Below are 57,671 nucleotides of genomic sequence, written 5' to 3'. Positions count from 1 at the left end.
AGCGGTAATTGATCGCCAGGTTGTTGCACAACATCGAGTACTGGTGCGCGCAGGCATCGAAACGGTGCCCGCGACCGTTGGCGAAGCATTGCTCCATGCAGGCCTGGCCTTGTTCGTAGGCGACCTTTTGTACTTCGCGCAGCAGCCACCAGGTCGGTTCTGCCTCCTCGCTCGAAAGCCCTTCGAGATGCGCTTCGACCAGGTCCTCGAGAGCGTTCGCAAACTGGTAATAGTACATGCCACTGGCCAGTGGCAACTGCGGTTGGCGCAGGGCATCAGCGATGCCGAACACGCTGGCATGAGCACTGATCAGGCTGAAGGCACTGCGGTTGTCCTGCATATTGCCGGCCGTGATGGCCTCGCGCAGCATCGCCAGTTCGGTATTGCCATCGATGCGCCCGGCCAGGCGTTCACGCACCGCCACCAGTCGGGTGATCCACGGGTGATTCGGTGCGCGGCGCCGGGCCTCTGCAAGGGCCTCGGTGAAGACGTTGTCGATTTGCTCAGGATCATCGCGCGCGGCATCCAGTGCATCGAGCAGCGGGCCCAGGGATGGCGTCGACTCATCGCGCCACGGCAAGCCGGATGTGAACCGCTCCAGCACCGCTTGATCATCGCAGGCACGCATCACGCACAACGGCCACCACGCGGATTGGTCCTCGGCATCGAGCAGACGATCGTGTACCCAGAACGCTATCCCCGGCCACATATGGCCGCGCATTTCATAGATTTCCATGAACGCGCGTTGCCCGGCCTCCTCGATCTGGCCGTTCTCAAGCAGCCAGGGCAAATGGAACTCAACGAAGTTGTCACCACCGCCAGACTCCAGGCTCAGGGCCGCCACTTCACAGATTTTCAAGGCACCGGCCAGGTCGCCCTGGGCCTGCAGTGAGCGGGCGGCCAGACGCGCCAGGCGCACTTCCCATTCCCGGCGCTGCGGCAGCGACAAATCGGTGATCAGATGCACGACAGGCTGCTCGAACATCGCCAAGCGCAACGGCAGGATTTCGATCAGCGCATCGCCCAGCCACAGCCAGTCGTTAGCATCGACATCCTGATCTTCGCCTGCGGTGCGTAACGCGGCAATTGCCGCCAACGCGGCTTCGCGAGCTTCTTCGTTGCGTTCGTGGGCGGCCAGCACCCGGGCCCGGCGGCGGTGTTGATCGGCAGCGTCCCAAGCCCTCAGGGCATGACGCCCCGGGTTGATCAGGGCCAGGATGTGACGCACCTCGATTGCCTTGAGGGCGACGTCGAGGGTGGTGTGTTGCAGATCGTCGAAAATGCGGTCGCGACGGTAGTGCTCGATGTCGAACGGCAGCGGCTCGCTGGTCAATTGCTGCAGGGTGTCGAGCGCCTGCAAAAGGCCCTGCTCGTCTTTGAGGTAGTTGCCCAGTCGCAGTTGGGAGATCAGCAGGTTGAGTTTGAGTTCGTTGCGCGCGTCTTCAGGCGTCACTTCGATCAGTGCCTGGCCGTCGTCGGCCAGTACCGCCTTGGCCGCGTCAGCGTCACCGACGTTGACCCACAGCGCGTGCAGACGTCCGATCGACTCCAGCGAAGCCGCCTTGAGCGGCTGTGCGCGCAGTTGGCCCAACAGGTAGTCGGCACCGTGTTCCTGATGCTCGACTTCAAGACGATCCATGAACTGATCCAGCTGGATGCCGGACAGCACGGTGCTGTTTTGCGTCATTTTTCAACTCCATTTGCGAATGACTGTGCATCGCCCGATGCGTCCTGCGCCGCGCCCTTGTGTGGGGCAGCGTTTATCCGCGCGCGTCTGCCCTGGACGGGCAACGATGACGAAAGGAATCGGGCAATACAGCGAGGTGCGGCACGCTACCAGTTGGCGTTTAAAAAACCAAGAGTGTGTCGGACATGTGATTACCCGGTTGCTGCTGTTTCCTTATCTGGCCTGGCTGTGTGTCGCTGCGGCGTTGAATTTCTCGATGCTGCGCAGTCACCATGGCGCGGACCATCAGCTGTCATAAATCACATTTTTTCTGACACAAAACACCTTCTGAATCTTATTTCGGAAGGCCTCGCACGCCCTTGAGGAGCGCTCCGCGCCCGTTTGGCGGGTGATTCATCGGCGAACTATGCTTCAGGCTGAATTAGTGATTTAACTAGGTAGTTACCTATCTATATAATGCACGCCTCATTTCAACGGGACATTCAACGTGAAGCAGAGTCAACGCCTCTCAGGCATATCAAAATTCATTCTGGTCGGGCTGGGCGTGATCATCGCCCTCCTCGGCTTGGCACTTGCTGCTGGTGGCGTGAAATTGGTCAGCCTGGGAGGGTCCTGGTACTTCCTGGTGGGTGGGCTGGTCATGACCGTTTCCGGTCTGCTGATCGCTCGCTTCAAAACCACCGGTGCGTGGTTGTTCGCCGCATTCCTGGTGGGCACGGCGATCTGGGCAGTCAGTGATGCCGGGCTGGTGTTCTGGCCGGTGTTCTCGCGTCTGTTCATGTTCAGCGCCGTGGGCCTGGCGGTGACGCTGGTCTATCCGCTGCTCAAGCGTGCCAACGGTGGCGTACCAGGTCGCGGTGCCTATGGCGTTGCCGCTGTATTGGCGGTGGCGCTGGCCGTGGCTGCGGGCAACATGTTCATCGCGCACCCGACTGTCGCTGCTACCGGCACTGGCCCGGGCCTGACGCCCGTCGAGCCGGCCAACGCGCAAAAGGACTGGGCGCACTACGGTAATACCGAGGGCGGTAGCCGCTTCGCTGCGTTGGACCAGATCAACCGCAACAACGTCGACAAGTTGAAAGTGGCGTGGACCTACCACACCGGCGACGTCGCCGAGAGCGATGGCAACGGTGCTGAAGACCAGCTCACCCCGCTGCAGATCGGCAACAAGGTGTTCATCTGCACCCCGCACAACAACCTGATCGCGCTGGATGCCGACACCGGCAAAGAGCTGTGGAAGAACGCGATCAACGCCCAGTCGAAAGTCTGGCAGCGTTGCCGTGGCATGGCCTATTTCGATGCCACCAAGGCCATCGCTCAGCCGAACAATTCGAGCATCATCGAAGCCAAGCCTGCGCCGGCCGCCAATTGCCAGCGCCGTCTGCTGACCAACACCATCGACGCGCGCCTGATCGCCGTAGACGCGGACACTGGCGAGTTCTGCCAGGGTTTCGGCACCAACGGCCAGATTGATCTGAAGGCCGGTCTGGGTGAAGTCCCGGACAGCTACTACCAGCTCTCTTCCGCTCCGCTGATGGCCGGCACCACTGTGGTGGTTGGCGGTCGTGTGGCTGACAACGTGCAAACCGACATGCCGGGCGGCGTGATTCGTGGTTTCGACGTGATCACCGGCACCATGCGTTGGGCATTCGACCCGGGCAACCCGCAGGACAAAAAGGCTCCAGCCGACGGCAGCACTTATGTGCGCAGCACGCCGAACAGCTGGGCGCCGATGTCCTACGACCCGGCGACCAACACCGTGTTCCTGCCGATGGGCAGTTCGTCCACCGACATCTATGGTGTCGAGCGCAGCAAACTCGATCACACCTACGGCGCCTCGATCCTCGCGCTGGACGCCACCACCGGTGATGAGCGTTGGGTGTTTCAGACCGTGCACAACGACCTCTGGGACTTCGACCTGCCGATGCAGCCGAGCCTGATCGACTTCGACAAGGACGGCAAAACCGTACCGGCGCTGGTCATCGGCACCAAGGCCGGGCAGATCTATGTATTGGATCGTGCCACCGGCGAGCCACTGACCGACGTTAAAGAAGTACCGGTCAAAGCCGCGAACATCCCGAACGAACCCTACTCGCCAACCCAGCCGAAATCGCTGGGCATGCCGCAGATCGGTGCGCAGCACCTGACCGAATCCGACATGTGGGGGGCGACGCCGTACGACCAGTTGCTGTGCCGGATCGATTTCAAATCGATGCGTTATGACGGCCTGTACACCGCGCCGGGGACCGACAAATCGCTGAGCTTCCCGGGTTCGCTGGGCGGCATGAACTGGGGTAGCCTCTCCACTGACCCGGTGCACGGTTTCATCTTCGTCAACGACATGCGCCTGGGTCTGTGGATTCAGATGATCCCGTCGCAGAACAAGGCTCAGGCCTCTTCCGGTGGTGAAGCACTGAACACCGGCATGGGTGCCGTTCCGCTCAAAGGCACGCCGTATGCGGTGAACAAAAACCGCTTCCTGTCGGTTGCCGGCATTCCTTGCCAGGCACCGCCGTTCGGCACCCTGACCGCCATCGACATGAAGACCCAGAAAATCGCCTGGCAGGTTCCGGTCGGCACCGTTGAAGACACCGGTCCGCTGGGCATCCGCATGCACCTGCCGATCAAGATCGGTCTGCCGACCCTCGGCGGCACCCTGTCGACTCAAGGTGGCCTGATCTTCATCGCCGGCACTCAAGACTTCTACCTGCGCGCCTTCAACAGCGGCAACGGTGAAGAAGTGTGGAAAGCGCGTCTGCCAGTCGGCAGTCAGGGCGGCCCGATGACCTACGTTTCGCCGAAGACCGGCAAGCAGTACATCGTCGTCACCGCCGGCGGTGCACGCCAGTCGACCGACCGCGGCGACTACGTGATGGCCTACGCCTTGCCGTAAGCCGCAGTGCCCGTTTGAACAACGGGCACTTCCCTTTGAGCGCGGCACCTGAGGGTGCCGCGCCGCTTTGCGATATCGCTAAAGACTTGCGCAGGAAGATCTCCATGTTTCGTTTTACTCAATCCGGCTGGGTCAACGGTGTGCTGTTGGGCCTGACCTGCAGCGCCGCCCTGCCCGCCTTCGCCGACACCGATTCGAACTTGCTGACCCGCAACACCCTGACCGGCGACTGGGGCGGCCTGCGTCACCAGATGGACGCTGACGGCATCAGGTTCACCGGCGATTACACCGGTGAAATGGCCTACAACGCTGACGGCGGCCTGCACCGTTCGGCGCGCTACTCGCAGAACATCAAGCTCGGCGCGCAGTTCGACCTGAGCAAACTGTACGGTGTGGACAACGCCGGCAAGGTGCAGTTGACCATCAATGACCGACGCGGCAACAGCGCCTCCGAAGACCTGGTCGGCAACCGTCTGCCGATCCAGGAAAACTACGGCGGCCTCTACACCCGCCTGACCGAACTCAGCTACGAGCGCAGCCTGTTCACCCCGGCGCTCAACGTGAAACTGGGTTACATGGCCATGGGCAACGACCTCGGCGGCCTCGACAGCGGCATTCTCTGCAACTTCATGAACGCCGGTTTCTGCGGCCATCCGCTGAACATGTCCGGCGGCAGCGGCTGGACCAACTACCCCAACGCCCACTTGGGCGTGCGCGTGAAGTACGACCTGTCGCCGTCCTGGCAACTGCGCGTGGCCGCATTCAATGTCGATCCCGAGAGCAACGGCAACTCCAGTCGTGCCTGGCATCTGGGCCCGAAACACACTACCGGCACCGTGGTGCCGATCGAGCTGGTGTACAAGCACGCGGGCGCACTGCCGGGCGAGTACAAGCTTGGCTACTACTACGACAGCTCCGACGTGAAGCGCATCGGCAGCGACAAAGCAGTCTCCGGTCGTGGCGGTCATTACCTGCTGATCGATCAGGCCGTGTGGAGTTCGCAATCGTCCGAAGGCCGCAGCCTGCACGCCTTCGGCCAGTACTCGGCGGCCAGCGAAGCGGCATCGCCGTTCAGCAAGTGGTACGGCACTGGCCTGGTGCTGTACAAACCGTTCGAAGGTCGTCCGCGTGACACCGTTGCCTTGGGCTACGGTCGCGCCGTGCCGAACCCGCGCAGTCGCGACGTGCAGCAGGACGCCGCACTGGCCAACGGCACGCAGTTTCCGAATCTGGACAGTGGCGAGCAATTGATCGAACTCGGCTACGGCTATCAGGCCACCCCTTGGCTGACACTGCGCCCGAACATGCAATACATCATCGAACCGGGCGCCTTTTCAGGGCAGGACATCGACAACGCGCTGGTGTTTGGTTTGCAGGTCAAAGCTTCACTCTGAGTGTTCCGGCAGGACTGCAGACAATAAAAAACCGGCATAAAAGCCTAATGCTGATCAGTTAAGCGAACTCAATGCTCAAAGCAACGAAGATCAATTGTGGGAGCGGGCTTGCTCGCGAAGGCGCCGGGTCAGGCAACCTCATCGCTGAATGACACAGCGCGTTCGTGAGCAAGCCCACTCCCACATGGGTTTTGAGGTGTGTCAGAAACACCGGTGGTGGTGAGCTTCATGCTACTGGCGATCGAACGCATCGGACCGACCTGCAAAGAGCGTCACGCCCTAGCGAGCAGCAGCGATCACTTTTTCTTTTTCGCCGGCTTGTCTGCTTTCTTGGGCTCTTTGGCCTTCTCTGGCTTGCTATCCGCTTTTTTTGCAGATTTCTTCGGTTCGGCGTCTTTCTTCTTGTCCTTCTTGTCCTTCTTGTCCTTCTTGTCCTTCTTGTCCTTCTTGTCGGAAGACTTTGAAAGCATCGAGGCAGCAGCTGATTTCTTGGCCGCTGATGACTTTTGGTCTTTCAAGTCCTTGCTGGCTTTCGAAGCATCATCTTTGCTTTTCTTCTCGTCTTTAGCCACGTTGACCACCTCTCGGAATATGCCGGTATTGGCACAGCGCCTGTGCAATTGAACACAAGCTAATCATTAGGCGTACGCCTCAGAACGCGGTTCCAATTATTTTGCTGCGTCGAGACAGGCGCTGCATGAATGTGCTCTGTTGGCCGAAAGCGGCCGTTCGTGAGGGACAGCCCTGATACTTTTTTGCGAATCTGAAATCGGCTAGATATTGACCCAGATCATGATTGAATCCAACTGAAGGGAATTACTGAAAACAACCTTGATCCGCTATTTTTTTGTGCTAAAAGTATTGGCGCCAGTGGCTCCTTACAGGGATGAGCAAGGTGTTGCTCATTCGCAGCCATTGCCCACGGATGCATACTTTTAACAAGGAAGTCACATGAAAATAGTTGGGCTGTCCGGGATTCTTCCGTCACGCATCGTCAGCAATCAGGACGTTATAAACCTGGTCGAGGAACACTCTAAAGATACGTTCCAGGATGACTTGCCAAAAACGCTGAAGACCATAGGCAAGTTGCTTGAAAAAAGCGGTAGCGGCACGCGCCACTGGCTGGGCGCCAACGAAAAGCCGATGGATCTGATGGAGTCTGCATTCAACTCGGCGCTCGCCCAGGCCAATATCGATAAGGCCGATCTGGATCTGTTGATCTATCCGAACGTCACGCGAGGATTCATCGAGCCTGCCAACAGTACGTTCATCGCCAAGGCCCTGGGCCTGAGCTGCAGAAACTTTGATGTGGTGGACGCCTGTAACGGCTGGGTGACAGCCATGGATGTCATCAACAGTAAAATGCAGGCAGGCGAGATTCGCTACGCGGCTATCGTCAATATGGAATTTGGCATGTCTGCTGGCGGACCGGTCATGCCCAGGAACTTCTCTTTGCAGTCGCCGGCAGAACTGGCTTACAAGTTTCCGAGTTTTACCATTGGCGAAGCAGTCACCGTCACCATCCTCAGTAATGAGGCCCCAGGCAACTTCAAGTTTTCATACATCAACAGACCGGACTTGAGTGATTTATCGACCATTTCCCTGCCGGATTGGAAACTATTCTGCAATGAGGAGGATATTGCCCGCATTTCACCCACCGGCGGGCAGTATCAATTTAATTCCTACGCGGCAGCCTTGCATGAAGATGGTCGGAATGAGGCGATAAAAGTATTCAACCTGCAAAACATCTCTGCTGCGGATGTTCATAAAGTGTTTATTCATACCGGTTCGCCAAAGATGTGGGAGCACATTGGCCAACTGATCGGTATTGATCACAAGCTGCATCACGTCGGGCATAAGACCGGCAACATCATTACGGCGTCCATCCCCTTCGGCATCTTCGATGCCATGAGCCGAGGCGAAGCCGAGAAAGGCCAGTTTTGCATGGGCTGGGCGGGCAGTGGCGGTATGGTGTTCTCTGCGCTGTCATTTACCTTGTAGGGCCTGATGCTACTTGCCGCCATGATGCGGCAAGTTGCTCGAGCATGATCACCGCTGTTGATTAGCCAGAAACACTTTAGCTACCCATGGCCGCAAGCGCTCCCCTCTCACGCCTGATCCAGCGCCTCGATCACGCCTCTGTCCTCACCCAGGAAGCCGCCGCTCTGATGCGCCCACAGCCGCGCATACACGCCGTTCTTCTCAAGCAACTCTGAGTGGGTGCCCTGCTCGATGATGCGCCCATCGTCCATGACGATCAGGCGATCCATGGCTGCAATCGTCGACAACCGATGGGCGATCGCGATCACGGTCTTGCCCTGCATCATTTCATCGAGGCTTTCCTGAATCGCTACTTCGACTTCCGAGTCCAGCGCGCTGGTGGCCTCGTCCAGCAACAGGATCGGCGCGTTCTTCAGCATCACCCGGGCAATTGCGACCCGTTGGCGCTGGCCGCCGGACAGCTTGATCCCCCGCTCGCCCACCAGCGTGTCGTAGCCAGTGTGGCCTTGGCGATCGCTGAGTTGGCTGATGAACTCATCGGCCTGGGCATTGGCGGCAGCACGACGGATTTGCGCGTCGGTTGCATCGGGCCGGCCGTAAGCGATGTTGTCGCGAATGGAGCGGTGCAGCAGCGAGGTGTCCTGGGTGACCATGCCGATGCAACTGCGCAGGCTGTCTTGCGTGACGTGCGCGATGTTTTGCCCGTCGATGCGAATCTCCCCGCTGTCGACGTCATAAAAGCGCAGCAGCAGGTTGATCAGCGTGGATTTGCCGGCACCGGAGCGGCCCACCAGACCGATTTTCTCGCCCGGGCGGATGTTCAGGCTCAAGCCATCGAGTACCTGACGTTCGCCACCGTAGTTGAATCGCACCTTGTCGAAGGTCACCGCACCACCAGAAGTGACCAGCACGCCAGCATTCGGCGCGTCCTGCACCTTGGTGCCTTGGGTCAGCGTCGCCATGCCATCCTGGACGGTGCCGATGCTTTCGAACAGCGAGGTCATTTGCCACATGATCCAGTTCGACATGCCATTGATCCGCAACGCCATGGCGGTGATCGCCGCCACCGCACCGGCGCCGACAGCTCCCTGGTGCCACAGCCACAGGGCATAGCCCCCGGCGGACATGATCAACGCGACGACCAGGGCCTGATTGACGATCTCGAACAGGCTGACCAGGCGCATCTGGCGAAAACCGGTCAGCTTGAAATCTTCCATCGCGGCCCGCGCGAAGTGCGCTTCGCGGTTGGAGTGTGAGAACAGCTTCACAGTCGTGATGTTGGTGTAAGCATCGGCGATACGCCCGGTCATCATCGAGCGCGCATTGGCCTGTTCCTGCCCGACTTTGCCCAGACGCGGCACGAAGTACCACATGGCCAGACCGAACAGCACGACCCAGGCCAGGAACGGCAACATCAGCTTCAGCGCGAAGCCGCCGGCCAGCGCGATGATCGCAATGAAATACACGCCGATCCCGGGCAAGATTTCGATCAGAGTGAACAGTACATCGCGTACCGCCAGCGCCGTCTGCATCACTTTGGTGGTGACGCGGCCAGAGAACTCATCGGAGAAAAACGAAAGGCTTTGCCGCAGCATCAACCGGTGGAAATCCCAGCGCAGACGCAGCGGCAGGTTAATTGCCAGGATCTGATGCTGGACCATGGTGCGCAACGCCACCAGCCCGACACTGAACACCATGACAATGCCCATCCCCCACAACACGCGGCTCTCCTGCACCGCCGCTTCGCCGCCGGCCTGCCACGTCGAGAGCAGGTCCACGACCTGGCCGAGGAAGGAAAACAGCCACGCCTCATAAATCGACACGCCGGCACTGAGCAGCGCCAACGCCAGAATGTAACCACGGGCACCCCGGGTGCAGGCCCAGAGAAATTTGGCCAGGCCGTTGGGCGGCGGTGGTACCTCGTCAGGCGGGAAAGGGTCGAGTCTTCGTTCAAACACACGAAGCATGGTGTTCTCCAAAACAGTCAGGTCAGGGAGATTCTGCCATCGAATGGAGGCTGGGAGGTCTTTGTGAAAAAGTGTGTGCTACTGCCACCTCTACCACACCGCAATATGCGAATCCGCCCGCGGCTCAGTCCCCCCACACAACACGCCCGTCACCGGGTCACGCAGAATGATCTGCCCTCGTCCGTAATCCGTCAGGTCACTGGCGATCTGCACCTCATGCCCCCGGCGTGCCAGCGCATTGGCCAGATCCCTTGAAGCGTCCTGCTCGATGCCGACTTTCATGCCGCCCAGCCATTGCCAGCGCGGTGCATCCAGTGCCGATTGCGGGTTCAAGCCGAAATCCACCAGGTTCATGACCATCTGCACATGGCCCTGCGGCTGCATGTAGCCGCCCATCACACCGAATGGTCCAAGCGCCTGGCCGTCCTTGGTGAGGAAGCCGGGAATGATCGTATGGAAGGTCTTCTTGCCCGGGGCCAGTGCGTTGGCATGCTCCGGGTCGAGGCTGAATTCCTGCCCGCGGTTTTGCAAGGCGATGCCGCTGTCAGGCAGCACCACGCCCGAGCCGAAGCCGTGGTAATTGCTCTGGATGAACGAGACCATATTGCCTTGCCCATCGGCCGTGGCCAGATACACCGTGCCGCTGGCGTGAGGGTCACCCGGTTTCGGCGGCTGGGCCTGCTCGCCGATCTGTTCACGGCGACGAGCGCTGTAGCCATCACTCAACAGATCGGCCACGGCCACGCGCATGTGCAGCGGATCGGTGATGTAGTGCAGGCCATCGCTGTAGGCGAGCTTCATCGCCTCCAGTTGACGGTGCCAAGTCTGCTGGCTGTCGCGGTGATCGAAGTCGAAGCCTTCGAGAATCTTCAGCGCCATCAGCGCAACCAACCCCTGCCCGCTTGGCGGGATTTCCCAGACATCCACGCCCCGGTAATTGACGTGGATCGGCTCCACCCACTGCGCACGGTAATGCTCAAGATCCGTGGCGCGCAAATAGCCGCCTGTTGCCCGCGAATGCGCATCCAGGCGTTGCGCCAGCGCACCGCGATACAAGCTCTCACAGCGGCTCGCCGCGAGTTCTTCAAGGGTGCGTGCCTGCGCCGGGTTACGGAATAGCTCCCCGGCCTTGGGCGCCCGACCGTCAATCAAAAAGGTGTCGAACCAGGCCTGCAGCACCTCATCGCGATGGGGACCAAACTCATCCAGCGCGATCTGCCACTGATGGGCAACCACCGGCGACAGCGGAAAACCGTCTATGGCCAGGCTGATCGCCGGTTGCAGCAAATCGGCAAACGGCAGCACGCCAAAGCGTTGCGACAGCTCGGCCCAGGCCGATGGGCAACCGGGCACCGTCACCGGCGTCCAGCCATACAGCGGCATCTGTTCATGCCCGGCGGCCTTGACCGCTTCGATGCTCAGACTGGCCGGGGCATGACCGTTGGCATTGAGGCCGTGCAACTGATTCTTGAACCAGACCAGTGCAAACGCATCGCCGCCCAAACCGCAGCCTGTAGGCTCGACTACGGTCAGCGCCGCTGCCGTGGCGATGGCGGCGTCGATCGCATTACCGCCCCTTTGCATCATCTCGATGCCGGCCTGAGCGGCCAGCGGCTGGGACGCCGCGACCATGCCGCGACGAGCGAACACGCTTTGGCGTTGCGATGGATAGGGATACTCGTGAGCAGAGAATTTCAACATGGCAAAGACTCTTCAAATCAACAATTCATTGGCCGGACTTGATCCGGTTCCATTCGCGGGTGATCAGGCGCTGGATGTTTTCCGGCAGATCGGCCGAGACGAAGGCATGGTTGATCACTTCGTCAGTCGGGTAGATCCCTGGATTGCCACTGACTTTGGCGTCCATCAGCGCCGTGGCATCCTTGTTCGGGTTGGCGTAGCCGACGTAGTCGCTGACTGGCGCAATCACCTCAGGACGCAGCAAGTAGTTGATGAAGGCATGGGCATTGGCAACGTTGCCGGCGTCCTTGGGGATCGCCAGCATGTCAAACCAGAGGTTCACCCCCTCCTTGGGAATCAGGTAGCGAATGTCGATGTTTTTCCCCGCCTCGCGCGCCCGGGTCCGGGCCTGCATCACGTCACCGGAATAGCCGATCGCCACGCAGATATCGCCGTTGGCCAAATCGGCGGTGTACTTCGAAGAGTTGAAGTAAGTCACCGAGGGCCGCAGGGTCATCAGCAGTTTAGACGCCTGCTTGTAGTCGTCGGGCTTGACGCTGTTGGGGTCCAGTCCGAGGTAGAGCAAGGTCTGAGGAATGATCTTCACCGGCGCATCGAGAAAGGCCACGCCACAGCTTTTGAGTTTGGCGAGGTTTTGCGGATCGAACACCATCGCCCACGAATCCAGCGGCACGTCCTTGCCCAATACCGCGCGCACCTTCTCCTCGTTGTAGCCGATGCCCACGGTGCCCCACATGTACGGCACCGCGTATTTATTGCCCGGGTCGGCGGCTTGCAGACGCTGCATCAGACGCGGATCGAGATGCTTCCAGTTATCCAGCAATTCCCGTTGCAGCGGCTGATAGGCGCCGGCGCGAATCTGCTTGGACAGAAACTGGCTGGACGGCACCACCACGTCATAGCCCGAGTGCCCCGAGAGCAACTTGGCCTCAAGCATTTCATTGGTGTCGAAGATGTCGTACTGAACCTTGATCGCGTTGTCTTTCTCGAAATTCTTCAGCGTGTCGGGGCCGATGTAATCGGACCAGTTGTAAACCTTCACCACCGAATCGGCAGCCTGAAGCATGGGCACCACGGCGACGCAGCACAGCGCCGCGAACACACTCGATAAACGCATCGTCGATTTCCTTGTGAAGTTCACAGCACGCGGCTGAGAAAGGCTTGGGTACGGGGATGAGTGGGACGGCTGAAAATCTGCTCCGGCGGGCCTTGTTCGATCAGTTCGCCCTGGTCGAGCACCACCACCCGGTCGGCCACTTCGCGGGCAAAACCCATTTCATGGGTGACCACGACCATGGTCATGCCCTCCTCAGCCAACTCTTTCATCACCTGCAGGACCTCGCCGACGGTTTCCGGGTCGAGGGCGCTGGTGGGTTCGTCGAACAGCATCGCCTGGGGTTTCATCGCCAGCGCCCGAGCGATCGCCACCCGTTGCTGCTGGCCACCGGAGAGCATCGAGGGGTAATGACTGGCCTTGTCCGTCAGTCCGACGCGCTTGAGCAATGCTTGCGCCTGCTCCAGCGCAGCCTGGCGTGGCACACCTAACACCTGAATCGGTGCTTCGATGATGTTTTCCAGGGCGGTCATATGCGGGAACAGGTTGAAGCGCTGGAACACCATGCCAATGTCCCGGCGCTGGCGAGCGATGTTGCGCTCGGAATCGCGCACCAGGCTGCCGTCAGCCCGGGTGCGATAGCCCATCGGCCGGCCACTGACCCGAATCTCCCCGGACTGAATGTCTTCGAGCAGATTGATGCAGCGGATAAACGTGGTTTTGCCCGAGCCCGAAGCGCCAATCAGCACCACCACTTCACCGCGCCGCACTTGCAGGGAAATGCCCTTGAGAATCTGCAGATCACCGAAGGATTTGTGAATGTTCAGCGCCTCGATGATCAATTCGTCACTTTGATGCGCCATGATTAGCGTCCCCTCAGCAGTTTCAGAGTACCGCGCCCGAACATCCGGCTGGAGGCCGGCGGTGGCGCAGAAGGTCGGTCCGACTGGCCGAAACGGCTCTCCAACCAGCGCTGAAAGAAGCCCCACAAGGTGGTGAGCAACAGGAAATAGATCGCCACCACCAGGTACAACTCGAACACCCGAAAGGTCGCCGAGGTGACCATTTGCGTGCTGAGCAACAGCTCCTGCACGCCGATCACGCTGACCAGCGTGGTGTTTTTCAGCATCACGTTGAACTCGTTGCCCAGCGGCGGCACGATCACCCTGAACGCTTGCGGCAGCACGATGCGGCGCATCAATTTGGCGAAGGTCATGCCCAGTGAACGGCCGGCCTCGTACTGGCCCTTGTCCACGGCACCGATCCCGGCCCGAATGATCTCGGCCATGTACGCGCCTTCATTGAGGCCCAGAGCGATGATCGCGGCCTGGATGTTGCCGGGGATCACCAGCCCGAACAGCTCGATGTCTTCGAAGCGAAAAATCCCGCCCGCTGCCAGCGCCGTGTAGAGGAAAACGATCTGCACCAGCAACGGCGTGCCGCGCATCAGCCACACATAAAAGCGCACTGGCAGATGCAGCAAAGGGTTCTTCGACAAGCGCAACAGCGCGGCAGCCAGCCCCAGAACACAGCCGAGCAACATCGCCAGCACACTGATCAGGCACGTCAACCAGAGTCCGGTGAGGTACACGCCGCTGGGCTGCAACAGGTACTGCCAGAACACATCCCAATTGAAGTTCATCAACGCTTACCTCAATCGAGTGTGTCGCTGGAAACGTGCCATTTATTCAAAAGCTGCTTGTAGCTGCCATCGCTGCGCATGTCGGTGATGATCTGCTGCACGGCGGCGCTCAGTTGCGCATCGTCCTTGCGAATCCCTAAACCGGTGAGGATCCTGCTGAAGGCTGGAACGCCCTCCTCAAACAGGTCCGGCGCCATCGCGGCGTAGTAACCGGCGGTTTCGACCGTGGTGCCGTAAGCGTCAACCTGATTGATGCGCAAGGCCTGGAAGGCATCGGTATCGGTGTTGTAGACCACCAGTTTCATCGGTGGCTTGCCGGCCTTGACCAGGCTTTCATTTTCGCTGTCGAGCAGGGTCTTGATGGTCGAACCGTTGAGCACCGCGATCTTGTGCCCGCTGAGGTCGGCCAGGGCCTTGAGCGCCTTCGGATTACCCTTGGGCACGACGACCGCCTGACTGGAATACATGTAGTTGACGATATCGATTACCTCGCGGCGCTCGGGCTTGTCGAACAATTGATCGACGATCATGTCGCACTGTTTGGCTAGCAAGGCCGGGAGCAATCCGGAAAACGGAATCACCCGCCAATCGACCTTCTTGTCGCCCAGACGCTTGGCGATTTCCAGCCCGAGGTCGACGGTCAGGCCCTTGGGTTTTTGCGCTTCATCGAAGGACACCAGCGGCGGTGAATCCATGCCAGAGCAATAGGTGAGTTTGTCGACCCTGGCCAGGCGCTCCGGCACGGTGGGTGCGGCAACCGCCCACTGCGTACAAAGCCCCAGGGAAATTGCAGCCAGTAACAGGCGAGACGTATGCATGACCAGACACTCCAGTTCGGTTAGTAACGGGGCAGTACTCAAAGTCAAAACATCGGCGGACTCGTGTTCCGCTCTGTGGTTATTTTTCCGATTGCAGAAACCTGATCAACTCGGGCACCGTGCCTTCGATATGGTCGCGCACCACGGCCTCGGCCTTGCTGGCGTCGCCGGCACGAATCGCATCGAGGATCATCTGGTGTTCCTGGCGCGCACTCAGGGGTTTTTCAATGTGCTGCAGCCACAGGCGCATGGGTGCTTCGATCAGCGAGTACAGCGCGCTGATCTGCTTCAACAGCCTTGGCCGGCCGCTGAGGCTGCACAGGTACTCATGAAACTTGCGGTGGCGGCTGACCCACGCCGCACTCTCATCGCGGTAGTCATCCATTTCATCGAGCAGTCGCTCCAGCGCCGTCAACTGACGCTCGCTGATCCTGGGCACCGCGATGCGCATCGCCAACCCTTCCAGCGCACTGCGCATCTCGAAGACTTCGTGCATTTCCTCGACATCCAGACCGCTGACCACGGCGCCGCGATTGGGCCTCAGCGTCACCAGCCCCTGTGCATCGAGACGGCGAAAGGCTTCGCGTACAGGCATGCGGCTCATGCCGATTTCGCTGGCAATGTCCTCGGCGATCAGCCGGTCGCCCTTGCGATAACGACCAGCGCAGATGCCCTCCAGCAGAAAGTTATAGGCCTCTTCCTCGGCAGTCATCGGTTGGCGTTGATCGTAGGCGGGAGCGAATTGCATGGCAGCACCTTTTGTCTTTTTGTATCCAATTATCCACGGATACAAAAAAGCACGATGCATGCCAGAGTCCGCAGGAATGCGCCAAGCAGTTGATTTTAATGATTTAAGGAAAGTAATCGGCGCACGCGGCGATGCCCGACCTTTGAGATTTGCTACCAGAAGGCTCATGGCGAGCCCCGCAAAGGTGCAGAACGGTAGCTGAGTAACACTCAACTGAACGGCACCCTTGCGGTACGTTTCACTGTGTCACCACCACCTTCCCAATCATCTGCGGGTGCAACACGCAAAAGTACTCAAACTCCCCCGGCGTATCGAACACCCAGGAAAAACTGTCATTGGTGTCCAGCGCTCCCGAGCGAAACACCTTGTGGGTTTCCGCCACGGTGTGCGGGATCTGATCGTCATTGACCCACGTCACCTTGGTGCCCACGGCCACGGTCAGGTCCTTGGGGCCGAACATGAATTCCTTGATGTCGACCTTCACTTCCGCCGCCCACACCGGCATCGCCAGCAGCAGGCACACCAGCGCCAACAGTCGCGTTTTCATCGGTTCGCCCTCGGTTAAACCAGTGTCGAATCAATCAACGCCAGCGGGTGATCGCCCTGGGTCGCGCGCACCTCGGTGATTCCCAGGTAATTGCGCAGTTGATCCGCCGCTACCGTCATCGGCCCCGGTGACGGCGCTGCGCCCGGTGCTGGCTGTGGATAGGCCGTGCCTCGGGCGGTGTGGAAGGTGATGTTGCCTTCGACTTTCTGAATGACCTGATGGATGTGCCCGTTGAGCACCGTCACCGAGCCGTACTTGCGCAGCATCGCGATTGCCTGATCGCCGTCCTCGGTGCCCCAGCCCCACGGCTGATAAACCGTCCACAACGGGATGTGGGTGAACACGACGACGGGCGTACTGCTGCTGACGGCGCGCAAGTCATCGGCCAGCCAAGCCAGTTGGTCGGCGCCGAGGGTGGCTTCGTGGCCGGCCTGGAAGTTGAAGACATTGATCAGCGCAATGAAGTGCACGCCGTGGTCATCGAAGCTGTACCAGCCGTTGCCTTTGGTGCCCTTGCCGTAACGCTCCAGGTAAAGCTTGCCGCCGCCCTCGTCGAGGGTGTCGTGCTCACCGGGCACGTAATGCACAGTGGACGGCAGGCCTTTGAGCAATTGCGCGGCGGTGTCGAATTCCTCAGGCTTGGACAGGTGAGTGATGTCGCCGGTGTGCAAGATCAGCGACGGCCGTTTGGGCAGCGCGATGACCTTGTCGATCGCCACCTGCAGGGTCTTGACTGGCTCCGGATTGGCTTCCTTGTTGAAGCCGATGTGCGAATCGCTGATCTGCACGAAGTGAAAGGTGCTGGCCAGCGCCTTGGGATCGCTGACGTTGCCCGTTTCATCCAGCGCAAAGGCTTTGGGAATGCCGCCGCTCAAGGCCCAGAGCACCCCGGCCCCGGCCCACGCCGAGCATTTGAGCAGGGTTCGCCGGTCTGGATCGAGCGGACCATCGGTGCGCAGCGGGTGTTTTGCTTGAATGTCCATCGGTGTGTCCTCGCGGGCGAACTACAGTGAGGTAGCTGACACGAGGTAAACCTTTCGGCGCGAGGCTTTATTCCACGGCAAAAAATAAATGTTTTTGCGCGAATAAAACCCGCCGCAGCACGGTTATAGGGGTGTGACGGTGCGGAACCCACCATGAAGCGATTTGAGGAACTGATTGCGCCCCATCTGGACGCGGCCTACAACCTTGCGCGCTGGCTCACCGGCAACGACAGCGCCGCCCGCGATGTCGTGCAGGAAAGCGCCCTGCGCGCCTTCCGGTTTTTGCAGCGCTTCGCCGATGGCAACGCCAAGGCGTGGTTTCTGACCATCGTGCGCAACGAAAGCTACACCTGGCTCAAGGCTTCGGCCGGACATCGCTGGGTCGCCATCGATGACGACATGGCAGCTGACGAAGGCCCGCTGAGCCACAGCCAGACCCCGGAACTGCTGGCCATTCACACGGAAAATGCCGCGTTGCTGCAGCAAGCGCTGTGCGCCCTGCCGCCGGTGTTTCGCGAGGTGATTGTGCTCAAGGAACTCGAAGACCTGCCCTACAAGGACATCGCCCTGGTGGTCGATATCCCCATCGGTACCGTCATGTCCAGACTGGCCCGGGCGCGTGCCCTGCTCAAGCTCGAACTACTGAAGTTGCACGATCATGAATGAACTCGACTGCACGGTTTGCCAGACACAGTTGCACGGCTATCTGGATCAGGAACTGGATCCGGCCACGACTGCGCAAGTGGCAGCGCACTTGAGCACCTGCGCCGAGTGCGCGCGGCTGCAGGATGAAGCGAAGTTGCTCAAGATCAGCGTGAAGCGCCATGCAACCTACTACCCGGCCCCGGCCTCACTGGTGGCCAGCGTATTGGCCGCTGACAAACCCGCGCCCGGGCTCATGCAGGGTTGGCGAAACTGGTTGGCCCCGGCGTTTTCCGCAGCTGCGCTGGCCCTGGCGATGGTGCTGTATGTCGCCACCCCGGGCAGCGAGCAACCCTTGATCGACGAGGCCGTCTCCAGCCATGTGCGCTCGTTGATGGGCGAACATCTCAACGACGTGGTGTCCTCCGATCGCCACACCGTCAAACCGTGGTTCACCGGCAAACTCGACTTCTCGCCCCCGGTGTTCGACTATACGGCGCAAGGCTTCCCCCTGCTCGGTGGACGTCTGGATTACCTGCAACACCAGACCACCGCCGCCCTGAGTTACGGGCATGCCAAGCACATCATCAACGTGTTCATCCTGCCGACGAGCGAGGCCGACAGAGCCGTGCAAAGTCAGAGCGTTCGTGGGTTCAATGTGGTGTCGTGGCAGGCCGGGCACATGCGTTTCGTGCTGGTGTCCGATGTGGAGAAAGCTGAGCTGGAGGCGTTGGGGCAGTTGCTCAGGAAGGGGCCTTAAGAACCCAGTGTCAGGAAAAGCCTCCTCTTTGCGACGAGGCTCTCCTCCCCCTCTGCTATCAAAATCAAGGTCAATGATCATTTCTAATCATCGCTACCCTGATCGCCCAGATGCTTTGCTTTTGCTCTGAACAACGGAGGCTCCTTTGCGCGAAGCTCTTCATAAAGCGTTGGGTGGTAAATCTGCGGCACTTCCTCGGTGGCCCACCAGGCCCAGTACAGCCCAGCGACCATGACTGTACTCACAAGGAACCAGCCGCTAAATCCAATGATAGCGTTCAGCGCGAGCATCAAGGTCTCGACGTCGTTGCTGATACCCACCCATGCATTGAAAACCCCGAACACTCCCAAGCCGAATATCAGCTCTCCAGCCTGGTATCGGTTGGCTCGTGCCTCGTTCCTCATGGACTCGGCGGACTCCCAACGCTTCCAGGCAAATTCATCGTCCTTCCTGATACTGTGTTCCCGCAACGCGCCAAGTGTCACGTAACCATGAAGCATGTCATACCGCACATGCCCTTCGAACCATTGCCAAGGCAGATAAATACCCGCAATACACGCGAATCTGGCGATCGCCGGGATCACTAGCGACACGATCAGGCAAAACGATGTGACACCCACGAAAACTGTGCCCAGACGCTCCCACAGCATCGCCATATTGCCGGAAAAGCCCATGAGATTCTGATGCAGTGCAAAGGCGCAAAGCGTGTCCAGAAACAGACATACATAGGTGAGTTTCAATGCCCATCGTAACTCCCAGGCTTTTTCGAACACGGCTCCGGGCAATCCGGCGATGGGATTTGCCGATTTGAGGCCGTCTTTATTTTGATCCACGTTTACAACTCCATTGTCTTGAAAATGCAAAATGGGCGACTACAACGCCAGGCATGGCCTTCTTCGCAGCTTGAATATTCAAGATGCCAGACCGTACGTAAGACTCTCAACTCAACTACCTGCAGTTCCTCGTACTGAACCCGCCGAAGCACTCCCGGTCATCGTGTGCTTTTACTGGTTTCAAGGCAAAAAACCTGCACATTCACTACGCTTGGGAAATCCGCGTCAGCGCAATGCCCACAAACGCATTGAACATTGCGCTCAGGCTGCTGTTCCAGATGGGTTCAGACCCAGGATCAAGGACGTGCATATGGACATTTTCACTTCCGCCGCGCCTGTTCCGCCTCAGCAAAGTGCAATCACCCGCCGTCTGGCCTTCGCGGTCGGCGCGCTGTTTATCGTCGGTGTGATGGCCGCGATCGGCACCTTGCTCGGCATTGCCGCTCGCCTGGATCGGGAGGATGTCGACGAGACCCGTTTTTACACCGCTCGTGCCTTGGAAAACCGCATCGCCGCGTCCAAAAGCTACATCACCAGCTACGCCGACTGGACCACGGCCTACGAACACCTGCACACCAAGGTCGACACCGACTGGGCCTACACCCAGCAAAACATCGGCAAAACCCTGTTCACCAGTGATGGCTATGACGGCGTGTTTGTGCTCGATCGACAGCGCACCAAATACGCCGTGGTACAAGGCCTGCAGGACGAGGGGGAGATTTCGCGCCTGCTCAACGTTTCTGTGGCGTCGTTGATCGATCAGGTGCAAAGCCAGGCCGATTTGACCGTGCCGATCAATACCTACTCACTGTTCGACGGCTGGCCGGCACTGGTCACGGCCGCAGCGATCCTGCCCAACGATGATCGCCCATTGGGCGATCCGCAACAGACATCGATACTGGTGTTCGTCGACAAGTTGACCCCCACCAAGCTGCAGGCGCTCGGTACCGCCTACGGTCTGCAGAACCTGACCTTGATCCCGGATGAACAACCCGCCGGGGAACAACCGCGGGTACCGCTGGGCAGCACTGGTTACAGCCTGACGGCGGACCTAGAACGGCCTGGCCAGCAATTACTGTGGTCACTGCTGCCAACACTCGGCGCCGTGCTCGTAGTGCTGATGCTGTTGACCGCGTATTTCTTGCGCCATGCGTTGCGCTCCTCAACCTACGTCGACCACAGTTTCAGCACGCTGCAAGCGTCAAATCAGGCACTGGAAGCGGCCAACCACGCGCTGGAAGCCAGTGAAGAACGTTTCCGCGCGGTGGCCGAAGCGGCGTCGGACTGGATCTGGGAAGTCGACAACCAGCTGCGCCTGACCTACCTCTCGGCGCGCTTCAGCGAGGTGACTGGTTACCCGCAAACCCAGTGGCTGGGGCAAGGCATCGGACAATTGGTGTCGTGCGATACCACGCCGCTGGAGCTGTGGCTGAAAAAGCTCAGCGAAGACAGCAATGCCAGCGACCTGCGCTGCACCTACCGCGACCACGCCGGGCAACAACGTCACTGTCGGTTGTCGGCGCGGCCGATCATCGACAAATACGCCGTAGGCGGTTATCGCGGCACCGCCAGCGACATCACCGACGAAGTCGCCGCACATGCGCAGATCCAGCATCTGTCGATGCACGACGCCCTCACCGGCCTGCCCAATCGCAACCAGTTGGCGCGCTATCTGGATGACGCGCTGCTGCTCAAGGAGCACGCGCCGCCGCTGTCGCTGCTGGTGATCGACCTGGACAACTTCAAGCCGATCAACGATTCCCTCGGGCACCCGGCCGGCGATGCGGTGCTGCAGGAAGTCGCCAGTCGCCTGCGCGAATGCACCCGTGAACACGACATTGTTGCGCGTCTGGGTGGCGACGAATTTGTCGTGGTGCTCAATGGCATGGACAGCCGCCAAGAGGTCGACCGGTTCTGTACCCGACTGGTCGAGAGCCTGCACCAACCGCTGACCTTCGAACATCATCCGCTGCACGTGGGTGCAAGCATCGGCATCGCCCTGAGCCGGCGTCAGGGCTTCATGCCGAGCGAGTTGATCCGCTGCGCCGACATCGCGCTGTATCAGGCCAAGTCCGAGGGTAAAAACACCTGGTGCTATTTCGAAGCGCACATGAGCGACCAGATCCAGACGCGCCGGCAGATGGAAAGCGACTTGCGCGGCGCGCTGAAGAACGACGAATTCCTCCTGCACTACCAGCCGCGCTACACCGTCGACGGCAAGCACATCGTCTCGGTCGAAGCCCTGGTGCGCTGGCAGCATCCGACCAAGGGCCTGCTCGGGCCGGACCTGTTCATCGGCCTCGCTGAGCAGACCGACCTGATCGTGCCGCTGGGGCGCTGGGTGCTGCGCGAAGCCTGTGAAACCGCCCTCACCTGGCCGTCGGACATTCTGCTGTCGGTCAACCTGTCGCCGGCGCAGTTCGCCCTCAGCGATGTCGTCGAAGACGTGCGCGAAGCACTGGTGCAGACGCGTTTTCCGGCCAGTCGCCTGGAACTGGAAATCACCGAGAACGTGATGCTGGTCGACACCGACGGCGCGCTGGCCACCATGAATGCGCTCAAGCAACTGGGCGTGCGCCTGAACATGGACGACTTTGGCACCGGCTACTCATCCCTCGGTTACCTGCGTGCGTACCCGTTCGACGGGATCAAGATCGACAAGCGTTTCATTGCCTCGATCAGCCACGGTGCCAACGATCGCGCCGTGGTGCAGGCGATCATCGGCCTGGGCAAAGCCATGGGCCTGACCGTCACCGCAGAAGGCGTCGAGACCGAGGAGCAACTGGACATTCTCGGCAAGGATCAATGCAACGAGGTTCAGGGCTACTTCATGAGTCGGCCGATCGACAAGGCGGCGTTCGCGCAGTTGTTGAAAACCGCCAGGGCCGAGCCGGCCACTCATCCTTCACCGAAGAAAGGCCGCGTCATTTAGCCAGTCGGGCATCCCTGCCCGCGCTCGACACTACAGCGCCGCTGTCGATCTTCTTCGCCGCCGCGTCGCTGATCCAGGTGTGCCAGGTTTGGCGTGGCGCTGACCTATACCCGACCGTTCGGCGATCACAGTTACGACGGTCAGCCGCTGGTCTGCTTGGCCATTATGCGGCCCTACACGACGGGAAGCGATCGGCCATCACGCGCCAAGTATGGCGACTTCAGCCAGCCCAGGCTTGCAACAGTGGTGCTGGAAGGACGGTACTCACATCCGATCCATCCGGTGTACCCACGATGTTCCAGAGTCGCGAACAATTCAGCAAAGTTTACGGCGCCTGTACCTGGCTCGTGACGACCTGGGCAGTCTGCAATCTGCACGTGGACGGTTCGCTCATAAAACCGGGACAGAACATTGGCGGCGTCACCCGACAATAGCTGCGCATGGTAAAGATCGAGTATCAGTCCAATGCTCGGGAAGGTCTCCAGTACCCGTTGCGCCTTACTGAAATCCGACATGTAGTACCCCGGAATTTCCTTTGGGCTGATCACTTCGATCAGGGGCTGCAAACCCTGATCCTCGAAATATTTGACTGCATATTCCAGGTTGCTCATGAAACTGCGCTCAGCCGACACCTGTGCAGTAATCCCGGACATGATGTGCACTTTCGGGCAACCCAACACCTTTGCATAGCGCGCGGCCAGGGCTAAACCTGTGTGGAACTCTTCTTCCTTGCCTTGCAGCGCAGCAATGCCCTTGGTGACGCCGGCCGGTGCAGCGAACTGGATCAGAGGTAGAGAGTATTGAGTCAAGTGTGCGGCCAGGTGACTGGCGTCAAATTCATAGGGTGAAGGAAACTCCACCGCCTTGAATCCAGCGGCCGCAGCTGCTTCGATACGCTGGAGAAACGGCAAATCGTTGAATTGGAAGCCGAGATGAGCATTGAACTGAAGCATTCGATTCAAATCCTTTTTGAAAGAGGCTATTCATCTGCCTGGAGGCGATCCTCGAGATGGCGACCACGAAGTGATCGCCGGCATCTTAGAGAGGCATTTCCATCACGAAAAATATTAGTTTGTGATTTATTTCATCACTGATTGTTATGCTTTGGGTTTCGATCCGGGTGTGACAGGCATGAATCTCAAAGCGTTGATGTGCTGCGTGGAAGTTGCGCGGCAAGGTAGTTTCACCAAAGCCGCGCAGAGCCTGCACATCGCTCAACCAGCACTGAGCATGGCCATTACTCGATTGGAGGAGGAACTGGGGGTTACGCTTTTCAACCGCGCGGCACGACAAATCACCGTGACGGCTGAAGGAAAAAGCTTTCTTGCACGTGTCGAAGTCGCTTTGCTTGAACTAGACATGGCACGCCAGGAACTGCGGGATCTGGCGCAGGTACACAGCGGTGAAATTCGTCTCGGCGTGCCTCCCATGTTCGGGATCAATTACATTCCGCAGGTACTCAATGCTTTTGGCAAAAAGTATCCAGGCATCGTCATGACGGTTGTTGAAGGCAGTGCGGATGACATCAGCCAGAGACTGGAAAGCCGTGACATTGATGTCGCCCTGCTGGAGTCTCGTCGAGTCGAGAGCGGATGGGACTCCGTTTTGTTAGGCACCGACGAGATGGTGCTGTGCATGAACGATAGCCACCCGCTTTCGGGCGAGTCCTTTATCGAGGCCTGGCGTCTACAAGATGAAAAAATGGTGCTTTTTGACCAGTCATTCCTGCAACGCCACATGTTCGACACCTTCTGCGACGCCTCCGGAGCCCGCTATCGAATAGCATTGCAGACCAATTTCGTCTCACTGGTCATCAAGGCAACACTGGATGGAATGGGCGCCTCTACGCTGCTGCGCTCCATTCAACGATGTGTACCCGGCATGCTCGGGGTTCCGTTCAAACCGGCACAGACCATGAGTTTCAGTCTGTGCTGGCGGGCTAACGAATACTTGTCTGTGGCAAACAAGCGGTTTGTCGAGTTTGCTCAAACCACCGGTTTCTTCGGTAAAGCAACCGAGCCAGGCAGCCCCTCTGCGGGATAAATCCAAGCGACAACCCTTGGTTGAAAACGATTTCTGACCTATTCGAGTTGGTAATCCATCCAGATACGGTGTGTGCCATCGTTGTCGATTTTGATGCCTCCTGATCCCGATATCCCTTTCAAATCACCTGTACCACTGCCTCTGACGATGCAGAAAAACTCATCTGCCCGATCAGTGCCGGTCGTGGACGCAGAGTGGATGAAATTGAATGTGCCTTCTTTCCCGTTCAACGCACCTTTGAAGCTCTCAAGGGCGATGTAACTGCCCGTCCTGGCCGCCATGTCGAACGCGGCAGTAAAAGCGGTTGCAGAAACACCCTCGATAGCGCCCGAGTAGCACTTGTCCATGGTGCTGATAGACACTGGCAAGGACGTCGTAATCTCGGGGATTGGACTCAGGCCGGTTGCCTTGAAATTTCTGGTAGAAAAAGTGCCTGACGCTTCCATTCAAATCCCTCTCTATCCCTATGTGTGGGGTTGTGATTCTACTCCCCAGGACAGCACCGCGCCAAAAACGCTTTGCGCAGCTGGAAAACCTCTGACAGCGAACACTCACGACCACCCCACTACAAATACCAGCGATACTCCCGCGCGCTGATCTCCTGCATGAACGCCAGGTGATCCTGACGCTTGTTCTCGCAATACACGTCGACGAACTCCGCTCCCAGTCCCGCCCGCAGTTGCGGCTGGTGTTGCAGGGCGCGCACCGCGTCGAGGATTTCGGTGGGGAAAGCGATGCCGCTGTTGCGGTCGTCGTTGAGTGGCGGGATCGGTTCTTTGCCGGTTTCCAGCCCGTGCTCCAGACCCACCAGAATCGCCGCCAGCACCAGATACGGGTTGGCGTCGGCGCCGGCCAGACGGTATTCGATGCGCAGGTTCTTCGTGTCCGACTCGGGAATGCGCAGGCATGCGTCACGGTCTTCGTAACCCCAGCTCGCCTTGGTCGCGGTGTTCACCGTGCCGCTCAAGCGGCGCATGGCGTTCTGGTTCGGCGCGAAGATCGGCATGCTGTGCGGCAGCAAGTCCAGGCACCCGGCCACCGCGTGGCGCAGCGGCTGGTGGTGATTGGCGGCCAGCAGGTTATTGCCCGCCGCGTCATACAGGCTGACGTGCACATGCATGCCACTGCCCGGATGCTCCACGTACGGTTTGGCCATGAAACTGGCGCGGTAGCCGTGCTTGAGTGCAACGCCACGGGTGCTGCGACAGAACAGCGCCGCCCAGTCGGCGGCACGCAAACCGTCGTCCAGATGACCGAAATTGATCTCGAACTGCCCCGGCCCCAGTTCCGCCGTAATCACTGTGGCATCGATGCCCTGAGCCCGCGTGGCTTCGACCATGTCGTCCAGTACCGGGGCGAAACGTGACAGGCGCTCGATGTGCATGTTCGGCTGATCATCGGCGTCGTCGCTCAATTCGTCGCGGGGGAATTGCGGCAGGCCGTCACGCAGTTTTTTGTCGAACAGGTAGAACTCCAGTTCGAACGCCACCACCGGATAAATGCCCTTGCGCGCCAGTCGGTCGAGCACTTGCGCGAGCACTTCGCGGGGTTCGAACTCGATCGGCTTGGCGGTGCCGTCGGAGGTAATCAGCATCTGCCCCAGCGGTTGCGCTTCCCAGGTCACCGGTTTGAGTGTGCCAGGGACCAGGCGGCGCACGGCATCCGGGTCGCCGTCGTTGAAGCAGTAATCGCCGATCTTGAACAAACCGCCCTGCACGCCCAGCAGCACGCAGTTTTGCGGCAGCTTGAGCGCACTGCCCGCGGCGACTTTTTCGAGCATTTCCACTGGATAACGCTTGCCGTAGAAGTGCCCCGGAATGTCCAGAGAAATCAAATCGACATAACGCACCTCCGGGTAGCGTTGGCGAAACGCACGCACTTCAGCGAGCAGGTCAGAGCAGACAGCGTCCATCGTCGGTGTTCCTTTGGTTGTTGTCAGGTGTAGACCCAGAGCACGCGCGTGAGCTGCAGGGTGAGATTGCCGTAACGGCAACGGGCATGACTGTCGAATTGAAAGCTGTCGCCGGGGCGCAGCGTGACCGGGTCTTCGTCATCGCCCAGCCACAAACTCAGTTCGCCTTCGAGGACGTAGCCGCCCTGCTCCGAGCTGTCGCTCATGTGTCGGTCGCCACTGCTCGCGCCCGGTTCCAGATGACTTTCGAGCATAGAAAACGACGCGCGCATCTGCGGCGATACGAGAATGTCGGTAATGCCGTTGGCGTAATACAGCGTGCGGCGCTCGTCCGGGCGAGTGACCCACGGCACTTGCCTGGGTTTGGGCAGGCTGTAGAAATAGGTGGTTGGTACGCCGAGGGTTTCGCTGATTGCGGTGAGGTCGGCCACGGTCGGGCGCGATAGACCACGTTCGACCTGCGAGAGAAAGCCCACCGAACGGCCGATTTTGTCGGCCAGCTCTTTAAGGGTGTACTTCTTGTGCTTGCGCAGGTCGTGGATCAGGATCGCCAACGCAGCGATTTCTTCTTGCTTGTTCATGGGCGGGGTTCCAGAAAATCTTTCATCAAATGCTGTCGCGCAGTCGGTACCAGGCCTTGCCGATGGCTTCCAGCGGTGCGGCGAGATATTTGCCGCCGGGGAAACTGCCATTGCTCAGGCCCTGATACAACGCCAATTCATCCTCTTGGCCGAGAATCGCATCGGACACTGCACGGGCGGCGGCCAGCGTCGGCAGTACGCCGTGGCCCGAATAACCCTGCAACCAATAACGCTGGCCCTCGCAACCTATGTCCGGGGTGCGCTTGATCGTCAGGTCGATATGCCCGCCCCAGGCGAACTCCAGCTCGACGCCTTTGAGCTGTGGGAACACCCGTTCGAGAAACGGTCGGGTGGCCGCCGCGATGTCCTTGGGCATGCCGCCGAGATAGGTACAGCCGCCCCCGAACAACAAGCGGTTGTCGGGCGTGCGGCGGAAGTAATCGAGGACGAACTGATTGTCGGTCACGCAGACGTTGCTCGGCAGCAGCGCGGTGGCTTGCTCCGACGTCAGCGGCGCGGTGGCCACCTGATAGGTGCCGACCGGCAAGATGCAGCTGGCGAGTTGCGGGTCGAGTTCATCGAGATAGGCGTTGCAGGCCAGCACCAGCACGTCGGCCTTCACCGAACCGCGCGCGGTGTTGACCCGCCAACCACCGCCCTCAGGCTGATAACTCAACGCCTTGCTTTGTTCATGGATGCGCCCACCGGCACGCTCGATGGCGGCGGCCAGTCCGAGGGCCAGTTTCAGCGGATTGAGGTGCGCGCCCTCGGCATCGTAGAGGCCGGCCTGATAACGCTCGCTGGCGACCCATTGCGGCAAGTCTTCACGGGGAATGAATTGCAGTGCATCGTGGCCCCACTTGTGACTGGCTTCGTGTTGCCATTCGGTCAGCAGGCTGACCCGACGCGGCATCACCGACGTCCACAAATGCCCCGGGCGATAGTCGCAATCGAAGCCGTGACGCCCGGGCAGTGCGCGCAACTCCTGCGCGGCCCAACGCATACCGTCCCACAGGCGTTTTGCCCGTTCATGCCCCAGCGCGGCTTCCAGCGGCGGCATGTCGCACGACCAGCCCAGAATCGCCTGCCCGCCGTTACGCCCCGACGCGGCCCACGCCACACGACTGGCTTCCAGCACCGTGACACGCTTGCCGGCCAAGGCCAGACGCAACGCCGTGTGCAAGCCACTGAACCCCGCGCCGATGATCACCACATCGCTGTCCTGCGCGCCTTCAAGCGCCGGTCGTTGGCTGAGGATATCGGCACAACTGTGGGCGTAGTAGCTGTCGACATGGCGCTGGGATTGCAGAAACATTCGCGGCCTCGTGAAATTCTGCTCTTGTAATTTCATGAAAATCTACAGAACAAAATTCATATCGGCAAGCCGCGAAGCGCTTGTCGGTCGTTATCAGGGCTTCAGGCGCTACAGCGGCAGCTCAACCCTGGCCAGCAAGCCACCGCGACTGCGATTACTCAACGTCAGCTCCCCGCCCTGCTCGCGCACAATGGCCCGCGCCGACGACAGCCCCAGCCCGACACCACCGGTTTCGCGGTTGCGCGAGGTTTCCAGGCGGAAGAACGGATCGAATACCCGCTGCAACGACGCGTCAGGAATTCCCGGCCCCTCGTCAGTGACATCGATACAGATGCTGTAGCCGTCACTGCGCAGCGCAATGGTTGGCTGCTGCGCATACTTCTCTGCGTTTTCCAGCAGGTTGACGATCACCCGTTTGATCCCCAGCGGACGCCCCTCATACACCAGATGCGCCGGGCCGCTGAAACCGATGGCGATGTGCTGGTCGCGGTAGTCGTCGATGATCGTCTGCAGCAACTCCGACAGGTCGAACGCGGTGGTTTGCTCCGGCTGGGTGTCTTCGCGAAAGAACGCCAGCGCGGCGTTGATCATCGACTGCATCTCTTCGATGTCACGGATCAGTTTGTCCTGATGATCAAAGTCTTCCATGAACTCGCTGCGCAGGCGCATCCGGGTCAGTGGTGCGCGCAAGTCGTGGGAAATCGATGCGAGCATGTGCGTGCGTTCGCCGATGTAGTGCTGAATCTGCGCCTGCATGGTGTTGAAGGCGATGATCGCCTGGCGGATCTCGTCCGGGCCTTCGATCTTGATCGGCGGCGCACGCAGATCGCCGCCGAAGCGTCGGGCGGCGCTGGCGAAACGCTGCAGCGGTCTGGCCAGTTGGTACGTGGCAAGCCAGGCCACCAGCACCGTGGCGATCAGGCCCAAGGCAATGATGATCGCAATGCGTGTGCCGATGTCCAGTCCCCAGGAGCGTTCGCGCGATGAGAACAACAACCAGCTGGCATCCGGCAGTTGAACCAGCGCCGCATACCGGGCCCGCGGACTGTCGCTCGGCCAGTCAGCGGGATTGAACACCCGAATCTGTCGATCATCGCCCAACAACTGGTGCAACACCGATGCCTTGTCTGCTATGAGCAGCGTCCCCCCGGGTGGCAATCCGAATTCGTCGCGTTGCGCACTCCACATCACTTCCTGTGTCGGGCCGTTTGCCGCTTGCGCCAGTTGCGCGCGCAAAGGCGTCGGTGCGGCCTCGATCACCTTGACGGTGGCGGCAATCTGCTCCAGCAATCCGGTGCGTTCGATGGGCGGGCGCGCCCACGTTCCCGCCACCTCCACGAACAGGAAATTGAGCGCCAGCGAAGCGAGCATGGCCACGACGATGGTCAGCGCGATCCGCCGACTCAGCGGGTCGCGCCGCAAAAACCGGCGGATCATGAGCGCGTGACCTTGGCCGTGAACATATAACCGCCGTTGCGCACCGTGCGAATCAGGTCAGGGCGTTTACTGTCCGGTTCGATCTTGCGCCGCAGGCGGCTGACCTGCACATCGATGCTGCGATCAAAGGCGTCGTGGCCCTGGCCGCGAGACAGGTCGATCAGTTGTTCGCGGGTGAGGATGCGTTGCGGGTGTTCGAGAAACACCACCAGCAGATCGAACTCGCCACCGGACAGCGGAATCATCACGTTTTGCGGCGAACGCAGTTCGCGGCAGGTGATGTCCAGGTGCCAACCGGCGAAAGCGACTACCGGCCGCGACGGCTCGCTCACGGGGCCGACCTGCTCACCGGCGCGGCGTTGCACAGCGCGCAGGCGGGCCAGCAGCTCACGCGGGGCAAACGGTTTGGTCACGTAGTCATCCGCGCCCAGTTCGAGGCCTACGATGCGGTCACTCAATTCGCCCATGGCGGTCAGCATGATGATCGGAATGCCCATCTGTGCCCGCACTTTCTGGCACAGGCTCAAGCCACCTTCACCGGGCAGCATCAGGTCGAGAATGATCGTGTCTGGACGCTGCTGCGCAATCGCCGCCCACATCGCTACGCCGTCAACGGCCACATCGACCTCGTAGGCGTGCTGGACGAAGAACTTCTTCAGCAAGGCGAGAATTTCCACGTCATCGTCGACGATCAGCAGTCTGCTCACGTTCACAGGATCCTCAGGCCAAAAAAGAACGCATCTAAAACTATTCCGGCGCCCGGGTCATTTATTTCAATCGAGCAACATTCCGTCGCCCCGGACATCAAGCGGACATTGTCCGGCAAAAACCCTCTGCCACCCTGCACGCCTTCCAAAACAGGGGGCATCTCATGAAGGCTTTGCACAGCAGGTACACCGCCGAGGGACACGACGCCCGCTATCCGTTGATTCTCAGCCAGCGCACCACGGCGCCTGAGCACGACACGCCGCTGCTGTTCCAGGAGTTTTGCCTGGGCTTGTCTGATGATCAAAGCCGCATCGTCTTGCGCCGCTATTTCGAGCAGTACGGCCCCTCCCAGGCGCAATGGGTGGAGTACGTCCATTCGATTCCGACCGCCGACCTCATCCACTGGATCATGACCCACGGCCAGTTGCACATCGAGTGCTCGGACAATACTCCGCCACTCTCTCCCCCAACCACCGCCCGCGCTTGAACGACGTGGGTCAAAAGCGCAAAACAAGGATTCGCATGATAAGAAGCCATTGCTTGATGACACTGATGTGCACAGCGTCCCTGAGCCTGTCGGCCTGCAGCAGCAAAACCGTCGAGCCCGAGAAGTACACGGGGTTCCTGCACGATTACAGCGTGCTCAGCGAGCACAAGTCGCCCTCGGGCCAGACGGTGCTGGGCTGGGTCAGCCCGGCGCTGGCCCGGGGTCGCTACACCCAGGCCTATCTGGCGCCCAGCCAGTTCTACCCCAGCGCCGCGCCGACCGAGCGGATCCCGCTGAGCACACTGTCCGGCGTCACCGACTACTACGACGCGGCCCTCAGGCTCGAGCTGGGCAAGGTCATGCACCTGGTGTCCAGACCCGGTCCGAATACCCTGACCGTCAGACCGGCGATCACTCGCGTCGCTGCCAGCACCCAGGGCCTGCGCTTCTATGAATGGCTGCCGGTGACCCTGGTTGCCGCCGGCGTGAGTACCGCCACCGGCATCCGTGACCAGGACAGTGAAATCGCCACCGAGGTCTCGTTCGAGGACGGCTCCACCGGCGAAGTGGTCGCCGAAGTCGTGCGCAAGGGCACCGGCGTGCCGCTGGAAAACGACAAACAGGTGCTGACCGCCGATGACGTCAAAGGCGTGCTGGACGGTTGGGCCAGTGATCTGGGCAAGTCATACGCGGCGATTCGTCGGTAACCCAACGTCCAGCTTCACTGCGCAAAGCGCTTCACGGCCGCATCGATAAACCGGCGAACCTTGGCAGTTTTCTGCCGGTTCGCCGTGTACAGCAGATGCATCGCTCGACTGGGCGCCTCGAAACCCTCCAGTAGCTGAACCAACTCTCCCGCACGCAAGGCCGGCTGAAGAAAATCCGCCGGCCCCAGCACGATGCCGAACCCATCCACTGCAGCCGACAACAAGGCCTTGCTCTCGTTGACGTGCAGACGACTGCTCACCGGCACGCTATACGCCTGCGAACCCTTGAAAAACTGCCACTCACGATCGGCCGGCCGCGACCAATAGGCATAACCGAGACATTCGTGTTCCTGCAAATCCGCCGGCACCTGCGGTGTCCCGCGCTCCGCCAGGTACGCGGGCGATGCGCAGACCACCAGTCGATAAGGTGCCAAGGGTCTGGCCGTCAGGCTGGAGGTGGCCAGGGGACCGATCCGGAAGGCCACCTCAAAACCCTCCTCCACCAGATCGACGGCGCGGTCGGTCAGATGCAGGTCGATTTCCACCTCGGGAAACTCGCGCAGAAACCCGGTCACGAACGGCATCAGGCTATAGGAACCAAAGGACACCGGCGCACTGACCTTGAGTTTTCCACGCGGTGTGTCGCTCATGATTTGCGCCAGTGAATCGGCGGCCTCGGCTTCACCCACGATGTGCTTGCAACGCTCGTAATACGCGCTGCCCAGTTCGGTCAGGCTCTGTCGGCGCGTGGTGCGATTGAGCAGCCGCGCACCCAGTCTCTGCTCCAGCGCGGCGACATGTTTGGCGACCATCTGCGCTGACATGCCCAAGCGTTGAGCGGCACTGGCATAGGAGCCTGCTTCGGCAGCCATTACAAAAGCTGCCATGCTGCCAAGACGATCCATTCGAAACTCCTGTTATCGAAAGCAAGTAACAAACCGCAATTTATCAGCATCTGGTTAGCAATCATCATAGGCCCTTCAAACCCGATCAAGGAGCACGTGATGCGTATTGGAATTGTTGGAGCCGGATTCATAGGGCGCGCCGTGGCGCAATTGCTGATTGCCGCCGGGCATGAAGCGATGCTGAGTAACTCGCGCGGGCCGCAAACAATGAGCAGCGTGCTCAGCGGTGTCGCCGGCTGCCAGATCGGCAGCGTAGAGCAGGCCGTGCAGTTTGCTGATGTGGTGCTGGTGGCGATTCCGTTCGAGCACTACCCCAGCCTGCCGTCTGAGTGGTTTGTGGGGAAAACCGTACTGGACGCCAACAACTATTACCCCGATCGAGACGGTCATATCGCGGTTCTCGATAATCATCAAAGCACCACCAGCCGTTTGCTCGCGCAGCATCTGACGGGGGCAACGGTGGTCAAGGTGTTCAATGCCATCCTTGCCGGTGATCTGCTGAAGGACGCACGGCCCGCGCACTCGAACGAACGCCGGGCGTTGCCAATTGCTGCTGATGATGCGCAGGCCAAGGCACTGGTCAGTCGACTTCTGGATGAAATCGGCTTTGATGCGGTCGACGCAGGAAACCTGGATGACAGCTGGCGATTCGAGCGTGCCAAACCGGCCTATTGCATCGCGTTCGACAAGGCTGGTCTGATCCAGGCCCTGGCGGCAGCCGAGCGCAACGTCGAATTGCCCCGGCGCTGGTAACGCCTGGAATGGCGCAAGTCTGAACAGCTATTTTTCGCGGCTATCCCACCACCCGGTCCGGCTTGCTGCCCGACCGGGGCTTGCTTCATCTGAGCGTGCGCAACCAGTCATGTTCGGGATGCAACAGCGTCAGATGCCGGGCCAGCCACTGGCGCTCTTCAGCAGACAAAAGCGGCAGTGCTCTGTTGAAGTCACTGCGATCTTTTTCCCGAGTGTTTTTGGCTTTGAACAACAGCGTTGCCGCCGGGCGCAAATAGGCAATGCCGTACGGGCTGCGAGCGACCATTTCGCTGCGCGGATAAAAAATCGCCGGGGCTCTTTTATACACCCAGGTGTCCGGGGTGCCGGGCTCGATCATCACGTCCACCCGCCAGGCACTGGCAGCCTTGTCATAACCCCAGACCTGAAAAACGTCGCTCGCGGGAATGCCGCCCTCCGGCAGAAACTCGAACGAACCGTCTTTGACCGCGTAGAAATCGAGATCCCCCAACGCTTGCCGGAAACAGCAGAAATCATTGCGCAGGACGGTGAACTCCAGGTCGCTGTGCGCGCGGGTTTGCACCCCCATCCATAAATCCAGCGCCCATCCACCGACTACGCACCAAGGCCGCGAAACCTTTCGCAACCTCTGCGATAACTGCTCGGGCGTCCACGGCAGCCACGCCTGCTGATCCGGTACGCTCATGTGCCCTGCTCCTTCCATCAAGTTCACAGGCGCCAAATGTACAAGAGGCAGGCGATCTGCCGCGTCATTTTTTATCAGGTGGCGAGCGAGCTTGCTCTCGCTGCGGCGCGTTCAACGGCAGGTGCGGGGCGAGCACTCACCGAGACCTTGCGCAACAGAAAGTACGACAGCGCCGGAATCAGGATCAGTGCACCGAGCATGTTCCACAGGAACATGAACGTCAGCAGGATGCCCATGTCCGCCTGAAACTTGATCGGCGACCAGGCCCAGCACACCACGCCGGCCGCCAGGGTAATGCCGACCAGCCCCACCACGCGCCCGGTGAACGACACTGCGTTGCGATAAGCCTGGGACAACGACAGGCCCTGGCGCTGGTACTGCAGCTGCACGCTGAGCAGGTACAGCGCGTAATCCACGCCGATTCCCACCCCCAATGCGATCACCGGCAGGGTCGCGACTTTTACGCCGATGCCCATTACCACCATCAACGCCTCGCAGAGGATCGAGGTCAGCACCAGTGGCAGCAGCGCTACGAGTGTGGCGCGCCAGCTGCGGAAGGTGATCAGGCAGAACAGCGTCACCGCCGCGTAGACGTACAACAGCATGGTGCGATTGGCTTCGCGCACCACAATGTTGGTCGCCGCTTCGATCCCGGCGCTGCCAGCGGCGAGCAGGAACTGGCGGTCAGCACTGCTGTTTTCCCGGGCGAACTTATCCGCCAGCGCCACCACCGCATCCAGCGTCTCGGCCTTGTGGTCCTTCAGGAAGGCAATCACCGGCATCAGCGAGCAGTCGGTATTGAACAGTTCCGGTGAGTTGACCGAGGCCTGTTGCGCGGCGTAATTGAGCACGTCCTGATTGCGCTGGATGCTGTTGAGCTTGGGGTTGCCTTCGTACGTGCCGGCGGTGATCTGCCGCACTGCGTTGACCAGCGACGCCGTTGCTTGCACGCCGGGGTTCTGCTGCAGCGTCCAGGCCAGCCGATCGGCCAATATCAACGTTTTATAGTTCAGGCAGCCTTCGGGCGGAGTCTTGATCATCACCGCGAACAGGTCGCTGGACAGTGCGTAATGCTGAGTGATGTAAGCGTTGTCGCGGTTATAGCGCGAGTCGGCGCGCAGCTCCGGGGCGCCACTTTGCAGGTCGCCGATCTTCAGTTGCAGGCTGATGACGAAACCGCCGATGCCCATCAACAGCGCCACCAGCACCGCCCCCGTGGCCCATTTGACCGTGGTGAAACGGTCGAGCCAGTCCCACAGCTTGCCGAAGCCTTTGTGCCGCTCGGCCCGGGTGTCGATCTGCAGCGCACGCTCCGCCGCTTTGGCGCCGACACCGACGTAGGACAGCGCCACCGGCATCAGCAACAGCGAGGTGAAGATCAGCACCGCGACGCCGATGCTCGCGGTGATCGCCAGGTCCTTGATCACCGGAATGTCGATCAGCATCAACACGGCGAAGCCCACCGCGTCGGCCAGCAACGCGGTGACCCCGGCAATGAACAAGCGGCGAAAGGTGTAGCGCGCGGCGACCAGTCGGTGAGTGCCGCGAGCGATGTCCTGCAGGATGCCGTTCATTTTCTGCGCGGCGTGGGAGACGCCGATGGCAAAGATCAGGAACGGCACCAGCACCGAGTACGGATCGATGGCATAGCCGAGCCAGGCAATGATGCCCAGTTGCCAGACCACCGCCACCAGCGAGCAGCCGACCACCAGCAAAGTGCTGCGCACGCAGCGGGTGTAGAAGTAGATGATCAGCAGCGAGGTGATCACCGCCAACGCAAAAAACATCATCACTTGAATCAGCCCGTCGATCAGGTCGCCCATCAGTTTGGCGAAACCGATCACCCGCACCTTGTACGGGCCTTTGCCCTCGGCGCCGGCCTTGCGCGCCGCGCTGTCACCGGCAAACTCGATCTTGTCGCGCAATTGCTCTTCGAGCATCCGCGAGAAGCCGTGATAGTTGATCGGCTGGCCGCCCGCCGCCGCTTTGTCGAGCAGCGGCACCACCAGCATGCTCGACTTGTAGTCACTGGCCACCAGACTGCCGACGATGCCGGCGCGGGAAATGTTCTGGCGCAACTGTTCGATCTGCTCCGGCCGGCCCTGGTAGGCATCGGGCATCACCGGGCCGCCCTGAAAGCCTTCTTCAGTGACTTCGGTCCAGCGCACCGCCGGGCTCCACAGCGACTTCATCCAGGCGCGGTCAACACCGTCGGTGAGGAACAACTGATCGTTGACCTGCTTGAGCACATCGAGGTACGCCGGGTCGAAGATATCGCCCCGGGTGTTTTCCACCACCACCCGCACTGAATTGCCCAGGCCGCGCAATGACTGGCGATTTTCCAGGTAGTTCTGGATGTACGGCTGGCTCTGCGCAATCATCTTTTCGAAGCTGGGACGCAGCTCCAGACGGGTGACGGCCATGTAGCCCAGCAGCAGCGTGACCAGTGTCATCAACAGCATGAACAGCGGGCGGTGGTTGAACACCAGCCGTTCCAGGCGGTTGCCGCAATGGCGGTCGAAGTCACGCAGATCGCGGATGACCGGCATGCCGTCTTGCTCGATAGTGCCCATATCCGGGTTCTCGCTCTGAGGTTTTTATTCTTGTTGTGTGCGCAGGCTCAGCACGCCACGACTGCCGGCGAGCACCAGCGCACCGTTGGCGGCTTGTGCGGCGCCGGCCACTGGCACGGGTTCGACTTGCTGTTGCCACTGCAAATGCGCGTCATGGCCGTGGCTGAGCAACATCTTCCCGCCCTGGCTGAACAAGCGGTAATTGCCATCGGCATCGACGAGCCCGGCGGTGATGCTCACGTGCAGGCCGCTGGCCTGCGGCGTCCAGTTGTTGCCGCCGTCGGTGCTGCGCCAGATGTTGCCGCGCAGGCCATAGGCGAGCACTTCGCCGGGCTTGCCGAGCACACCGAAAAAGCTGCCCTGGTACGGCGTCGGCCGCGCAACGAAACGCTGGCGGGCGTCCTCCCACTTGAGCAGCAGGCCTTGCTCGCCGGCGATGTACAGCCCGTCGCCGGTCGAGGCGATGGCGTTGAGGTGAAAGCCTTGCGGGTTGTCGGTACGATCCTGGAACGGCGTCCAATGCTGGCCGCCGTCCGTGGTGCGCAGAATCAGGTTGAACACGCCGACCACATAACCGAGCTGCTCGTTGGCAAACCAGACATCCAGCAACGGTTTGTCGGCGCCCTGCTCCACCAGCCGCTGACCTTCAGCCACCAGCAACGGCCACTGCGGATTGTCGGGTTCGGCGCGGGCCAGCGCGCCGTAGTGCTCGACCAGCAACGCGCCGATCTGCCGGCCATCGAGTTGCTTGCGCCAGGTCGCCCCGGCGTCGTTGCTGTGCAACACCACGCCGTCGTTGCCGACCGCCCAGCCTTGCGTCGGCGAAGCAAAGTTGACCGCGCTGAGGTCAGCGCTCACCGGTACGGCGGCCTGCTGCCAATGCTGGCCGGCGTCATCGGAATAGACGATGTGCCCGCGCTGCCCGACCGCAACCAGTCGCTCCCCGGCGCGGGCCACGCCGGTCAACGGACTGCTGGTGGCCAGCGCGCTGACCTTGGCCGGCAGGTCCAGCACATCGACATAATCGCCGGCAGCAACCCAACCCTGAGCCAGCATCAGCAATGCGCCCAACGCCCACTGCCGGTGTTTTGTATGCGCATGCATGACGCGTCCCCTAGCGAATACCACTGCCGGCCAACGATTCCGAGGACCACTGCGCTTTCGAAAGCGGCTCGATGTACTTGATGCCGCCGTACGGCCCCACCACTCCGTTGATGTTGTACGAACCGCCGACCAGGTCGTAGATCATGAACGGCGTGGAGTCCGGGACCTGCTTGTCGTAGCTCTGGCTGAGGAAAGCGAACGAGCCGCGATACAGCTGACCGCGAGCGTCGTATTGATCGGAGGCCAGAGCGGTCCAGCTGTCTTCATCCAGATAGAAGCGGCGCTTCTGGTAGATGTGCCGCGCGCCGGCCTTGAGCGTGCCTTCCACCACCCAGACCCGGTGTTTTTCCCAGCGCACATAGTCCGCAGCGAGGTGATTGGCGGTGGTCAGCGCTTTCGGATCCTGGGCATAAGTCAGCTTGTAGGTGTTGTAGGGCACGATCATTTCCTGCTTGCCCAGCAGCTTCCAGTCGTAGCGGTCCAGCGCGCCGTTGAACACGAACACATCGTCGTAGGTGCCCGCGCCGGCGGTGCCAGGATTAGGCGTGTCGTAGGCCAGGTTCGGTGCCAGCTTGACCCGGCGCTGCCCTGGCAAGTACTGCCAGGCACGGCGCGGTTGCTGCAATGGGTTCGCGGCGTCCTTGAGCATGATCGCTTCGCCGGCCCGTCGTGCTGGCCCGGTGTACGACAGTTTCATCTGGTAGTAGATATCGGCGCTGTTGATCGGCTGCGTGAGGTTTTCGTAGATCGGATAGGAAATGAACGCCTGCCCGGTGATCGCGAGGCTCGCCACGCCCGCCGAGTCAACGTTCCACGAGTCGTACTTGGAATTGATGCTCACACCCTGATAGCGCAGCAGAAAATTCCACATCGCCTCGTTGCCTGATTGCGGAATCGGAAACGGCACCCCGGGCAGCACGTTGTCGATCGCCAGCCCGCCTTCCAGCGACTTGGCGCCAGTGGCGTTTTTCACCCCGTTGTCGAGCACCGCTTTGGGCAGTGAGACCGTGCGGTGAGTCGGGTACACATTGATATGGAAGCTGGGGAAGCGCTTGGCGAGTTCGACGCTGGTGGCGCTGAGTTCACCCTTGTACTGCTCGACGTTTTTGCCATCGATCATCAGCAGCGGTTTTTCCTCGGCAAAGGGATCCGGGCGCATGCTGTCACCGGGTTTGAAGGTTGCCGGTGGCGTGGTCAGACCGCCCGTGTAGGCGGGAATCGAGCCGTCGGCATTGGCGGCTTTTTCGGCGCCGACCAACGTCAGGTTGCTGCCCAGTTTGGCGGCGTCCTGCGCCGAGACGGCGGCTTGGGCCTGAGCGGCGATGGCCATGGCCAGTGATACGGCGAGCAACGTGTGCACACATTTCATCTTATTGTTCTCCTGCCTGCGGGACTGAGCCCTTGAGCCGTGGGTGATCAAGCGTTGAGTCAAAACGTGGTTTTCATCGTCAGGTACACCGCGCCACGGTCGGCGGTGGTGGCCCCGCCACCGGAAAACGCCGAATAGCCGCCGCCGTAACAGGCGTAGTTCTGATTGCCGCTGAAGGCATTGGGCGTGGAGCCGTCGCCACCGCTGGCCTGGGCCGCGCCGGTGCTCATGCCGCTGGCGTCGCACTTGTCGGTCTTGCCGAAGGAGTCCACGTATTTGAGGTCGATGAAGTATTTGTTGTACGCCACGGCACCGACGCCCACGGCGTAGTTGCCGGTGTTCTTCGCACCGCCGCCAGACACCGGCGACACACCGGCCAGCCCCGCGTTGATCGACAGCGGCAGGTTGAAGTCGACACCGGGCAGCACCTGGTACCAGGTCGGCGTGAAGTTGACGGCGATGCCCCAGTTGTCGCGGGTCGGCGCGTCGATCCCGCGATAACTGTCGTTGCCCTTGTACAGCGCAGCGTTCTTGTTATCGAGTTTGAGCAGGTTGCTGTAGTACAGCTCGGAAAGCAGCGTCGCCGAATCGAACAGTGGGGTCTTGCCCATGCTCATCAGGCCGTTGAGCGTCCAGTGCAAGGTGTCGCCGGTGGCGCTCATGCTGTCGCCGCGACTCGGCGTGTCGTAGATCACCCCGGTCTCGGCGGTGCGCGCCGGGAGCAGGCCGAGGCCCGCGCCCAATCCCAGCGGGCTGGTGGAACTGACAATCGCCGGGATACTCGCCAGCGGCATGTTGTGACGGATGTTCAAGTCCGAGCCAACGCTGATCCCGCCAACGTCCTTGGACAGGCTCAGGCCGAAGATCTGAATGTTGTCGGCGTAGGCCAGTTGGTAGGTGCTGGTACTCAACGAATTGAGAATGTTCACCACCCCCGGCACCTGCCCCGCCGGCCGCGAGCCGTTGGCATTGGCCGACGTCAGCCCGGTCGCGTTGAGCCAGGCCTGGGGCAGGATGTCCGAGGTGTTGCGGTAATAGACGCCGAGCGTGCCATCGAGCCAGGCCGGCGACCACTTGGCCATGACGCCCCAGTCGCCGCTGCTGCCGGGCGTCAGGTCATGCCCACGGCGCACGTTGGTCAAACCGTTGCACGGCGCCAGGCCGCAGCCCAGCGGACTGCCCGGGACCACCGCATTGGTGTTGCCCAAGAGGAACGATTGCGCACCGAAGCCGACCAGATCGGAACCGCCGTAGTAGGTCCCGGCCTCGGGCAACCGCGCGGCGTCCCAGTCGAGAAAATACTGCGCGCCGACGGTCAGCTCGGGATTGACCGTGAGCGACATCGACAACTGCTTGCGCGGTACGAACAGTTCCTTGGCTTCGGTGCCGGGGGATGCGGCGAGTTTCGCCAGGTCCAGTCCCGACTGGCCGTAACTCACCGAGTGCACCGGGTTAAGCAGGGTTTCCCCCCAGAACACATTGTGCTGACCGGCCTTGACGCTGAGCAGTGACTGCTCGCCAACGTCGGTGCTGTAGAACACGAATGCATCGAGAATCTCGCCGGACGGTCCGCTGTAATAGCGCTTGGCGTAGTTGCTCAAGTGCGGGCTGCCGTTGCCGACGTTGTCCTGGGTCACCCCGGCCAGACGCGGGTCGTTGGCGACCAGTCCGGAGCGGGCGTCATTACCGTTGACGAACGGGTTGCTGTTGGAACCGGCGTTTTCATAAGCCTGGTCGTACCAACTGGCGGCACTGACACGAAAACCCATGGCGTTCTTGTAGACCACGTCCATTTCGGTCAGCAGGTCGACACGGTTGCTGATGGTGGTGCCGGCCTTGCGAAAGTTGTAGTCGCCATCGTTGTTGTTCGGCGTTGCCAACATGCGTTTGTCGGCACTTTCGGTGCGCACGCCGTAGTTGTATTTGACGGTGTTATCCAGCCGCGCCGTCCAGTCCGGGTTGCCGGTGTCCAGCTCCACCGCCTGGGCGCCAGGCATGGCGGCGGCGAGAATGGCCGAAGCCAGCACGGTGCGACGCGAAGGGGCGAATCGGTGACGCTTGTCAGGGTTGTGCATGGTGTCTCCGCTTTTTTGTAGTTGTTTTAAGCGCAGCTGCCCTCGCGCTTCCCCAAGTCAGGGCAGCGTGTTCAGGTGTGAGGGCGATGGCCGGTGGCGTGCAGCCCACCGGCACCTGAAATCAGCGATCCAGTGCCTGGATCAGGGTTTCGGCAAGTGGCCACGGGCCGAAGCCGGCAGCCGGATTGAGATGGCCGACGGCGCCGGCATTGTGCAGTTCGGCGCCCCAGCCGGCGGCCATGCGGCTCACGGCCTCAAGGCTGGCGAGGTGATCGTTGGTGCTGGCGACGACCAGGCTGGGAAATGGCAGCGGGCCGGTCGGCAGTGGACTCCAGCCTTGCGTGCGCAAGGTGTCCGGCGAGGGATAGCCTTGCGGCCATGGCGCGTCGAGATCCGGCGGTGCAACCAGCAGCGCGCCCTTGATCGGTCGGCGGCTTTGCGCGGCAAAGTGCGCCGCCCAGTGCGCGACCATCAGTACGCCGGCACTGTGGGCCACCACAATCACCGGGCCATCGATGGCTTGCAGTTGCTGTTCGATCGCGCGCACCCGGGCGCCGCAGTCGAGTTTGTCGGTCGTCAGTGGCGGCACGCTGCGCACGTTGTGCAGCCTGGCCGCAAGCAGCGTTTGCCAATGTTCGGCCACGTGCTCACGCAGGCCCGGTACGATCAGAACGGTTGCGGCAGTCTGCAGTTTGTCCACTTCGACACCTTCGCTTTCTCGATGACTCGACTGGCTGTTGCGCCAGGGGCTTTTTGTAGGGTCGACATTAAAGAGCGCCCACCCGGGACGCTTTTCATTGGACGTCAGTGACTTTTCTTTTGATGACAGATCGACGACGCCGGCGGCACGTTGACCGCTGATCGAAAAACCTCGCAAGTTGCCGTCCAGTCGCTGTAATCAAAGGGCATCGCGGCGTTCGCGGCTTTGCGACGCCGTTAACAGGCTGCGCATTTGGCGAGTGCCACGGCCCCTGTCGCAACTGTTCAAGTGCAGGTGCGCTGGATATAGTCGCCAGGCTCCTCTGAATCGCAATCGGCCCAGGAAAGACCTCAGCATGCCCACGCTTGTTCGCGCCGCTGTCTTGACCAACTACCTGGAGGTCACCCAGTACCTTGGCTTCAACCCGCGCGACGTACTCGCCGGTGTCGGCCTGAGCAAAGCGCAACTGCAAGCGCCGGAGCACCGTATTCCGATCGATGCAGCGGTGCGCCTGCTGGAGGATTCATCCGCCGCCAGCGGTTGCCAGAGCTTCGGCCTGAGCATGGCCGAATCGCGTCAGCTCTCGGACTTCGGCGTGGTCAGCCTGTTGCTCAGCCACCAGCGCACCCTGCGCGACGCCTTGCAGGTGGTGGTGCAATACCGGCATTTGATGAACGATTCGCTGGCGATCTTCATTGAGGAGGCCGGCAAGATGGTGATCATTCGTGAAGAGGTGGTCACCGAAACCCCGATGCCCAGCCGCCAGGCCACGGAGCTGGCGATCGGTGTGATGTTCCGCCTGTGCTCGGCGCTGCTCGGCACCCACTGGCACCCCTACAGCGTGAATTTCACCCACCAGCCGCCGGACAACCTGCAACTGCACCGACGCCTGTTCGGCTGCACCCTGGAGTTCGGCAGCGAGTTCAATGGCATCGTCTGTTCCGACGCCAGCCTGGACATGACCAACCCCAACGCCGACCCGGCCATGGCCCGTTACGCCCAGAGCTATCTCGACTCGCTGTTGAGCCACGAAGGCCCGTCATTGCTGTTCGAAGTGCGCAAGGCAATCTACCTGCTGCTGCCCATGGGCCGCGCCACCATCGAACAGATCGCCCAGACCCAGGGCATGAACGTGCGCACCCTGCAACGTCGCCTGAAGGACGAAGGCTGCGCGTTCAACGACCTGATCAACGACGTGCGCCGCGACCTGGTGCTGCGTTACCTGGAAAACCCCAACTACTCGCTCAGCCGCATCGGCGACATGCTCGGTTATTCCATGGCCAGCTCGTTCACCCGCTGGTTCATCACCCAGTTCGGCATGCCGCCCGCCACCTGGCGCAGCACGCAAAAGGGCCGGCAGCAGGCCTGAGCAAAAAAAACGGCGACTGTCGAAACAGTCGCCGCAAAAAACCAGTGTGATTAACACCGGTTCAAACACCGCACCGGGCCGGCGAACCGGCTCGACGCGGCCTGCCTGAACTTAAAAGCCCCAGTGCAATACCAGCAGCACCAGCACCGCGAGAAACACCGTTTCCCCGACCATCAGCAGGATCGGTTTGATGCCGACCGCCGCCAGTTCCTTGAGCTGGGTCTTCATGCCCAATGCACTGATCGACACCACCAGGCTCCAGCGCGACAGCTCATTGACCGCGCCCTGCACCGCCGGCACCACCCAGCCAGTGCTGTTGATGCCGGCCAGCAACAGAAAACCGACGGCAAACCACGGCAGCAACGGCGGGCGTTTGCCCGAGGTGTCGAGGCCTTGGCGGCGGGTGATCATCGCCGCACAGAGGATCACCGGCAGCAGCATCGCCACCCGCATCAACTTGACCACCGTGGCGGTGTCGCCGGTTTCGGTCGACAGGCTGTAACCGGCGCCGACCACTTGGGCGACATCGTGAATGGTTGCGCCGAGAAATATCCCCGCCAGCTGTGGCGATAACGACAAGGCGTTGGCGATCATCGGGTAGAGGATCATCGCCGTGGTCGACAACGCCGAAACGCCGATCACCGTGAACAGCGTCGCCCGCTCTTTCTGCGGGTGGTGCGGCAACGCCGCCGCCAGTGCCAACGCTGCCGAAGCGCCGCAGATCGCCGTGGCGCCACCGGTGAGCATGCCGAACAGCCGCTGAAAGCCCAGCGCTTTGGCGGCGATCACCGACACGCCAATCGTCACCAGCACCAGCATCACCACCAGCGCCACCGGTTTCCAGCCCAGCGCGGCCATCTGCTCCAACGTAATGCGCATCCCCAGCAACGCGACGCCGAGGCGCAACACGGTGCGCGCGGTGAACTCGATACCGGCCTTGCACACGCCGTCACCGGCAAGAAAGTTCAGCGCCATGCCCAACAGCAAGGCAAACAGCATCACCGGCGCGCCGTAGTGCTCGGACAGGAACGAGGCGGCCGCCGCGACGATCAGGCTGACGATAAATCCCGGTGCCAGGACGCGGGTCTGGCTGTGGATGCGAGTCAGCACAAGGGTACTCATGAGACGGTTTCCTCGGCAGCGATCACGATAAACACCTCGCCGTCGATCACCTCGACCGGGTAGCAAGGGACTTTGAGCACGGGTGAATTGAGCAGGTAACCGCTGCGCAGATCGAAACGCAGACCGTGGGCGCAGCACTGGATCACCCTGCCCTCCAGCCGCCCGCCACACAGCGAGGCGCCCTGATGCGGGCAGCTGTCGTCGATGGCCAACAGCTCGCCGTCGATGTTGAACAGCGCCAGGCTCTTGTCTTCGAACTCGATCAACGCCCGGCCTCCAGGCCTTGGGCAGCGGGCTTCAGACACGGGTATGCGACGGCACACAGCACTCACACCTTCACCTCCAACACAGCTTTGCTCATGGGTTCGTTGAGCCGTTCTCCGGCCAATCGGGCGATGTCCTTGCGGTAATGACATTTGGCGTAAAAGAACACCGCTGCCGCCGCGATGCTTACCAGCGGCACCAATTGGAACGCGCCCTGCAGGCCGATCAGGTCCGACAGCCTGCCGGTCAGAAACGGCCCCGGCGCCAGGCCCAGCAGGTTATTGGCCAGGGTCAGCGTGGCGAACGCCGTGCCGTGCACCGAAGCGTGGGTCAGGTTGGCAACCATCGCCCCGGCAGGCCCGGTAGTGCCGGCGGCGATCAGCATGCCCAGGCCGATCAGCAGCAATTGCGCAGGCCCCGGCGGCAATGCAAATGCGGCCGACAGCAACAGGCAACTGCCCAGGCAATAGCCGATGGCGAGCGCCACTTTGCGTTCCGGCGAGTGCCGACACAGGCGATCACTGAGCATGCCGCAGACGATCATCCCGGCGCCGCTGCACAACACGATGATTGCCGCGACCGCGCCGGCCTTGTCGGTGCCCATGGCGTAATAGCGATTCAGGTAACTGGGCATCCACACAATCACCGTGCCGCCGACGAACAACTGCAAACCGCTGCCGATGTAAGTGGCAACCACCGAACGGCTGGAATACAGCGTGCTCAACGGGCGCTTGACCGCTGCGGTGGCCTTGCTCGCGATCAATGCTGCGCGCTGCGGAGCGATCCGCGCTTCCTTGACGATCAGCGGGTACAGCACCGCCAGCAGCAGGCCGAACAGCGCCATGCCGGCAAACGACCAGCGCCAGCCGAGTTTCGCGGCGATAACCCCGCCCAGCGCCATGCCCAGCACCGAACCGAACATGCCGCCGGCCATGAAGGCGCTGGTCAGCGTAGCGCGCAGATGTTTGGGAAACACCGAGATCACCACGGCAATACCGACGCTGCCGTAAGCGGCTTCACCAACGCCGACCATGAAGCGCGCGATGAACATCTGCGGATAATCCTGCGCCACCGCGCAACCCAGCGTCGCCAGACTCCACAGCAGCGCCATGAACGCCAGGCTCCTGACCCGGCCAAAGCGGTCGGCCAGGAGTGACAGCGGGAATGTCAGCAGCCCGACCATCAGCGCCACGATGCCGCTGAGCAGGCCTAGCTGGCTGTCGCTCAAGGCCCAATCGCCCTTGAGCATCGGAAACACGGCGTTGAGTACCTGGCGCGACATGTAATCGGAAATCAACAGGCCGAACGTCAGGGCAAACACGATCCAGGCGTAGGGACGCGCCACGCCGACGTCGCTGGCAGCGTCATCGCTGGCGATGGGGTGATAGGCCATACAGCCTCCTCGAAACTTTGTTGTATTTGTTGTTATCGAGCGTTTCAGGTGAAGCAGCGAGCGAGGGCGTCAGCCGCCCTCGCCCGCGTCGGTCAGCGGCGTTGCGGCACGCCTTTCTGCCCGGCCTTGCGGTTGGGCGCCATGCCATTGGCCAGCAGGGTTTCTTCGACGCTCTGGTATTGCACGCCGATGCGATAAATCTCCCGGGCTTCCTTGCCGCTGGCGATGTCCCGGCCCAGTTCATGGGCAATGCGCACGGTCTGCCGGATCTGCTGCACCGAGCTGAAACGCGCGCCCTTGTGATCGATGATCGTGTCTTCGTTGCCCACCCGTGGGTGCAGGCCCATGGCCAACGCCATGGTGTTGAACGGCAGCACGTTCTTCAGCAGCGACTCGGAGGTCAGGGTGCAACCGTCCGGCACGCGGTGGATGAAGTTGAAGAAGTTGAACGGATTGGGGCCGTCGAAACCGCCGCCGATGCCGATCCAGGTCAGGTTCAGCGGGCCCATGTACACGCCGCTGCGCACCAGGCGCATCAGGGTTTCCAGCGCATGCATGCCGGTCAATTGAAAGTGCGGCTGCACCCCCGCCGCCATCAGCCGGCGCAGGTGTTCAGCGACCCAGGCCGGGCCGGCCGGCACGGTCATTTCACTGTAGGCGGCATGTATCGCCGGGCTCGCCAGCGAGGTGCCTTCGAGGTATTGCGGGTACAGCAACTCCATGATGTTCATCTGGGTGGTGTTGATCGCCACCGTGACCTGATCCGGCTTCGGCGTCAGCTCCGCCAGCATGTGCCGGGTGTCATCCGACAACCACTTGGCCGCTTCGCCTTCGCTTTCCGGGGCGAAGGAAATCGAGCCGCCGACCTGAATGATCATGTCCGGCACCGCTTCCCGCACTCCGGCAATCAGCTCATTGAATTTGGACAGGCGCTTGGAGCCCTTGCCGTCGAGTTCACGCACATGCAGGTGCAGCACGGTGGCGCCGGCCTCGTAGCAATCGACCGCTTTCTGCACCTGCTCGTCCATGGTCAGCGGGATGTCTTCGGGGAAGTCTTCGGGCATCCACTCAGGACCGTACGGGGCCACGGTGATGACGACTTTTTCCATGGTTTCCGGGTGCAGGGAATCGTCGAGAAATTGCATGGTTTACTCCTGTTTTTATGATTGTCCGCCCAGCCGGGTTCACACCGGCCCGGCGTCTTGACGAGGAAAAATGCAACAGTGCTGTATCAGTACGGCTTGTCGCCGACGATCGCGGCCCGATCCATCTTGCGATGGCACGGCGGGTAGTCCATCACGGCGTAGTGCTGGGTACTGCGGTTGTCCCAGATCGCGATGCTGTCGGGCTTCCACCGCCAGCGCACCTGATACTCGGGGATGTAGGCCTGACTGATCAGGTAGCGCAGCAGTTCGCCGGCACCGGGGTTGGCGTCCTGGCCGAAGCGCACCCGATCCGGGGTGTGGAAGTTGCTCAAATGGGTGGCGAAGGCGTTGACGAACAGCACCTTCTCGGCGGTTTCCGGGTGGGTGCGCACCACCGGGTGCTCAGCGTCCGGGTACAGCGCCTTGAGCGCCAGACGTTTTTCGATCGGCATCGCTGCACCGAAACTCGCTTCGATGCTGTGGCGTGCGCGCAGACCAGCGATCTTCGTTTTCACGTCATCCGGTAACCGCGCATAGGCCTCGACCATGTTCACCCACATGGTGTCACCGCCCACCGGCGGGCATTCCACGCAGCGCAACACGCAGCCCATTGGCGGCGCTTCACGCCAGGTGGCGTCGCTGTGCCAGGAATTCTCGTAACGTTCCGCCGGATGCTCCGGGCTCTTGTAGATGCGCACCAGACCCGGATGCTCCGGGTCGCTGCCGGCCACCGGATGATCCTCCAGCTCACCAAAGCGTCGGGCGAAGGCTACGTGTTGAGCGCGGCTGATGGGTTGATCACGCAGAAACACCACCCGGTGCTTGAGCAACTGTTGGCGGATTTCGGCAAAAAGGTCGTCGTCATGCACGGCATCGGCGAGGTTCACGCCGATCAGTTCCGCGCCAATGGTGCAAGTCAACTGTTCGACTTTCATGGCTGACGACTCCCTTAAATGACGAAAATCGATGAGCCCGTGGTCTTGCGTGATTCCAGGTCGCGATGGGCCTGAACGGCATCCTGCAAGGCGTAGTGCTGATTGATTTCAATCTTGATCCGACCGCTGCCGACGTGATCGAACAGCTCGCCGGCGAGTGCGGCTTTTTCCGCTGGATCGGCGATGTAGTCGGCCAGCGCCGGACGGGTCAGGAACACCGAGCCCTTCATCGCCAGCAACACCGGGTCGAACGGCGGTATCGGCCCGGACGCAGTGCCGACGCAGACCATCAGGCCCCGGCGCTTGAGCGAATCGAGCGACCCCATGAAGGTGTTTTTGCCGACGCTGTCGAACACCACGTTCACCCCGACCCCGTCAGTCAGTTCGCGAACGCGTTGCGCCACGTCTTCATGGCTGTAGTTGATGACGTGCTCGCAACCATGGGCGCGGGCGATTTCAGCCTTGGCCTCGGTGGACACGGTGCCGATTACCTTCAGGCCGAGCAACCGCGCCCACTGCGCGACGATCAGGCCAACGCCGCCCGCCGCCGCGTGCAACAGAATGCTGTCACCTTCCTTGAAGTCGTGGATACGCCGCATCAGGTAGGCCGACGTCAGGCCGCGCATGGTCATCGCGGCTGCAGTTTCGAAACTGATGGTTTCCGGCAGTTTGATCAGCGGTGCGGCAGGCATCAGGCGTTCGGTGCTATAGGCACCCAGGGTGTTGAGGAACCCGGTGTAGGTCACCCGATCACCGACGCGGACGTTGCTCACGCCCTCGCCGATGGCCTGGACCACGCCGGACGCCTCGACGCCCATGCCGGCAGGCAGTGGAATCGGGTAAGTGCCGTTGCGAAAGTAGGTGTCGGCGTAGTTCAAACCGACCGCGACATGACGCAGGCGCACCTGGCCCGGACCTGGATCACCGACGTCGACCTCTTCCAGGCGAAGGACTTCGGGACCACCGGTTTCGTGAAAGCGTATGGCTTTGGCCATGTTTTCTTATTCTCCCTGCAAGATTGGCGGGCTGCCTCGTTGGGCGTTGACTGGACTGTAGGACTGCCGCCGCCGGGTCGCTTCGCATCAGACGACAATGACTTTTCATTTCATGACAAATTTGCGGCAAGGCCCAGTGATGGCGGGTCTGTCGTCAAATGCGAAGCCTCTGACGTGCAATGAAAAGCGACAGCTTTCGCGAGGCGGCTAGTGTTGAGGGGATCGATACCGATCACCCACAACAAGAGAGAACTCCATGAAGGACGACTGCAACCCGAGCCGTCGACGCCTGATGCGTGACGCCCTGGCCCTGACGCTGGCTGCCTCACCGCTGGCCCGACTCGCCAGCGCGGCGGAGCCGAATGCCGAGCAAGTGACCTTCGCCGCCGGTCCGCGTCCGCGGGTGCAATATCCGCAGAAACGACCGCTGATTCTTGTCACCACCCGCCCACCGCACCTTGAAACACCCTTCAGCGTATTTAATGAAGGCCCGCTCACGCCCAACGATGCATTTTTCGTCCGCTACCACTTGGCAAACTTTCCGCTCAGTATCGATCCGGACACTTACCGGCTGACGGTCAAGGGCTCGGTCGACACACCGCTGTCGCTGTCGCTCGCGCAGCTCAAGGCTCTGGCCCCGCCGGTGGAAGTGGTTGCAGTCAACCAATGTTCGGGCAACAGCCGTGGTTTCTCGACGCCACGGGTGTTCGGCGCGCAATTGGGCAACGGCTCCATGGGCAATGCACGCTGGCTCGGGGTGCCGCTCAAGGCGCTGCTGGACAAGGCCGGCGTCAGGCCCGAGGCGCGTCAGGTAACCTTTCGCGGGCTGGACAAACCGGTGCTGCCGAGCACGCCCGAGTTCATCAAGGCGCTGGACATCCGCCATGCCACGGACGGCGAGCCGCTGATTGCCTGGTCAATGAACGGCAGTGACCTGCCCTTCCTCAACGGCTACCCGATTCGTCTGGTGGTGCCGGGCTATTTCGGCACCTATTGGGTCAAGCACCTGAGCGAGATCGAGGTGATCGACCAGACCTTCGACGGCTTCTTCATGAGCAAGGGCTATCGCGTGCCCGACAACGACTGTTTCTGCGTGGCGCCCGGCACGGCGGCAGCGAAAACCCTGCCGATCTCGACGTTGCCGGTGCGCAGTTTCATCACCAGCGTCGCCCCCGGCGACGTACTGCCGCGCGCCACCGACGTGATGCTCAAGGGCATCGCGTTCGATGGCGGCGCCGGCATCGACAAGGTGCAGGTCTCGCTGGACAACGGCAACAGCTGGCGCGACGCGACGCTGGGCGAGGATCTGGGCCGCTACTCGTTCCGCGAATGGACGTTGACCGTGACCTTCAGCGATCCGGGCGTCACGCCCTTGAGCGTGCGGGCGAGCAACCGTGCCGGCGAGGTTCAGCCGCTGCAAGCCGACTGGAACCCCGGTGGTTACCGGCGCCACGCCGTTGAAACCTTGCATGTCACCGTCGCCTGAGGAACCTTGCATGAAACGTTCAAGCACCCGTTCGCTGTACGCCGTGCAGCTGTGTTTCCTTGCCGCGATGGCCAGCGCCGCGCCTGTCACCGTCAAGCTGCCGGCAGAAACCGCCACACTCAAATCCGCCACGCTGCCGGGCTACGACTTGGCGCAACAGAAATGTTCCACCTGCCACTCCGCCGACTACATCAACTTCCAGCCACCGGGCATGAGTCTGGCGCAATGGACCGCAGAAGCCGGCAAGATGCAGCACACCTACGGCGCGCCCATCACCGATGAGGACGTGAAACTCATTGGCGCCTATCTGGCCGTGACCTACGGCAGTGCCAAGGCCATCGACCCCGAAGTGCAAGCCGCCTCAATTGCGATGCCCGCCCAGGCCTCATCCGACGTCACGACCTTGCTGCAGAACAACGCTTGCCTGTCGTGCCACGCCATCGATCACAAAGTGGTCGGGCCGGCCTATCGCGATGTTGCCGCCCAATACGCCAGGGACCCGCAGGCACTGACTAAACTGATGGCCAGCATCGAGCATGGCAGCGCCGGTAAATGGGGTGAAGTTCCGATGCCTGCGTTTGCGCAGTTGAGCGCCGATGAGCTGCAAAAACTGGCGGCGTTCGTGTTGCAACAGTGATTCACGACTCCTTCGGCGGTTGCGCAGGTGCGGTGTACCACTTGTCCTTCGGCACCCACTTCTCGTGTTGTGGGTCGCCCAGATAGTGCGGCGACATGATCTGCACGCTGTACTCGTTGAACACGTCCTGAATGTTGGCGTGCAGCATGCTCAGCAGCACCGCCCTCGGGCGTGGCTGGCTGGGAATCGCCTGCGCCACCAGCCGATACTCGGGATAGAAGTCCGACAGCGCGGTCTGGAACACCTGGGCCGCCGGGTCTTCAAGAACCCCCGGGGTGCGCCTGGCCGCTTCCAGCAACATCGCCTCGACCTGGCGCCATGGTGTGTCGTAGCCGATGGTGACCACGGTATCGACCACGTAACCCGGGCCCTGCACGGTGCGCGAGTAGTTTTTGGTGACGGTGCCGGTGATCATCGAATTGGGCAGTGTCAGCACTTCGCCCAGCCCTGTACGAATGCGTGTGGTGAACATGCCCAGTTCGGTGACGGTGCCTTCGTACTCGCCGATTTTCACGAACTCGCCGGGGCGCAAGGTGCGGGTGTACGTCAGGATCAACCCGGCAGCGGCCTGCCCCACTACGCTGGTGGCGCCGAGGGAAATCATCAGGCCGATCAGCACCGACAACCCCTTGAACGCATCGGTGCCCGCCCCCGGCAAATACGGATAAGCCATCGCCAGGGCAAACAGCCAGATCGCCAGCGCGGTCAGGCGTTGGGTCGGTTGCAGGGTTTCGTGGTTCAGCCAACTGAAGGTTCCCGGGGTCGCCATACGCCGCAAAATGCGCCGGGTAAACGCCGTCACACCACGGGCGATAAAGAATATCGCCAGCGCCACGCCAAGGCCGGGAATCGCCCCGACAATGCCGTCCAGCAGATAAGCGGCCAGTTCGAGCAGGTAGTTGTTGAGACGTTCACCCCAGGGTCGGGTGTAGGGAAATCGCGACAGGACGAACCCGAGCCACTCATAGGTCAGCAGCAGGATCACCAGCCAGCGCAGTACCAACAGCAGGCGACTGACCAGCGGATAAAGGAAATTGGCGTCGATCAACTGCACCCGCCCGACCTTCAGCGCCTGGGTGTGGCGATCCATCAGTTCGGGCAGTTTGCTCAGCAACTTGCGACGCAGATACGCCAGGCACCAGAGCAAGCCGAGGTAGATCACCGTGGCCACCGCAGCCAGCGCCAGCGACCGCAGGATCAGGTGCAGGCTGCGTGCCTCGCCGGTTTCAGTGACCACCTGACGCAGCTTCTCGGCGGCGCCTTCGGCGGCCTGCTGCACCGAGGCGTATTCGACCCCGTCAACATCCTTGGGTGCAACGATGAACGCTCGTTTATCCCCCAGCAGAACCATGTAGCTGTTCTGGATCGGATCGACCGAGACCGTCAGATTGTCCGATTCATCCAGCGCCTCGCTGATGACCATCTTCGCCCGCTTGACCCGCGCCGCCGGCGACTCGCCCAGCAGCGTCGCGCGAAACAGCATGATGCTGCGGTTGGCGACCTTCAGCTCCACCGCCTCGTCCGCCGGTTTGACCGCGTCTTCCAGTGCCCAGCCAGGCCCGCTCCAGAGCACGGCGAACACCATCATCGATACCGCCAGCAGCCTGCTTCGCATGCGCGTGATTCCTTACGCCCGGGTGTCAGAAAGGGATACGTAAGGCAGCGTAGTTGAGCGATGAACGGTTGTCAGATCGGGACTGCAGGCTTCTCCTCACCCGTCAACATGCCGTGGCACAACAAGTTCAGTACACCGCGCATATGCTCAGCGTGCGCGTCTCTATCCGGCGTGGCCTCGGTCGCCAGGCGGATGAACGCCATGTTCGCGTACTGGTTGAACAGCGTCGCCGCCACGTCCAGATCGACCGATGCACGCACCTTGCCCCGCGCCTGAAAATGCCCGAGCAGCGCCTTGGTTTCTTCGATCACCGCCGCATTCCACGGGCTCAAGGCCTGCGCCAGTTCGCCAGTCAGCAGAAACGGCGCCAGTTCGCGCCACAGCGACGCCGGCATTGCTTGCAGCTGGTAATCGGTCATCAGCCCTTCGAACTCACACAGCGCTTCAAGCGGATCGCTGTCGTCATCCAGATTGGCCCGCGCATCACGCATGGCCTGCTCGTCCGGCTGCTTGAGCAAGGCCAGCAGAATTTCCTGCTTGCCGCCGAAGTAATTCACCACCGTTGGCGCGGACACCCCGGCCTGCACCGCGATCTGGTCCAGCGTAGTGGCTGCAAAGCCGTTGGTCTTGAACAGCTCAAGTGCCGCCTCGGCGATCACCTGCCGGCGCTGTTCCTTCTGCCGCTCTCTGAGTCCGCTCATGTTGCCTCTGATGATCCTTGCCAATGCGACTCAGCCTACGGATATCTTTTTTCACCGACAAATATTTTCTTTACAAAAATATTTTTAAGTGACAAATATTAGCCGTGCAGCGCTGGAATGAACGCACTTACCCGCCCCATTCTCTGGAGATCAGCCATGTCCGCCGAATTCGATCCGACTCGCAGTACCCGCGATTACCAGGCCGCCGACGCCGCCCACCACATACACGCGTTCGTCGACCAGAAGGCCCTCAACGAGGAAGGCCCGCGGGTGATGGTCAGCGGTGATCGCCTGGCGTTGTGGGACAACGACGGCAATCGTTACCTGGACGGCATGTCCGGCCTGTGGTGCACCAACCTCGGTTACGGGCGCAGGGACTTGGCCGCCGCCGCGACGGCGCAGCTGGAACAACTGCCCTACTACAACATGTTCTTCCACACCACTCACCCGCAGGTGATCGAGCTGTCCGAGCTGCTCTTCAGCCTGTTGCCCAAGCACTACAGCCACGCGATCTACACCAACTCCGGCTCCGAAGCCAACGAGGTGCTGATCCGCACCGTGCGCAAGTTCTGGCAGGTCATGGGCCAGCCCGAGAAGAAAATCATGATCGGCCGCTGGAACGGCTATCACGGCTCGACCCTCGCTGCGACGGCGCTGGGCGGCATGAAGTTCATGCACGAAATGGGCGGCACCATCCCTGACGTGGCGCACATCGACGAGCCGTACTGGTTCGCCCATGAAGGTGACCTCAGCCCCGAAGAATTCGGCCTGCGCGCGGCGAAACAACTGGAAGACAAGATTCTCGAACTGGGCGCCGACAAAGTCGCCGCGTTCGTCGCCGAACCCTTCCAGGGCGCCGGCGGCATGATCATTCCGCCCGCCACTTACTGGCCGGAAATCCAGCGCATCTGCCGCAAGTACGACGTACTGCTGTGCGCCGACGAAGTGATTGGCGGTTTCGGCCGTACCGGCGAGTGGTTTGCGCACCAGGCCTTTGGCTTCGAACCGGATACCCTGTCCATCGCCAAAGGCCTGACCTCCGGTTACATCCCCATGGGCGGGTTGATCCTGTCGCGACGCATGGCCGAGGCGCTTGTAGAAAAAGGCGGCGTGTTCGCCCACGGTCTGACCTACTCCGGGCATCCGGTGGCTGCTGCGGTGGCGATTGCCAACCTCAAGGCCCTGCGCGACGAAGGCGTGGTCAAACAGGTGAAAAACGACACCGGCCCGTACCTGCAGAATTGCCTGCGCGAAGTGTTCGGCAACCACCCGCTGGTGGGTGAAATTCAGGGCGTCGGTCTGGTCGCCGCGCTGCAATTCGCCGAAGACAAAGCCACCCGCAAGCGTTTCGCCAACGAAAACGACATCGCCTGGCGCTGCCGCACCATCGGGTTTGAGGAAGGCTTGATCATTCGCTCAACCCTCGGCCGGATGATCATGGCCCCGGCCCTGATCGCCACCCGGGCCGAACTCGATGAGTTGGTCGACAAAACCCGCATCGCCGTCGATCGCACGGCCCGCGAATACGGGCGCCTGTAACCCATACCCTGTAGGAGTGAGCCTGCTCGCGAAGGCGGCGTGTCAGGCAACATCAGCGTTGAATGTCACACCGCTTTCGTGAGCAAGCCCACTCCCACCTTGGTTTTGTGGGGTGTCAGAGATCGACAGGTATCTCACCGCCTCACAGCAAAAGTGCAGGAACTGCCTGGAACACAGCTCCCTGTGGGAGCGGGCTTGCTCGCGAAGGCGCCAAGTCAGGCAACATCAGCATTGAATGTCACACCGCTTTCGTGAGCAAACCCACTCCCACCTTGGTTTTGTGGGGTGTCAGAGATCGACAGGTATCTCACCGCCTCACAGCAAAAGTGCAGGAACTGCCTGGAACACAGTCCCCAGTGGGAGCGGGCTTGCTCGCGAAGGCGGCGTGTCAGGCAACATCAGCGTTGAATGTCACACCGCTTTCGTGAGCAAGCCCACTCCCACCTTGGTTTTGTGGGGTGTCAGAGATCGACGGGGGTCTCTCACAGCCTCACAGCAACGTGCAGGAACTGCCTGGAACACAGCTCCCTGTGGGAGCGGGCTTGCTCGCGAAGGCGCCAAGTCAGGCAACATCAGCATTGAATGACCCACCGCTATCGCGAGCAGGCTCATTCCTACAAGGGGATTGGCGGAAGGCAGCCGGAGTCGAACCTGCCCGGGAACGGATGCCGTCCCCAACCGGGTTTGAAGCCCGGCCGCGCCACCGGGCGCGATTGCCTTCCTTTGAACTCAGGGTACGTCGGTGCTGGCCAGCGCGTTGTCGTGGCGGATCACGCGGGACTCGCCGATGCGTCGGGTCAGGCCGAGGCGGTCGAAGTATTCCAGGTACTGAATACAGCGTTTGCGTCCCAAGCCTAGCGCATCACGAAAAGTTGTCACCTGGATCGGCGGATTTTCCTGTTCCAGTTGCAGCAACGCACCGGCCATGCGCCGCAGTTGCACGTCGGTCAGAAACAGGTCGCGCACCACCTGATGCATCAGCCCCAGGCGCGCCAGTTTGCGCAGCAGCAAGCGCACCACCGCGTCGTCCTCACCGAGCATTTTCGCGACATCGCGCACCCACGGCGGATCAGACCCGGCCTGTTCGAACAGCGGCTGCATGCGCTGCCACAGGGTTTCGTCTTCGGCATTCAAACGCACCTGATGATCCGGCAGGTGCAGCCACGGCCCGCTGGCGTTGATCGATCCGGCGGCGCGCAGTTCTTCCAGCAGGCTGGCAAAGGTCGAGCGCTCCAGCGCCAGACCGCTGAAGCGTCGCAGACGGTCGCGATCAGGCCCCATCTGGTCGGGCTCCAGCTCATGGAATTTCGCCAGTTGCTCCAACAGGGTGAACTTCAGCTGCCCCCAACGCTGCACGTTGAACAGCACCGGGCCTTGGCGGGTGTCGATCAGGCGCACATTCGCCGCCAGCGACCAGTCGCCACGCGGACGATTGAACTGGCGCTCCAGCCGCTGCGGATCAAGTCCACCGGTGCCGTGATTGAGCAGCACCGGCAGCGCGTGCTCTAGACTTTCGCTGCGCGCCAGGGCTTGCAGTTGCGCCAGCCGTTCCGGGCTGCGGCGTTGCCTGGCCGGGGCGAACGGGTCGAGCACCTGGCCGCCGCCGAGGGTGCGTTGCGCGCTCTGGTCACGCAAGATCACCCGATCACCCTTTACCGCATGCACCGGGGCGTTGATCAGCAATTGCGCGAACATGCGCTGGCCAGGACTCAAGCGCGGGCCTTCGAGCAAAGCCACGCGGGCGATGACATCTTGAGTACCGAGGTGCACGTGCACCGGGTGAAAGTGTTCGAACGTACGCTCACCCGGCAGCAGCTGAAACTCGATGTCGACCCGTTGCGTCGGTGCGTGCAGCCACTCGGCCAACAGCCACTGGCCGCGATGGATCTGCTCCAACGTCAGCCGATCGCCACTGATATTCAGCGCCACGCGTTGCCCGGCGAAGGCCTTTTCGGCGGGTTGATTCTGCGCATGCAAGCCACGCACCCTGACCGATTTGCCGGACGGCCCGAGCGCCAGTTTGTCCCCGACTGAAACCGTGCCCGACAACGCCGTACCGGTGACCACGATCCCGGCGCCGGCAACGCTGAAAGCGCGGTCGATGGCCAGGCGAAAACCGCCTTCGCGGCTGCGTTCATGCGCTTCGCCGTGAATCTGTAGCAAGCTCTGACGCAATTCATCGATGCCCTGCCCGGTCACGCTCGACACGGTCAGAATCGGCGCTGCGGCAAACGGCCCGGATTCGAGCAAATCCAGAATCTGCCGCTGCACCTGCTCCACCCTGCCCGTCTCGGCCCGGTCACACTTGGTGATCGCCACCAGCGCCCGGCGGATGCCCAGCAGCTGGACAATCGCCAGATGCTCGCGGGTCTGCGGCATCACCCCGTCATCTGCGGCAACCACCAGCAACACCAGATCGATACCCTGCGCCCCGGCGAGCATGTTGTGAGTGAATTTCTCGTGGCCCGGCACATCGATGAACCCGGTCAGCCCGGCACCGGGCGCAAGTTCGGC

50 protein-coding genes and 1 tRNA gene (2 of these 51 only partly in view) are annotated in these 57,671 nt (G+C 61.2%); 15 read left to right on the top strand and 36 right to left on the bottom strand.

Translation table 11 applies throughout. From position 1 onward, the window contains the following. Positions 1 to 1,687: the 5' portion of a hypothetical protein gene (locus QMK55_RS27270; protein ID WP_320328198.1), read on the bottom strand. It extends 635 nt beyond the left edge of the window; only the first 1,687 of its 2,322 coding nucleotides appear in the window; it begins with the start codon at positions 1,685 to 1,687; the stop codon falls past the left edge of the window. Between the two features lie 106 nt (positions 1,688 to 1,793). Between QMK55_RS27270 and QMK55_RS28675 the strand changes: the two genes are divergently transcribed. From QMK55_RS28675 to QMK55_RS27255, 3 genes are all read left to right on the top strand, one after another. Continuing rightward, a complete protein-coding gene (locus tag QMK55_RS28675; protein ID WP_158242599.1) occupies positions 1,794 to 1,985 on the top strand; it encodes a TspO/MBR family protein in 192 nt (63 codons plus the stop codon). Positions 1,986 to 2,174: 189 nt separating this feature from the next. Next, a complete protein-coding gene (locus tag QMK55_RS27260; protein WP_102356041.1) occupies positions 2,175 to 4,580 on the top strand; it encodes a glucose/quinate/shikimate family membrane-bound PQQ-dependent dehydrogenase in 2,406 nt (801 codons plus the stop codon). A gap of 104 nt (positions 4,581 to 4,684) precedes the next feature. Beyond that, positions 4,685 to 5,974: a carbohydrate porin gene (locus QMK55_RS27255; RefSeq protein ID WP_320328197.1), complete on the top strand. Its 1,290-nt coding sequence runs from the start codon at positions 4,685 to 4,687 to the stop codon at positions 5,972 to 5,974. 296 nt (positions 5,975 to 6,270) lie between these two features. Here QMK55_RS27255 and QMK55_RS27250 read toward each other — a convergent pair whose 3' ends face one another. Next, positions 6,271 to 6,546, bottom strand: coding sequence for a hypothetical protein (locus QMK55_RS27250; protein ID WP_320328196.1), 276 nt, complete (start codon positions 6,544 to 6,546; stop codon positions 6,271 to 6,273). Positions 6,547 to 6,925: 379 nt separating this feature from the next. Here QMK55_RS27250 and QMK55_RS27245 point away from each other — a divergent pair, with 379 nt between their 5' ends. Continuing rightward, on the top strand, positions 6,926 to 7,975 hold the full coding sequence (locus tag QMK55_RS27245) for a 3-oxoacyl-[acyl-carrier-protein] synthase III C-terminal domain-containing protein (protein ID WP_102356958.1): 1,050 nt from the start codon (positions 6,926 to 6,928) through the stop codon (positions 7,973 to 7,975). 107 nt (positions 7,976 to 8,082) lie between these two features. On the opposite strand, the gene QMK55_RS27240 is transcribed toward QMK55_RS27245, so the two are convergent. From QMK55_RS27240 to QMK55_RS27200, 9 genes are all read right to left on the bottom strand, one after another. Further along, positions 8,083 to 9,942 (bottom strand): ABC transporter ATP-binding protein, encoded by a 1,860-nt coding sequence (locus QMK55_RS27240; RefSeq protein ID WP_102356957.1) that lies wholly within the window; start codon positions 9,940 to 9,942, stop codon positions 8,083 to 8,085. A 90-nt stretch (positions 9,943 to 10,032) separates the two neighbouring features. Further along, positions 10,033 to 11,643, bottom strand: a complete 1,611-nt coding sequence (locus tag QMK55_RS27235; RefSeq protein WP_102356956.1) for a gamma-glutamyltransferase family protein — start codon at positions 11,641 to 11,643, stop codon at positions 10,033 to 10,035. A 25-nt stretch (positions 11,644 to 11,668) separates the two neighbouring features. After that, positions 11,669 to 12,760: a polyamine ABC transporter substrate-binding protein gene (locus QMK55_RS27230; protein ID WP_102356955.1), complete on the bottom strand. Its 1,092-nt coding sequence runs from the start codon at positions 12,758 to 12,760 to the stop codon at positions 11,669 to 11,671. Between the two features lie 20 nt (positions 12,761 to 12,780). Then, positions 12,781 to 13,560 carry an amino acid ABC transporter ATP-binding protein gene (locus tag QMK55_RS27225; RefSeq protein ID WP_102356954.1) on the bottom strand — a complete coding sequence of 260 codons (780 nt, stop codon included), beginning with the start codon at positions 13,558 to 13,560 and terminating at the stop codon, positions 12,781 to 12,783. A gap of 2 nt (positions 13,561 to 13,562) precedes the next feature. After that, complete coding sequence (locus QMK55_RS27220; protein WP_102356953.1) at positions 13,563 to 14,339, bottom strand: amino acid ABC transporter permease; 777 nt, start codon at positions 14,337 to 14,339, stop codon at positions 13,563 to 13,565. An 11-nt stretch (positions 14,340 to 14,350) separates the two neighbouring features. After that, positions 14,351 to 15,157, bottom strand: a complete 807-nt coding sequence (locus tag QMK55_RS27215) for an ABC transporter substrate-binding protein (protein WP_320328195.1) — start codon at positions 15,155 to 15,157, stop codon at positions 14,351 to 14,353. Positions 15,158 to 15,236: 79 nt separating this feature from the next. After that, the gene (locus tag QMK55_RS27210) at positions 15,237 to 15,905 is read right to left on the bottom strand and encodes a GntR family transcriptional regulator (RefSeq protein WP_102356951.1); all 669 of its coding nucleotides are present in this window, start codon (positions 15,903 to 15,905) and stop codon (positions 15,237 to 15,239) included. Positions 15,906 to 16,143: 238 nt separating this feature from the next. Then, the gene (locus QMK55_RS27205) at positions 16,144 to 16,452 is read right to left on the bottom strand and encodes a plastocyanin/azurin family copper-binding protein (protein ID WP_320328194.1); all 309 of its coding nucleotides are present in this window, start codon (positions 16,450 to 16,452) and stop codon (positions 16,144 to 16,146) included. 14 nt (positions 16,453 to 16,466) lie between these two features. Beyond that, positions 16,467 to 17,435: a metallophosphoesterase family protein gene (locus tag QMK55_RS27200; RefSeq protein ID WP_320328193.1), complete on the bottom strand. Its 969-nt coding sequence runs from the start codon at positions 17,433 to 17,435 to the stop codon at positions 16,467 to 16,469. Positions 17,436 to 17,588: 153 nt separating this feature from the next. On the opposite strand from QMK55_RS27200, the gene QMK55_RS27195 reads away from it, so the two are divergent. Beyond that, complete coding sequence (locus QMK55_RS27195) at positions 17,589 to 18,101, top strand: sigma-70 family RNA polymerase sigma factor (RefSeq protein WP_102356948.1); 513 nt, start codon at positions 17,589 to 17,591, stop codon at positions 18,099 to 18,101. Further along, on the top strand, positions 18,094 to 18,837 hold the full coding sequence (locus QMK55_RS27190; RefSeq protein ID WP_102356947.1) for an anti-sigma factor family protein: 744 nt from the start codon (positions 18,094 to 18,096) through the stop codon (positions 18,835 to 18,837). Before QMK55_RS27195 ends, QMK55_RS27190 begins: the two co-directional genes overlap by 8 nt. Before the next feature lie 83 nt (positions 18,838 to 18,920). Here QMK55_RS27190 and QMK55_RS27185 read toward each other — a convergent pair whose 3' ends face one another. After that, a complete protein-coding gene (locus QMK55_RS27185; protein ID WP_320328192.1) occupies positions 18,921 to 19,670 on the bottom strand; it encodes a hypothetical protein in 750 nt (249 codons plus the stop codon). A gap of 310 nt (positions 19,671 to 19,980) precedes the next feature. On the opposite strand from QMK55_RS27185, the gene QMK55_RS27180 reads away from it, so the two are divergent. Further along, on the top strand, positions 19,981 to 22,602 hold the full coding sequence (locus QMK55_RS27180) for an EAL domain-containing protein (RefSeq protein WP_320328191.1): 2,622 nt from the start codon (positions 19,981 to 19,983) through the stop codon (positions 22,600 to 22,602). Positions 22,603 to 22,775: 173 nt separating this feature from the next. Here the strand turns inward: QMK55_RS27180 and QMK55_RS27175 are convergent, their stop codons facing one another. Beyond that, positions 22,776 to 23,555 carry a hydroxypyruvate isomerase family protein gene (locus QMK55_RS27175; protein WP_102356944.1) on the bottom strand — a complete coding sequence of 260 codons (780 nt, stop codon included), beginning with the start codon at positions 23,553 to 23,555 and terminating at the stop codon, positions 22,776 to 22,778. A 178-nt stretch (positions 23,556 to 23,733) separates the two neighbouring features. Here QMK55_RS27175 and QMK55_RS27170 point away from each other — a divergent pair, with 178 nt between their 5' ends. Then, on the top strand, positions 23,734 to 24,645 hold the full coding sequence (locus QMK55_RS27170; protein ID WP_320328190.1) for a LysR family transcriptional regulator: 912 nt from the start codon (positions 23,734 to 23,736) through the stop codon (positions 24,643 to 24,645). Positions 24,646 to 24,683: 38 nt separating this feature from the next. On the opposite strand, the gene QMK55_RS27165 is transcribed toward QMK55_RS27170, so the two are convergent. The 6 genes from QMK55_RS27165 to QMK55_RS27140 form a co-directional block, all read right to left on the bottom strand. Next, on the bottom strand, positions 24,684 to 25,091 hold the full coding sequence (locus QMK55_RS27165; RefSeq protein ID WP_102356942.1) for a DUF3224 domain-containing protein: 408 nt from the start codon (positions 25,089 to 25,091) through the stop codon (positions 24,684 to 24,686). 119 nt (positions 25,092 to 25,210) lie between these two features. Then, a complete protein-coding gene (locus QMK55_RS27160) occupies positions 25,211 to 26,557 on the bottom strand; it encodes a glutamine synthetase family protein (RefSeq protein WP_102356941.1) in 1,347 nt (448 codons plus the stop codon). 23 nt (positions 26,558 to 26,580) lie between these two features. After that, positions 26,581 to 27,138 (bottom strand): helix-turn-helix domain-containing protein, encoded by a 558-nt coding sequence (locus QMK55_RS27155; protein WP_102356940.1) that lies wholly within the window; start codon positions 27,136 to 27,138, stop codon positions 26,581 to 26,583. Between the two features lie 25 nt (positions 27,139 to 27,163). After that, complete coding sequence (locus QMK55_RS27150; RefSeq protein WP_102356939.1) at positions 27,164 to 28,453, bottom strand: NAD(P)/FAD-dependent oxidoreductase; 1,290 nt, start codon at positions 28,451 to 28,453, stop codon at positions 27,164 to 27,166. A gap of 108 nt (positions 28,454 to 28,561) precedes the next feature. Next, positions 28,562 to 29,890, bottom strand: coding sequence for an ATP-binding protein (locus QMK55_RS27145; protein ID WP_102356938.1), 1,329 nt, complete (start codon positions 29,888 to 29,890; stop codon positions 28,562 to 28,564). Next, positions 29,887 to 30,597, bottom strand: a complete 711-nt coding sequence (locus tag QMK55_RS27140; RefSeq protein WP_102356937.1) for a response regulator — start codon at positions 30,595 to 30,597, stop codon at positions 29,887 to 29,889. Before QMK55_RS27140 ends, QMK55_RS27145 begins: the two co-directional genes overlap by 4 nt. A 164-nt stretch (positions 30,598 to 30,761) precedes the next feature. Here QMK55_RS27140 and QMK55_RS27135 point away from each other — a divergent pair, with 164 nt between their 5' ends. Next, positions 30,762 to 31,085 (top strand): hypothetical protein, encoded by a 324-nt coding sequence (locus QMK55_RS27135; protein ID WP_320328189.1) that lies wholly within the window; start codon positions 30,762 to 30,764, stop codon positions 31,083 to 31,085. Between the two features lie 65 nt (positions 31,086 to 31,150). Further along, positions 31,151 to 31,792, top strand: a complete 642-nt coding sequence (locus QMK55_RS27130; protein ID WP_371859068.1) for a DUF3313 domain-containing protein — start codon at positions 31,151 to 31,153, stop codon at positions 31,790 to 31,792. Positions 31,793 to 31,806: 14 nt separating this feature from the next. Here the strand turns inward: QMK55_RS27130 and QMK55_RS27125 are convergent, their stop codons facing one another. Next, positions 31,807 to 32,697: a LysR family transcriptional regulator gene (locus QMK55_RS27125; RefSeq protein WP_102356934.1), complete on the bottom strand. Its 891-nt coding sequence runs from the start codon at positions 32,695 to 32,697 to the stop codon at positions 31,807 to 31,809. Between the two features lie 99 nt (positions 32,698 to 32,796). Between QMK55_RS27125 and QMK55_RS27120 the strand changes: the two genes are divergently transcribed. Then, complete coding sequence (locus QMK55_RS27120; protein WP_102356933.1) at positions 32,797 to 33,450, top strand: NADPH-dependent F420 reductase; 654 nt, start codon at positions 32,797 to 32,799, stop codon at positions 33,448 to 33,450. Between the two features lie 85 nt (positions 33,451 to 33,535). Here QMK55_RS27120 and QMK55_RS27115 read toward each other — a convergent pair whose 3' ends face one another. The 6 genes from QMK55_RS27115 to QMK55_RS27090 all read right to left on the bottom strand — a co-directional run bounded on the left by QMK55_RS27115 (position 33,536) and on the right by QMK55_RS27090 (position 41,956). Next, positions 33,536 to 34,135 carry a nucleotidyltransferase domain-containing protein gene (locus QMK55_RS27115; protein WP_102356932.1) on the bottom strand — a complete coding sequence of 200 codons (600 nt, stop codon included), beginning with the start codon at positions 34,133 to 34,135 and terminating at the stop codon, positions 33,536 to 33,538. A gap of 74 nt (positions 34,136 to 34,209) precedes the next feature. Continuing rightward, entirely contained in the window at positions 34,210 to 36,708 is a 2,499-nt protein-coding gene (locus QMK55_RS27110; RefSeq protein ID WP_320328188.1) for an efflux RND transporter permease subunit, read from the bottom strand. Between the two features lie 24 nt (positions 36,709 to 36,732). Beyond that, complete coding sequence (locus QMK55_RS27105) at positions 36,733 to 37,812, bottom strand: WD40/YVTN/BNR-like repeat-containing protein (RefSeq protein WP_320328187.1); 1,080 nt, start codon at positions 37,810 to 37,812, stop codon at positions 36,733 to 36,735. Between the two features lie 10 nt (positions 37,813 to 37,822). Next, entirely contained in the window at positions 37,823 to 39,181 is a 1,359-nt protein-coding gene (locus QMK55_RS27100; RefSeq protein WP_102356929.1) for a DUF1329 domain-containing protein, read from the bottom strand. Between the two features lie 59 nt (positions 39,182 to 39,240). After that, a complete protein-coding gene (locus QMK55_RS27095; protein WP_320328186.1) occupies positions 39,241 to 41,256 on the bottom strand; it encodes a DUF1302 domain-containing protein in 2,016 nt (671 codons plus the stop codon). A gap of 121 nt (positions 41,257 to 41,377) precedes the next feature. Then, a complete protein-coding gene (locus QMK55_RS27090; protein WP_102356960.1) occupies positions 41,378 to 41,956 on the bottom strand; it encodes an RBBP9/YdeN family alpha/beta hydrolase in 579 nt (192 codons plus the stop codon). A gap of 355 nt (positions 41,957 to 42,311) precedes the next feature. On the opposite strand from QMK55_RS27090, the gene QMK55_RS27085 reads away from it, so the two are divergent. After that, on the top strand, positions 42,312 to 43,325 hold the full coding sequence (locus QMK55_RS27085; protein WP_102356927.1) for an AraC family transcriptional regulator: 1,014 nt from the start codon (positions 42,312 to 42,314) through the stop codon (positions 43,323 to 43,325). Between the two features lie 111 nt (positions 43,326 to 43,436). On the opposite strand, the gene QMK55_RS27080 is transcribed toward QMK55_RS27085, so the two are convergent. The 6 genes from QMK55_RS27080 to QMK55_RS27055 all read right to left on the bottom strand — a co-directional run bounded on the left by QMK55_RS27080 (position 43,437) and on the right by QMK55_RS27055 (position 49,179). Further along, positions 43,437 to 44,447 carry a YeiH family protein gene (locus tag QMK55_RS27080; RefSeq protein WP_320328185.1) on the bottom strand — a complete coding sequence of 337 codons (1,011 nt, stop codon included), beginning with the start codon at positions 44,445 to 44,447 and terminating at the stop codon, positions 43,437 to 43,439. Continuing rightward, entirely contained in the window at positions 44,444 to 44,770 is a 327-nt protein-coding gene (locus QMK55_RS27075; RefSeq protein ID WP_102356959.1) for a Rieske (2Fe-2S) protein, read from the bottom strand. Before QMK55_RS27075 ends, QMK55_RS27080 begins: the two co-directional genes overlap by 4 nt. Positions 44,771 to 44,775: 5 nt before the next feature. Further along, positions 44,776 to 46,104, bottom strand: a complete 1,329-nt coding sequence (locus QMK55_RS27070) for an MFS transporter (protein ID WP_102356925.1) — start codon at positions 46,102 to 46,104, stop codon at positions 44,776 to 44,778. A 92-nt stretch (positions 46,105 to 46,196) separates the two neighbouring features. Then, the gene (locus tag QMK55_RS27065; RefSeq protein ID WP_102356924.1) at positions 46,197 to 47,249 is read right to left on the bottom strand and encodes a 3-keto-5-aminohexanoate cleavage protein; all 1,053 of its coding nucleotides are present in this window, start codon (positions 47,247 to 47,249) and stop codon (positions 46,197 to 46,199) included. An 86-nt stretch (positions 47,250 to 47,335) separates the two neighbouring features. Continuing rightward, positions 47,336 to 48,184, bottom strand: a complete 849-nt coding sequence (locus QMK55_RS27060; RefSeq protein ID WP_102356923.1) for a TauD/TfdA dioxygenase family protein — start codon at positions 48,182 to 48,184, stop codon at positions 47,336 to 47,338. Positions 48,185 to 48,198: 14 nt separating this feature from the next. Beyond that, entirely contained in the window at positions 48,199 to 49,179 is a 981-nt protein-coding gene (locus QMK55_RS27055) for a quinone oxidoreductase family protein (protein WP_102356922.1), read from the bottom strand. A gap of 256 nt (positions 49,180 to 49,435) precedes the next feature. Here QMK55_RS27055 and QMK55_RS27050 point away from each other — a divergent pair, with 256 nt between their 5' ends. After that, complete coding sequence (locus tag QMK55_RS27050) at positions 49,436 to 50,665, top strand: molybdopterin-dependent oxidoreductase (RefSeq protein WP_102356921.1); 1,230 nt, start codon at positions 49,436 to 49,438, stop codon at positions 50,663 to 50,665. Between the two features lie 10 nt (positions 50,666 to 50,675). Further along, positions 50,676 to 51,302, top strand: coding sequence for a c-type cytochrome (locus QMK55_RS27045; RefSeq protein WP_320328184.1), 627 nt, complete (start codon positions 50,676 to 50,678; stop codon positions 51,300 to 51,302). A gap of 1 nt (position 51,303) precedes the next feature. Here the strand turns inward: QMK55_RS27045 and QMK55_RS27040 are convergent, their stop codons facing one another. Both QMK55_RS27040 and QMK55_RS27035 read right to left on the bottom strand, forming a co-directional pair. Further along, positions 51,304 to 52,917, bottom strand: coding sequence for a mechanosensitive ion channel family protein (locus tag QMK55_RS27040; protein WP_320328183.1), 1,614 nt, complete (start codon positions 52,915 to 52,917; stop codon positions 51,304 to 51,306). Positions 52,918 to 52,988: 71 nt separating this feature from the next. Further along, entirely contained in the window at positions 52,989 to 53,618 is a 630-nt protein-coding gene (locus QMK55_RS27035; RefSeq protein WP_320328182.1) for a TetR/AcrR family transcriptional regulator, read from the bottom strand. A gap of 156 nt (positions 53,619 to 53,774) precedes the next feature. On the opposite strand from QMK55_RS27035, the gene QMK55_RS27030 reads away from it, so the two are divergent. Further along, entirely contained in the window at positions 53,775 to 55,157 is a 1,383-nt protein-coding gene (locus tag QMK55_RS27030; protein ID WP_320328181.1) for an aspartate aminotransferase family protein, read from the top strand. A 626-nt stretch (positions 55,158 to 55,783) separates the two neighbouring features. On the opposite strand, the gene QMK55_RS27020 is transcribed toward QMK55_RS27030, so the two are convergent. Further along, positions 55,784 to 55,879 (bottom strand) — tRNA-Sec (locus QMK55_RS27020). 7 nt (positions 55,880 to 55,886) lie between these two features. Beyond that, on the bottom strand, positions 55,887 to 57,671 hold the 3' portion of the coding sequence (gene selB, locus QMK55_RS27015) for a selenocysteine-specific translation elongation factor (protein WP_320330229.1). Its footprint extends 132 nt past the window's final position; the window shows 1,785 of its 1,917 coding nt (coding positions 133-1,917); the start codon falls outside the window, past its right edge; it ends in the stop codon at positions 55,887 to 55,889.

The sequence above is a fragment of the Pseudomonas sp. P8_229 genome (assembly GCF_034008635.1).
GTDB lineage: Bacteria > Pseudomonadota > Gammaproteobacteria > Pseudomonadales > Pseudomonadaceae > Aquipseudomonas.
The sequence above is the reverse complement of the archived record's forward strand: the minus strand, read 5'-3'. Positions and strand labels throughout refer to the sequence as shown.

Bases quoted from the DNA above. Each gene is read 5' to 3' on its own strand.
- QMK55_RS28675 (WP_158242599.1), top strand. From the start codon at position 1,794: ATGACGAAAGGAATCGGGCAATACAGCGAGGTGCGGCACGCTACCAGT.
- QMK55_RS27255 (WP_320328197.1), top strand. From the start codon at position 4,685: ATGTTTCGTTTTACTCAATCCGGCTGGGTCAACGGTGTGCTGTTGGGC.
- QMK55_RS27245 (WP_102356958.1), top strand. From the start codon at position 6,926: ATGAAAATAGTTGGGCTGTCCGGGATTCTTCCGTCACGCATCGTCAGC.
- QMK55_RS27240 (WP_102356957.1), bottom strand. From the start codon at position 9,942: ATGCTTCGTGTGTTTGAACGAAGACTCGACCCTTTCCCGCCTGACGAG.
- QMK55_RS27235 (WP_102356956.1), bottom strand. From the start codon at position 11,643: ATGTTGAAATTCTCTGCTCACGAGTATCCCTATCCATCGCAACGCCAA.
- QMK55_RS27230 (WP_102356955.1), bottom strand. From the start codon at position 12,760: ATGCGTTTATCGAGTGTGTTCGCGGCGCTGTGCTGCGTCGCCGTGGTG.
- QMK55_RS27225 (WP_102356954.1), bottom strand. From the start codon at position 13,560: ATGGCGCATCAAAGTGACGAATTGATCATCGAGGCGCTGAACATTCAC.
- QMK55_RS27220 (WP_102356953.1), bottom strand. From the start codon at position 14,339: ATGAACTTCAATTGGGATGTGTTCTGGCAGTACCTGTTGCAGCCCAGC.
- QMK55_RS27215 (WP_320328195.1), bottom strand. From the start codon at position 15,157: ATGCATACGTCTCGCCTGTTACTGGCTGCAATTTCCCTGGGGCTTTGT.
- QMK55_RS27210 (WP_102356951.1), bottom strand. From the start codon at position 15,905: ATGCAATTCGCTCCCGCCTACGATCAACGCCAACCGATGACTGCCGAG.
- QMK55_RS27205 (WP_320328194.1), bottom strand. From the start codon at position 16,452: ATGAAAACGCGACTGTTGGCGCTGGTGTGCCTGCTGCTGGCGATGCCG.
- QMK55_RS27200 (WP_320328193.1), bottom strand. From the start codon at position 17,435: ATGGACATTCAAGCAAAACACCCGCTGCGCACCGATGGTCCGCTCGAT.
- QMK55_RS27195 (WP_102356948.1), top strand. From the start codon at position 17,589: ATGAAGCGATTTGAGGAACTGATTGCGCCCCATCTGGACGCGGCCTAC.
- QMK55_RS27190 (WP_102356947.1), top strand. From the start codon at position 18,094: ATGAATGAACTCGACTGCACGGTTTGCCAGACACAGTTGCACGGCTAT.
- QMK55_RS27180 (WP_320328191.1), top strand. From the start codon at position 19,981: ATGGACATTTTCACTTCCGCCGCGCCTGTTCCGCCTCAGCAAAGTGCA.
- QMK55_RS27175 (WP_102356944.1), bottom strand. From the start codon at position 23,555: ATGCTTCAGTTCAATGCTCATCTCGGCTTCCAATTCAACGATTTGCCG.
- QMK55_RS27170 (WP_320328190.1), top strand. From the start codon at position 23,734: ATGAATCTCAAAGCGTTGATGTGCTGCGTGGAAGTTGCGCGGCAAGGT.
- QMK55_RS27165 (WP_102356942.1), bottom strand. From the start codon at position 25,091: ATGGAAGCGTCAGGCACTTTTTCTACCAGAAATTTCAAGGCAACCGGC.
- QMK55_RS27160 (WP_102356941.1), bottom strand. From the start codon at position 26,557: ATGGACGCTGTCTGCTCTGACCTGCTCGCTGAAGTGCGTGCGTTTCGC.
- QMK55_RS27155 (WP_102356940.1), bottom strand. From the start codon at position 27,138: ATGAACAAGCAAGAAGAAATCGCTGCGTTGGCGATCCTGATCCACGAC.
- QMK55_RS27150 (WP_102356939.1), bottom strand. From the start codon at position 28,453: ATGTTTCTGCAATCCCAGCGCCATGTCGACAGCTACTACGCCCACAGT.
- QMK55_RS27145 (WP_102356938.1), bottom strand. From the start codon at position 29,890: ATGATCCGCCGGTTTTTGCGGCGCGACCCGCTGAGTCGGCGGATCGCG.
- QMK55_RS27135 (WP_320328189.1), top strand. From the start codon at position 30,762: ATGAAGGCTTTGCACAGCAGGTACACCGCCGAGGGACACGACGCCCGC.
- QMK55_RS27130 (WP_371859068.1), top strand. From the start codon at position 31,151: ATGTGCACAGCGTCCCTGAGCCTGTCGGCCTGCAGCAGCAAAACCGTC.
- QMK55_RS27125 (WP_102356934.1), bottom strand. From the start codon at position 32,697: ATGGATCGTCTTGGCAGCATGGCAGCTTTTGTAATGGCTGCCGAAGCA.
- QMK55_RS27120 (WP_102356933.1), top strand. From the start codon at position 32,797: ATGCGTATTGGAATTGTTGGAGCCGGATTCATAGGGCGCGCCGTGGCG.
- QMK55_RS27115 (WP_102356932.1), bottom strand. From the start codon at position 34,135: ATGAGCGTACCGGATCAGCAGGCGTGGCTGCCGTGGACGCCCGAGCAG.
- QMK55_RS27110 (WP_320328188.1), bottom strand. From the start codon at position 36,708: ATGGGCACTATCGAGCAAGACGGCATGCCGGTCATCCGCGATCTGCGT.
- QMK55_RS27105 (WP_320328187.1), bottom strand. From the start codon at position 37,812: ATGCATGCGCATACAAAACACCGGCAGTGGGCGTTGGGCGCATTGCTG.
- QMK55_RS27100 (WP_102356929.1), bottom strand. From the start codon at position 39,181: ATGAAATGTGTGCACACGTTGCTCGCCGTATCACTGGCCATGGCCATC.
- QMK55_RS27095 (WP_320328186.1), bottom strand. From the start codon at position 41,256: ATGCACAACCCTGACAAGCGTCACCGATTCGCCCCTTCGCGTCGCACC.
- QMK55_RS27085 (WP_102356927.1), top strand. From the start codon at position 42,312: ATGCCCACGCTTGTTCGCGCCGCTGTCTTGACCAACTACCTGGAGGTC.
- QMK55_RS27080 (WP_320328185.1), bottom strand. From the start codon at position 44,447: ATGAGTACCCTTGTGCTGACTCGCATCCACAGCCAGACCCGCGTCCTG.
- QMK55_RS27070 (WP_102356925.1), bottom strand. From the start codon at position 46,104: ATGGCCTATCACCCCATCGCCAGCGATGACGCTGCCAGCGACGTCGGC.
- QMK55_RS27065 (WP_102356924.1), bottom strand. From the start codon at position 47,249: ATGCAATTTCTCGACGATTCCCTGCACCCGGAAACCATGGAAAAAGTC.
- QMK55_RS27060 (WP_102356923.1), bottom strand. From the start codon at position 48,184: ATGAAAGTCGAACAGTTGACTTGCACCATTGGCGCGGAACTGATCGGC.
- QMK55_RS27055 (WP_102356922.1), bottom strand. From the start codon at position 49,179: ATGGCCAAAGCCATACGCTTTCACGAAACCGGTGGTCCCGAAGTCCTT.
- QMK55_RS27050 (WP_102356921.1), top strand. From the start codon at position 49,436: ATGAAGGACGACTGCAACCCGAGCCGTCGACGCCTGATGCGTGACGCC.
- QMK55_RS27045 (WP_320328184.1), top strand. From the start codon at position 50,676: ATGAAACGTTCAAGCACCCGTTCGCTGTACGCCGTGCAGCTGTGTTTC.
- QMK55_RS27040 (WP_320328183.1), bottom strand. From the start codon at position 52,917: ATGCGAAGCAGGCTGCTGGCGGTATCGATGATGGTGTTCGCCGTGCTC.
- QMK55_RS27035 (WP_320328182.1), bottom strand. From the start codon at position 53,618: ATGAGCGGACTCAGAGAGCGGCAGAAGGAACAGCGCCGGCAGGTGATC.
- QMK55_RS27030 (WP_320328181.1), top strand. From the start codon at position 53,775: ATGTCCGCCGAATTCGATCCGACTCGCAGTACCCGCGATTACCAGGCC.